Origin of the sequence: Streptomyces physcomitrii (genome assembly GCF_012273655.1) — a bacterium.
Taxonomy (GTDB): Bacteria; Actinomycetota; Actinomycetes; order Streptomycetales; family Streptomycetaceae; genus Streptomyces; species Streptomyces physcomitrii.
Genome location: NZ_JAAWWP010000004.1, coordinates 55,112 through 111,146 on the forward strand (window position 1 = coordinate 55,112; position 56,035 = coordinate 111,146).

Here is a 56,035-nt window from a genome sequence, read left to right on the forward strand (position 1 = left end):
CGGTGCGGCTCTCGCGCCGGATCACCGTGCTCAGCCTGCTGGTGTGCGCGGCGGCGGGCCTCGCGCGGGCCCGGGCGGGTGCCCGGTGAAGGGCGGGGGGCTGCTCGTCGCGGGGACCACCTCGGACGCGGGCAAGAGCGTGGTCACGGCGGGCATCTGCCGGTGGCTGGTGCGGCAGGGCGTGAAGGTGGCGCCCTTCAAGGGCCAGAACATGTCCCTCAACTCCTTCGTCACCCGGGAGGGCGCGGAGATCGGCCGGGCCCAGGCGATGCAGGCCCAGGCCTGCCGCGTCGAGCCGAGCGCCCTGATGAACCCGGTCCTGCTGAAGCCGGGCGGCGACCGCACCAGCCAAGTCGTCCTGAAGGGGCGCCCGGTGGGCGAGCTGAGCGCCCGCGGCTTCTTCGGCACCGGGGACGCGCGCCTCGGCACCGGCCTGCACGGCGGCGGACGCGAGGCCCTGCTCGCCACCGTCGTGGAGTGCCTTCAGGAGCTGCGGAGCAGCCACGACGCGGTGATCTGCGAGGGCGCGGGCAGCCCCGCCGAGATCAATCTGCGCCGTACCGACCTGGTCAACATGGGCATCGCCCGGGCGGCGCGGCTGCCGGTCCTGGTGGTCGGCGACATCGACCGCGGCGGGGTCTTCGCCTCCTTCTTCGGTACGACGGCGCTGCTCGCCCCCGAGGACCAGGCGCTGCTCGCCGGGTACCTGGTGAACAAGTTCCGCGGCGATGTCTCGCTGCTCGAACCGGGCCTGGACATGCTCCGCTCGCTCACCGGCCGCCGCACCTACGGCGTGCTGCCCTTCCGGCACGGCCTCGGCATCGACGAGGAGGACGGCCTGGCCGTCTCGCTGCGCGGGGCGGTGCGCGAGTCGGCGGTCAGCGAGCCCGCCGGTCCTGAGGTGCTGCGGGTCGCGGTCTGCGCCGTACCGCTGATGTCGAACTTCACCGATGTGGACGCGCTGGCCGCCGAGCCGGGCGTGGTGGTGCGCTTCGTGGACCGCGCCGCGGAACTCGCCGACGCGGACCTGGTGATCGTGCCCGGCACCCGCGGCACCGTGCGGGCCCTCGGCTGGCTGCGCGAGCGCGGGCTCGCCGGGGCCCTGGCGCGGCGGGCCGCCGAGGGGCGCCCGGTGCTCGGCATCTGCGGCGGCTTCCAACTGCTCGGGGAGCGCATCGAGGACGAGGTGGAGTCCCGCGCGGGCACCGTCGAGGGGCTCGGGCTGCTGCCGCTGCGGGTGCGCTTCGCCCGCGAGAAGACCCTCGGCAGGCCGCACGGCGAGGCGCTCGGCGAGCGGGTCGAGGGGTACGAGATCCACCACGGCCTCGCCGAGGTCACCGGCGGCGAGGCCTTCCTGGACGGCTGCCGCGCGGGCTCGGTCTGGGGCACGCACTGGCACGGCTCACTGGAGTCGGACGGCTTCCGGCGGGCCTTCCTGCGCGAGGTCGCGGCGGTCGCGGGCCGGCGCTTCGTGCCCGCGCCCGGCACCTCCTTCGCCGCGCTGCGCGAGCAGCAGCTCGACCACCTGGGCGACCTGATCGAGGAGCACGCGGACACCGATGCCCTGTGGCGGCTCATCGAGTCGGGCACGCCCGCGGACCTGCCCTTCGTCCCGCCGGGGGCGCCGTGAACCCCGTACCCGGCAGCGCCCCCGCACACCCCGTACACCCCGCACCCGAAGGCAATCTGGAGGGCGACGCATGAGCACCCCCTATCCGTTCACCGCGCTGGTGGGCCAGGACGACCTGCGCCTGGCGCTGCTGCTGAACGCCGTGTCCCCGGCGGTCGGCGGTGTGCTCGTCCGCGGCGAGAAGGGCACCGCCAAGTCCACGGCGGTACGGGCCCTTTCGGCGCTGCTGCCCGCGGTGTCCACGGTCCCCGGCTGCCGCTTCTCCTGCGATCCGGCGGCGCCCGACCCCGGCTGCCCGGACGGCCCGCACCGCCCCGGTGAGAGCGCGGCGCGGCCGGCCCGGATGGTCGAACTGCCGGTCGGCGCCTCCGAGGACCGCCTGGTCGGCGCGCTCGACATCGAGCGGGCGCTCGCCGAGGGCGTCAAGGCCTTCGAACCGGGCCTGCTCGCCGACGCGCACCGCGGCATCCTCTACGTGGACGAGGTCAACCTGCTCCACGACCACCTGGTCGACCTGCTCCTCGACGCGGCCGCGATGGGCGCCTCCTATGTGGAGCGCGAGGGCGTCTCCGTACGGCATGCCGCGCGCTTCCTCCTGGTCGGCACGATGAACCCCGAGGAGGGCGAGCTGCGGCCGCAGTTGCTCGACCGGTTCGGGCTGACCGTGGAGGTCGCCGCCTCCCGGGAGCCGGACCAGCGGGTCGAGGTGGTCCGGCGGCGCCTGGCCTACGACGAGGACCCGGAGGCCTTCGCCGGGCGCTGGGCCGCCGAGGAGGGCGCGCTGCGGGAACGTGTCGCCGCGGCCCGCGCGCTGCTGCCCGCGGTGCGGCTCGGCGACGGGGTGCTCCGCCAGATCGCGGCGACCTGCGCCGCCTTCGAGGTCGACGGGATGCGCGCGGACCTGGTGATGGCCCGCACCGCGACCGCGCTGGCCGCCTGGGCGGGCCGCGAGGAGGTCCGCGAGGAGGACGTACGGCAGGCCGCCCTGCTCGCGCTGCCGCACCGGCGGCGCCGCAACCCCTTCGACGCCCCGGGCCTGGACGAGGAGAAACTCGACGAGACCCTGGAGGAGTTCGGCCCCGAGGACCCGCCGCCCGGCGGCGACGGCGGCCCCGGAAGCGGCCCTGAAGGCGGCCCCGAGGACGACCCGGACGGCGGCCCCGGAGGCCCCGACGGCCCGGATGGCCCCGACGGCGGCGGGCGGCCCCCGGCGGATCAGGACCCGGCGGACGGCGGCCGGGCCGAGTCGGAGACCTCTGATGCGCCCGGGGAGCCCGGCGCCGAGGTCCCCGGGCAGGGCCGCGGTGAGCCCCAGCCCTCGGGCGCGGGCGGCGAGCAGCGGGCCGTGGGCGCGGGCGAGCCCTTCCGTACGAAGGTGCTGAGCGTGCCGGGCCTCGGCGAGGGGGCGGCCGGGCGGCGCTCCCGGGCGCGTACCGAGCACGGCAGGACCACCGGCGCCCGCAGGCCGCGCGGGACGCTGACCAAGCTGCATCTGGCGGCGACCGTGCAGGCCGCGGCGCCGCACCAGCGGGCGAGGGGCCGCAGCGGGGCGGGACTCGTGGTGCGCCGGGACGATCTGCGGCAGGCCACCCGGGAGGGCCGCGAGGGCAATCTGGTCCTCTTCGTGGTGGACGCCTCCGGTTCGATGGCGGCCCGCAGGAGGATGGGCGCGGTCAAGGGCGCGGTGCTCTCGCTGCTCCTGGACGCCTACCAGCGGCGCGACAAGGTCGGCCTGGTGACCTTCCGCGGTGCCGCCGCCGAGCTCGCACTGCCGCCGACCTCCTCGGTGGACGCCGCCGCCGCGCGCCTGGAGACGCTGCCCACCGGAGGCCGCACCCCGCTCGCCGCCGGTCTGCTCCGTGCCCACGAGGCGCTGCGGGTGGAGCGGCTGCGCGACCCGGCGCGCCGCCCGCTGCTCGTCCTGGTCACCGACGGGCGGGCCACCGGCGGCCCCGACCCGCTGGCCCACGCCGCCCGCGCCGCCCGGCTCTTCGCCGCCGAGGGCACCGCCTCGGTGGTCGTCGACTGCGAGACGGGGCCGGTCCGGCTCGGCCTCGCCGGGCAGCTCGCGCGCGAACTCGGCGGCACCGCCACCACCTTGGACGAGCTGCGCGCCGACTCGCTCGCCGGTCTGGTCAAGGACGTCCAGTCGGCCCCGACCGCCAGGAGGGCAGCCTGATGCCGCAGGGAAAGCCGTCCGTCGTCCCCGACGACGGGCTCACCACCCGCCAGCGCCGCAACCGGCCGCTGGTCTTCGTGCACACCGGCCCCGGCAAGGGCAAGTCGACCGCGGCCTTCGGGCTCGCGCTGCGGGCCTGGAACCAGGGCTGGCCGATCGGGGTGTTCCAGTTCGTGAAGTCGGCGAAGTGGAAGGTCGGCGAGGAGAACGCGCTGCGCACCCTCGGCGCCTCCGGCGAGGGCGGCACCGTCGACTGGCACAAGATGGGCGAGGGCTGGTCCTGGATCCAGCGGGCGCCCGCCGAGGGCGAGTCGACCAATGAGGACAAGGCCCGCGAGGGCTGGGAGCAGGTCAAGCGCGATCTGGCGGCCGAACGCTACCGGCTCTACGTCCTCGACGAGTTCGCCTACCCGCTGCACTGGGGCTGGATCGACACCGCCGAGGTGATCTCCGTACTGCGGCAGCGGCCCGGCACCCAGCATGTGGTGATCACCGGCCGCAACGCCCCGCCCGAACTCCTCGGCTTCGCCGACCTGGTGACCGAGATGACCAAGGTCAAGCACCCCATGGACGAGGGCCAGAAGGGCCAGCGGGGGATCGAGTGGTGAACTCCGTGCCCCGGCTGGTCGTCGCCGCGCCCGCCTCCGGCAGCGGCAAGACCACCGTCGCCACGGGCCTGATGGCCGCCTTCACCGCCCGCGGCCTCGCCGTCTCCCCGCACAAGGTGGGCCCCGACTACATCGACCCCGGCTACCACTCCCTGGCCACCGGCCGCCCGGGCCGCAACCTCGACGCCTACATGTGCGGTACGGAGCTGATCGCGCCGCTCTTCGCGCACGGCGCCCGGGGCTGCGGACTGGCCGTGGTCGAGGGGGTGATGGGCCTCTTCGACGGGGCCGCGGGCGCGGGCGAACTCAGCTCCACGGCCCAGGTAGCCAAGCTCCTGCGGGCCCCGGTCGTCCTCGTCGTCGACGCCTCCTCGCAGTCCCGCTCGGTGGCCGCCCTGGTGCACGGCTTCGCCTCCTGGGACCCGGGCGTGCGGCTGGCCGGGGTCATCCTCAACAAGGTCGCCTCCGACCGGCACGAGGAGCTGCTTCGCGAGGGCCTGGAGGAGTCCGGGGTACCCGTCGTCGGCGTGCTGCGCCGCGCTCCCCAGGTGGACACGCCCTCCCGGCACCTGGGCCTGGTCCCGGTGGCCGAGCGGCACACCGAGGCGCTCACGGCGGTCGAGGCGATGGCCGCCCAGGTCGCCCTGGGCTGCGACCTCGACGCCCTGTACGCCCTGGCCCGGAGCGCGCCGCCGCTGGACGCCCCGGCCTGGGACCCGGCCGCGGCCGTGGGGCCCGCCGTGCCCGGTCGGCCGCGGATCGCGGTCGCGGGCGGCGCCGCCTTCACCTTCTCCTACGCCGAGCACGCGGAACTCCTCACCGCGGCCGGTGCCGAGGTGGTCCCCTTCGACCCGCTGCGCGAGGAGCAACTGCCGGAGCGGACCGCGGGCTTGGTGATCGGCGGCGGCTTCCCGGAGATGTACGGGCCCGAGCTGTCCGCCAACGAACCGCTGCGCACGTCGGTGGCGGACCTCGCCGCCTCGGGCGCCCCGCTGGCCGCCGAGTGCGCCGGGCTGCTCTACCTCAGCCGGTCCCTGGACGGGCGGCCGATGTGCGGGGTCCTGGACGCCGAGGCGCGGATGTCCGGGCGGCTGACGCTCGGCTACCGCGAGGCCGTCGCCCTCGCGGACGGCCCCCTCGACGCGGCGGGCGGCCGGGCCCGGGGGCACGAGTTCCACCGTACGGCCGTCACCCCGGGCGCGGGGGCCTCGCCCGCCTGGGGCTTCACCTCCCCGCAGCGGCGCACCGAGGGCTTCCTGCAGCAGCAGGTGCACGCCAGCTATCTGCACACCCACTGGGCGGGGCGGCCCGGGGCGGCGCGCAGGTTCACCGAGCGGTGTGCCGCGCCATGAGCCCCGTCTCAGCCGCCGGCGGTCCCGATCACCAGCCACATCAGCGCGGTCCCCGCGAGGGTGCACAGCAGGGTGGAGCGGGCCGGATGCCGGTGACTGGCCTCGGGCAGGATCTCGGCCGCGGCGATGTAGAGCAGGGTGCCCGCGAAGAAGCCGAGACAGCAGCCGAGCGCCTGCTCCGGAATGGTGAACAGGAGGGTGGAGGCGGCGCCCGCGATCGGCGCGAGCGCGTCCGCGAGCAGCAGGGCCAGCGCCTTGCCGTGGGCGTTCCCGAGGCCGGCGGCCAGCGTGTAGGTGTTGAAGCCGTCGGCGAAGTCATGGGCGATCACGGCGACCGCGACGGTCGCGCCTATCCGCGCGTCCACCTGGAAGGAGGCGCCGATCGCGACGCCGTCGGCCAGGCTGTGCCCGACCATCGCCCCGGCCGCGCCGAGCCCCAGCTCCCGCGTCCCGCCTCCGTTGTGCGCCCCGTGCTCGGCCTCGCGCAGGGCGAGCAGCCGCTCGGCGAGATGGGCGAGCAGGAAGCCGCCGACGAAGAGCACCAGGGCGGCGGGCACTCCGTACCAGTCCTGGTGCGCGGCCTCGAAGGCCTCCGGCAGCAGGTCGAGCCCGACCACCCCGAGCATCAGCCCGCCCGCGAAGCCGAGCACCAGATGCAGCCGGTCGGTGACCCGCCGCGCGGCCCAGCCGCCGACCAGCGTCATCACCAGCGATCCCAGCGCCACGAGCACGGCCATGCCCCCTTGCTAGCCGATCACCCGACGGCGTGCACGCCGCGCGGGGCGGAGAGTCCGGAGCCGGGGGCTCCGTCGCGGGCGGGCCCGTCGGCGGCGGGGCCGGGGCCGACCGGCCCGTCGGCCACCGAGCCCGAGCCGACCGCTCCCTCGGCGACCGAGCCCGAGCCGGCCAGTCCCTCGGCGGGTGGCTCGCCGTCGGTGGATCCGGGGCCGAGCGGCCCGCTGCCGGTGGACGACCGGCTCGGTTCGCCGCCGTGCGGAGCGGCGGTACGGCGTCCGGCCTCGCTCCTGGTCGGGGTGGGCGCCTCCCGGGACGTCCCGGCCGAGGAGGTGCTGACCCTGGTACGGGCCGCGCTCCGGGACGGCGGCCTGTCCCCGCTGAGCCTCGCCGCCCTGGTCACGGCCGAGACCCGGAACGGCGAACCCGGCCTCCTCCGGGCCGCCACCCGGCTCGGCGTCCCGCTGCGCGCCCGCCCGGCCGCGGAACTGGCGGCCGTCCCGGTCCCGCACCCCTCCGCGCGGGTCCGCACCGCCCTCGGCACCCCCTCGGTCGCCGAGGCGGCGGCGCTGGCCGAGGCGGGGGCCAGGGGCGGGGAACTCCTCGTACCGAAGCGGAAGTCGGCGGGCAGCCCGGCCCGGGCCACCTGCGCGGTGGTACGTCTCGCGGGTGCGGGCGGGGGCCGGGAGGGCGAGCACCGGTCCGGCAGCCTCGTCGAGGCCGGCGTGGGGGACGGGGAGTCGGGTACGGGCGGCGGCGCACCGGCGGTGGCGGCGGCACTACGGCAGGCCACACTCGTCCTGGTGCCGGAGCGGACTCCGGCGGATCCCGGGCACGCGCCCGAGGCATCCGTACGCTCCCTGCTGCGGCCTGGCGTCCGGGTCCTTCGGTACGGCGGTGGCCCCGGGGCGGCGGAAGGGGACGCGATCGCCGTCCGCGCCGCCCGGGAGGGGGAACGGGTGGTGGTGCTGCGCGGGACCGGGACCGGGGCGGATGCCAGGCCCGGAGCCGGGCCCCGGGCAGCGCCGGACACCGGGACAGTGAGCAGAGACAGCGACCGGCACCGGGGCGGCTCCGGCCGCGCCCCCGCCCTTGAACGAGGACTCACGGCGGCCATGAACACTCCCCCGCGCACCGACCCCGGACACGATCTGCGGCACCACGGTGACGCCGAAGTACGCGACAGGGGCGCCGGGTTGACGGACCTCGCGGTCAATGTGCGCACCGGCACTCCCCCGGCCTGGCTGGCCGAGCGCATCGCCGCCACCCTGCCGGGGCTCGCCGCCTACCCCGACGGCCGGGCGGCGCGCGGGGCGGTGGCGGCGCGGCACGGGCTGCCCGAGGAGCGGGTGCTGCTCACCTCGGGCGCGGCGGAGGCCTTCGTGCTGCTCGCACGGGCGCTCGCGGTGCGCCGACCGGTCGTGGTGCACCCGCAGTTCACCGAGCCCGAGGCCGCGCTGCGGGACGCCGGCCACCCGGTGGAACGGGTACTGCTGCGTGCCGAGGACGGCTTCCGGCTGGACCCGGCGGCGGTGCCCGAGAGCGCGGACCTGGTCGTGCTCGGCAACCCGACCAACCCGACCTCGGTACTGCACCCGGCCGCACAGCTCGCCCGGCTCGCCCGCCCCGGCCGCTGCCTGGTGGTGGACGAGGCCTTCATGGACGCGGTCCCGGGCGAACGCGAGAGCCTGGCCGCGCGCACCGACCTACCGGGCCTCGTGGTCCTGCGCAGCCTCACCAAGACCTGGGGCCTCGCCGGACTGCGCATCGGCTACGTACTGGCACCACCCGAGACCGTGGCCGCCCTGGAGCGCGCCCAGCCGCTGTGGCCGGTCTCCTCACCCGCCCTGGCGGCGGCCGAGGCCTGCATGGAACCCCGCGCCCTGGCCGAGGCCGAGGCCGCCGCCCGGACCGTCGCCGCCGACCGCGCCCGCCTGTGCGAGGGCCTCGGCGCCCGGGGCCTCGAGTACGTCCGCGGCGCCGAGGGCCCCTTCGTCCTGCTCCGCGCCCCCGGCGCCGAGGCACTGCGCGACCGGCTGCGCACCCTCGGCTTCGCGGTCCGGCGCGGCGACACCTTCCCCGGCCTGGACCGCGACTGGCTCCGGCTCGCGGTACGCGGGGAGGCCACCACGAGGAGCTTTCTGCGGGCCCTGGACGAGGCCCTCGGCAGGGGCTGAGTGCGGTAACCGGGGCAGCGGGGGATTGCCGCTCCCGGGGAGTGGCAGTCCCCGGGAGCCGGCCGGAGCCCCTGGGTGCGGGAGTCCCTGGGAGCGGTGGTCCCTGGGAGCGGTGGTCCCTGGGAGCGGTGGTCCCTGGGAGCGGTGGTCCCTGGGAGCGGTGGTCCCTGGGAGCGGTGGTCCCTGGGAGCGGTGGTCACAGGAGCGCTCGGCCCCGGATCATCCGTCCCAGGACTGCCGCTCCCGGGTCAGAGCGACCCCGGAGGCAAGCCCTCAACTACCGCTGCGGCTCGCGCGGTTGTTCCGGTTGCGCCGCGCGAGGAGCACCGCGCCACCGCCCAGCCCGAGCAGTACGGCGCCGCCGCCCGCGAGGTACGGGGTGGTGGAACTGCCGCCGGTCTCGGCCAGGTTCTGCTCGGGCTTCGCCTCGGAGGTCTTCGGCTCGACGTCAGCCACCGGCTTCTCGGGCTTCGGCTGCGGCTTGGCGGCCGGGGGTGCGGTGGGCGCCTCGCAGGTGGCGCCCGCGAGGGTGACGGTGCCCTCGACCTCGGCGACGTTCAGCTCCAGGGGGTTGACCGAGACCTTGAGTTCGAGCGCGGAGGCCGCCGCGGTACGCGAGGTGGTACGGGTCGAGGACAGCGCGAGGCCGACCTCGCCGACCCCCGGGACCTTGACCTCGGTGGTGCCGCCGGTGGTCAGCGAGACCTTCTTGCCGAGCACGGTGACCGCGCCGAGCAGATCGGCCTCGGCGACGGGCTTCCTACCGGCCTCGCAGGTGGCACGGGAGGACACCGCGCCCACCTCGATCAGCGAGAGCAGCGGCAGCCCGGGCACATGCACCTTGGCGTGCGCGAGTTCGGTACGTCCCTCGGCCTTGTGCTTGGTCACCTCTGCCTCGGCGGAGGCCGCATCGGCCCGCAGTACGGTGAAGGGCTTGCCGTGGTCGACGCCGTCCAGGGTGGCCGTCAGCGCCGTCTTCTCCGAACTCCGGGGCGCCTGGACCTCGTTGAGGCTGAGGTCCAGCGGCACCTGCACGGTCTTGTCGAGCAGGGAGACATCGAGCCCGGTACGCAGCACGACGGCGCTCGCCCGGCCCTGCTCCGTGGTGGCGTGCGCGGTGCCGGTGGTGGCGAGCGCCGCGGGCGCGGTGAGCAGCGCGAGGCTCGCCGAGGTGGCGGCGAGACGGCGTACGGGCATGCGGAAAGTGTTGCTGTTCAAGGTGGTGGGACCTCACAGGAGACATTGGTGAGGGACCCCGCCTCCGCCGCGCACTGGGGGACCGGCAACGGCGGTGCGGTGTCCGTGCCCGGAATCCTTACGCACATGGAGTGAACAGGCGGCAACCTGGAGTGAGTTCACCCCAAAGGGGGGTTTCCGCTCCCGCATTCGATTCCCTGACCACAGGACTTCCCCGACGCCCCAGCCGCCGCCCCGCACGGAACCACGGGAACCGCACCGCTCACCACGGCACCTCAACCAGACCGGGCCCATCACACCGACCGCGTACGCAAGTTGACGCCCGCACAGGAACGGGGGAAGAGAACGAGCCCCGTCCACCCCACGTCACGCCTCGGTCAACCCTGCGCCATCACGCGCGCTTTCCTCCGCACCCGCCCCACAACTCAGGCATCAGGCCTCGCAGCTCACGCCTCATCAGGCTTCAGGCCTCACAACTCACGCCTCGGCCTCAGGCCTGGGAACTGAGACCTCGTGTTTTGCGCTGGGACCCGGGCCCGCCCCCCACCCCCGTGCTCCGGGCTCCGGGCTCCGAGATCACGCGACCCGCGCCCTCGGACCTCAGGCGGTCACACGGCCGTTCACCACGATCCGCCGCGGGGCGGCCAGGACCCGTACGTCCGCGCGCGGGTCGCTGTCGTAGACCACGAGGTCGGCGGGGGCGCCCTCCTCCAGGCCGGGGCGGCCGAGCCAGGAGCGGGCGCCCCAGGTGGTGGCCGAGAGCGCCTCCAGGGGCGGGATGCCCGCCGTGACCAGCTCGGCGACCTCCTCGGCGACCAGCCCGTGCGGCAGCGAGCCGCCCGCGTCGGTGCCGACGAAGACCGGCACCCCGGCGTCGTAGGCCGCCCGCACGGTGTCGTACCGGCGCTCGTACAGCCTGCGCATATGGGCCGACCAGCGCGGGAACTTCTCCTCGCCGCCCGCGGCGAGCTTCGGGAAGGTGGCGATGTTGACGAGGGTGGGCACGATGGCGACCCCGCGCTCGGCGAAGAGCGGGATGGTCTCCTCGGTCAGCCCGGTGGCGTGCTCAATGCAGTCGATGCCCGCCTCGACGAGGTCGCGCAGCGAGTCCTCGGCGAAGCAGTGCGCGGTGACCCGGGCCCCGAGCCGGTGCGCCTCGGCGATCGCCGCCTCGACGGCCTCGCGCGGCCAGCACGGGGTGAGGTCCCCGGCCTCCCGCTCGATCCAGTCGCCGACGAGCTTGACCCAGCCGTCGCCGCGGCGGGCCTCCTGGGCGACATAGGCGACCAGGTCCTCCGGCTCGATCTCGTGCGCGAAGTTGCGGATGTAGCGGCGGGTGCGGGCGATGTGGCGGCCCGCCCGGATGATCTTCGGCAGGTCCTCCCGTTCGTCGATCCAGCGGGTGTCCGAGGGCGAACCGGCGTCCCGGATCAGCAGGGTGCCCGCCTCCCGGTCGGTGAGCGCCTGCTTCTCCGCGACCTCGTCGGGCACCGGTCCGTGCGCGTCGAGCCCCACATGGCAGTGGGCGTCGACGAGCCCCGGCAGCGCCCAGCCCTCCACGGTGCGCACCTCGCGCGCTCCGGCCGGCCGCTGGTAGGTGACGCGGCCGGAGACCACCCAGAGCTCGTCCCGTACCTCCTCGGGCCCGAGGAGAACCCGCCCCTTCACGTGCAGCACCGTGTGATCGCTCATGCCCGCACCCTAAACCCGTCCGGGCGCCCCGCAGGAGGCCCCTTCGGGCCGCCCGACCGCCCGCCGGATCGGGCCTCTCGGCGGGGCACCGAACCCGTCCGCCACCGGCCGCGCGGCCGAGGCCTCAGCGCGGTTCGGCGGTGCCCGCGATGCGGTCGAGCCACTCCCGCAGCAGGGCGCGTTCGAGGTCGGTCAGGGCGGTGGCCCCCGGCAGGGCGGCACGCAGCGCCACGGCGGCACCGACCGGCCCGGGGTCGGCCAGGACGGGGGCCTCGGTGGTGATCGCGGCGATGACGGCCTCCCGGGCGTCGAGCGAGAGATCGAGGTCGCGGCGCTCCTCGGGCATGGCGATCAGGGTGAGGGCGGCCCCGGTCCCGGCGGCCTGGACGAGATGGGTGGCCCGCTCCTCGCCGATCCGCAGCCGCCCCGCCTCGGCGATCCGGCGGATATGGGCGGCGAGGATATCGGCACCGGCGGCCGCCGCGGGCGGTACCGCTCCGGGGCGCGGCTCGCACATGAGCTGGTAGAGCGCGGGATTGGCCAGGCCGAAGCCGATGTGCAGATCCCAGCCCGCGCGGAGGTCGTCCACCGGGTCGGTGAGGGGCTCCCGGGCCGTCTTGCTGTCGAGATAGGCCCGGAAGCCCTCGGCGGCCACGGCGTCGAACAGCCCCTGCTTGTCGCCGAACAGCCGGTAGATCGTCGGGGCCTGCACTCCCGCGGCGGCACCGACCGCCCGGGTCGAGACGGCCTCCCGCCCGCCCTCGGCGAGAAGTGCGGTGGTGGCGTCGAGGATGCGCTCGCGGGGACCGCGCTCGACCGCGGGGCCGGTCGGGACGGGCGAGGTCGTCGTGTCGTGCACATCGGCAGGCAGCTCTCCAGGCATGTTTCCAACGATAACAGGAGCACGTTAGCACTCCTCTCGTAACGATGCTACGGTGAAGTCGTTAGCGATGGAAGCAGCGGTTTCGGAATCCCTCCGGAGCACGCTTCCGTGCCCGCCGGGACCGCTGTGCCACCGCACACGCCCAGGCGTCACCGCACCCATACGTACACGGACAGAGGGGGAACCTCATGATCATCGTCACCGGAGCCGGCGGTCAGCTCGGCCGGGCCGTCGTGGAGCGGCTGCTCACCCGGGTGCCCGCCGGACAGCTCGGCGTGAGCGTCCGCGATCCGGGCAAGGCGGCGGAGCTGGAGGAGTCCGGCGTACGCGTCCGCCGGGGCGACTTCCTCGACCCGGGCAGCCTCGCCCACTCCTTCGAGGGGGCCTCCCGGATCCTGCTGGTGTCCGTCGGCCGGACCGGCGAGAGCGCCCTGCGCGCGCACCGCGCGGCCGTCGAGGCCGCCGCGAGCGCCGGGGCGGACCACCTCTTCTACACCAGCCATCAGGCAGCCGGCGCCGCCTCGGCCTTCTCCCCCATGCACACCCACGCCGCCACCGAGCGGCTGCTGCGGGAGTCCGGACTGCCCTGGACCTCGCTGCGCAACGGCTTCTACGCCTCCTTTGCGGCGGCGCTGCTGCCCGCCGCCCTGGAGAGCGGCGAACTGGTCCTGCCGGAGGACGGGCCGGTCTCCTGGACCGCCCACGCGGATCTGGCCGAGGCGGCGGCCGTCGCGCTGACCGAGGACGGCCCCCAGGGACCGACCCCGGGCCTGACCGGTGCCGAGGCGCTCGACATGGCGGAAGTCGCCGTGCTCGCCTCGGAGTTGGCGGGGCGGCCGATACGCCGGGTGGTCGTCCCGGACTCCGTGTACCGGGAGTCGCTGCGCGCCCAGGGCCTGCCCGAGGAGGCGGCGGAGCTGTACCTGGGCATGTTCGCCGCGAGCCGTGCGGGCGAGTTCGCCGAGGTGGGACCGGAGCTGCCGAAGCGCGTCGGCCGACCGGCCACGACGATGCGGGAGGTGCTGGCGGCGGCGCTCCCGGCGGCCCACTGAAGGGCCGCCGGGTGTCCGGACCAAGGCGCCCGGGAGGGTCCGATGCGCCGGGGACGGGCCCTGCGGCGAGGGCCCGGCGGGGCTACGGCCGCTTGTCGACGGGCGGCATGCCCTCTTCGACCTGGGCCGCGGCCGGGTCGAGGACCCGGGCCAGGAAGTGGCGGGTGCGCTCGTGCCGCGGATTGCCGATGACCTCGGCCGGCGGCCCCTCCTCGACGATCACCCCGTCGTCCATGAAGACGACCCGGTCCGCGACCTCGCGGGCGAAGCTCATCTCGTGGGTGACGACCATCATCGTCATGCCCTCGTCGGCGAGCATGCGCATCACCGCGAGGACGTCACCGACGAGTTCGGGGTCGAGTGCGGAGGTGGGCTCGTCGAAGAGCATCACCTCGGGCCCCATCGCCAGCGCGCGGGCGATGGCCACCCGCTGCTGCTGACCGCCGGAGAGGGAAGCGGGAAAGGCCTTCGCCTTGTCGGCGAGGCCGACCCGCTCCAGGTTCTCGGCCGCGACACGTCCCGCCGCGGCCTTGTCCCGGCCGAGCACCCTGCGCTGCGGCAGCGCGAGGTTCTCGGTGACCGACAGATGAGGAAAGAGGTTGAACTGCTGGAAGACCATGCCGATACGGCGCCGTACGGCATCGATGTCCACATCGGGGTGGGTGAGTTCGCTGCCGCCGACGAACACCCGCCCCCCGCTGGGCTGTTCGAGCAGGTTCACGCACCGCAGCAGGGTGGACTTGCCCGAGCCCGAGGGGCCGATCACGCAGACGACCTCGCCCTGGCGGATCTCCAGGTCGATGCCGCGCAGTACGTGGTTGTCGCCGAAGGACTTGTGCAGCTGCTCGACCAGGATCTCGGGCCCGGGCGCGGGGTCCGCGGTCGTCTCCTTGCGCAGTCCGCTGCCGCCGTGCTCGCTCATCGGGTGGCCTCCGCCGCTCGTGCCTCCAGTTTGCGCACCACGAAACCGAGCGGGACGGTGACCAGCAGGTAGCACAGGCCCGCGACGAGGATCGGGGTGGAGTTCGCGGTCTCGCTGGCCAGGTCGCGCCCGAACTTGGTCAGCTCCCGCTCCTCCAGGGTCACGCCGAGGAAGAGCACCAGCGAGGAGTCCTTGAAGAGCAGGACGAGTTCGTTGGTGAGCGGCGGGATCACGACCCGGAAGGCCTGCGGGATGATGATCGAGACCATGGCCCGGGTGTGCGAGAAGCCCAGCGAACGCGCCGCCTCCATCTGCCCCTTGGGGATCGCCTGGATCCCCGCCCGGATGGTCTCGGCCATGTACGCGGCGGAGACCAGACCGAGCGCGAGGGCGACCTTGCCGTAGGTGCCGCCGGGGATCTCGGTGCCGGGGAAGGCCAGGGGTACGGCCACGCCGACGAAGATGAAGATCAGCAGGGCGGGCAGGCCGCGGAAGACCTCGATGTAGATCCCCGCGACCCACCGGTACGGCCCGACCGAGGACAGCCGCATCAGCGCGATGAGCAGCCCGAGCACCAGGCCGAGCAGGAAGCCGGACAGGGTGTAGAGCACCGTGTTGCGCAGCGCGATGGTGATGATGTCCGGGAAGAGCCGCTGGGCCAGGTCGGTCTGGGCGAACTGGTTCCGCAGCCGGCCCCAGTCGGCCGAGAGCCCGATGAAGACGAGGACGCCGACGAAGACCAGGTACTGCGCCCCGCGCGAGAGGGCCCGCTTGCGGCGCCGGGTCATACCGGTCTTGACGGGGGTCCGGCCTGCCTCGACACCGCTCATGAGGCGGAGGCCGAGGGCTCGGCGGCGGCCTCGTAGGGGCCGATCCACTTCTCGTACAGCTTCTTGTAGGTGCCGTCGGCCTTGGCGTCCCGGATGGCCTTGTTGAGGGCCGCGAGGAGCTTGGTGTTGCCCTTCTTCACGGTGAAGCCGTACTGCTCACCGGTGTCGAGGTTGTCGGCGATCTTGAAGGCCTCGGCGTTGTCCTTGTTCTTCAGCCAGCCCTGGACCACCGGGTAGTCGATGATGACGGCCTGGACCTGGCCGGTGCGCAGCCCGTTGAGCAGGGCGTCGGAGCTCTCGAAGGAGGTCGCGCCGAGCTTCCTCTTCGCCGCGTACTCCTCGCCGGTGGTCTGCACCTGGGCGCCGAGCTTCTTGCCCTTGGACTTGAGGTCGTCCAGCGAGGTGATGCCGCTCTTCCTGTCGACCAGGACAGCCTGGGTGGCGGAGAAGTACGGGTCCGAGAAGTCGACGTTCTTCTTGCGCTCCTCGGTGATCGTCATGCCCGCGGCGGCGAGGTCGCACTGGCCGGAGTTGAGGAAGGCGCCGGTCTTGAAGTTCTCGAAGGGGGTGTCGACGATGTCCTGCTCGACCTTGAGGTTCTTGGCGGCGATGTCGACGAGGGACACGTCGAAGCCCTGCACCTTGCCGTCGATCTCCGACTGGAACGGCGGGTACGGCAGGTGGGTGCAGGTGGTCAGCTTGCCCGCCTTGACCACCTCGACGCCGCCCGCGGCGGTGCCCTTCTTGTCCCCGGAGGAGCAGCCTGCGGCGAGCACCAGACCGGCGGCGGCGGTGACGGCGGCGAGGGTGCGGGCTCTGCGGCCGAAGACCGTCGGATTCACGGGAACCTCCAAGGAGAAATGCGGCGGCCCGCCGGGAGCGGCGGGCGGGGTACCGGGGGAAGGGCGGCCGGGTCGCGGCCAGGGCGGGCGCGGTCGGTCAGGGGCCCCGGGTGCGGGAGCGTGCCGACTGTACGGCCAAACGGGAGCCCGGGGGCCGAAGCCGCGGAACCCGTCCACCGCTGTGTCGGTGCCCCGGTCCGGCGGGAGGGGCCCGGCGGGAGGGATCCGCCACGGGCGCGCGGCGCGCACCACGGCTCCTCCCTCTGCTCCGGCATCCTGTGATTATAAGGAAAGCTTTGGCCGGCCCCAACCAAAGGGAAGGCACCGGGAGCCGGACGCCCGGGAACCTCGCGGTCCCCGGCAGCGAGCCCCCTCCCGGGCGCGCTCCCGGGCCGGGCGGCGGGTTTTCCACAGGCCCGGCGCGGACCGGAGGCGAGGCTCTAGGGTCGGGGCAGCCGGACACGTACTGGGAGACCGCACACCATGAGCCACCCCTTCCTCGACCTGCCGCCGATGAGCGCGGCGCAGTTCGCCGCGATCGAGCAGCGGGTGGCCCGGCTGCTCGGCACCCGGCAGGACGTCCTGATCATGCAGGGCGAGGCCCTGCTGCCGCTCGAGGGCTGTATCCGCGCGGCCGCGGGCCCGGACACCACCGCACTGAACGTCATCACCGGTCCCTACGGCCAGACCTTCGGCGGCTGGCTGCGCGACTGCGGCGCCGAGGTCGTCGACCTGGCGGTGCCCTTCGACAGCGCGGTACGGCCCGAACAGATCGCCGAGGCCCTCGCCGCGCGTCCGGAGATCGACTTCGTCTCCCTGGTGCACGCGGAGGCGGCGACCGGCAACACCAACCCGGTGGCCGAGATCGGCGAGGCGGTCCGGGCACATGGCGCGCTGTTCATGGTGGACGCCGTCGCCTCGGTCGCCGCGGAGCCGCTGCTGCCCGAGGAGTGGGGCGTGGACCTCTGCGTCATCGGCGGGCAGAAGGCGATGGGCGGTCCGGCGGGCGTCTCGGCGGTCTCGGTCAGCGAGCGCGCCTGGGAGCGCATCGCCGCCAATGAGCGCGCGCCACGCCGCTCCTACCTCTCCCTCCTCGACTGGAAGGAGCGGTGGATCGACGCCGGCCGCGCGGCCCTGCCGCACGCCCCGGCCCAGCTGGAGATGCTCGCCCTGGACGCCTGCCTGGAGCGCATCGAGACGGACGGCCTGGCCACGGTGACCGCGCGGCACGCGCGGGCCGCGGCGGCCTGCCGGGCCGGAGCCCTCGCCATGGGCGGCGGCCTGGAACCGTTTGTGCACGACAGCGCGGCGGCGGCCCCGGTGGCGACCACGCTGCGCACCACCGGCGGCATCGACGCCGCCGCCCTGGTGGCCCGGGCGCTGGCTCCGGCGGGCGGGCTGCCGCTGGCGGCCGGGGGCGGCGCGCTCGCGGGCGAGATGGTCCGGGTCAACCACTACGGTCCGCTGGCCACCCCGGAGGTGGTCGACGCGAGCCTGAGCGCGCTCGGCGGCGCGCTCATCGCGCTGGGCGGCGCCCCCGAGGTGACCGCGGCACGCAGGGCGGCCGCGGCGGTGTGGGGCTGAGATGCGGGCGGTGGTCCGGCGACGCTCCGTGGCGGGGCGGGAACAGGAGGAGGAAATGATCACTGCGTCGACCCGTACGGCTCAACGGAAACAGGAATTTCTTATTTCCTCGCGTGTCACATCCACGCATAATCCAGTACGCATATCTCAGCGTAGCTTCCCATTCGCTTCTGCCCGGTTTTCCGGGACCTAAACACAGAGGTTTCCTGTAGTCCGGACCACATAATTCCACCGGGTCTCCAGAGAGTTACGCTCTTGTGACACAATCCACAAGCTCTCCGTTATGCGTAGAATCTCCCGGGCAAATCGCCATCTTTCGCCGGAAGCACGTGCGTGTGGGCGCGCACGCGCGATAACACAGAAGCGCGTTCCCCGTAACCCCGCCTGCCGATGCAATTTTCGGAATAGCTCGGTAAATTTAATTTCCATGACCGCTGCACAGGCAGACCTTGTACGTGCCCCACAGAGCTTTGTGGAAATGCCGGAGGGACTGCGGCTCGACACCCCTCAGGTGGACGACGGAGCCGCCATCTGGCGCATCGCCCGGGACTCCAGGACCCTCGACCTCAACTCCTCGTACAGCTACCTGCTGTGGTGCCGTGACTTCGCCGGCACCTCGGTGGTGGCCCGCGAGGAGGAGTCGGCCGAGCCGGTCGGCTTCATCACCGGCTACATCCGGCCGGAGCGCCCCCGGACCCTCATGGTCTGGCAGGTCGCCGTGGACGAGTCGCAGCGGGGCAAGGGTCTCGCCTCCGCCCTGCTCGACGGTCTGACCGCGAAGGTCGGGGCCGAGCGCGGAATCGATTCGCTGGAGACCACGATCAGCCCCGACAACACCGCCTCCCAGCGGCTGTTCACCTCGTTCGCCGAACGCTGCGGCGCCGATGTCGCCCGTTCGGCCCTCTTCGACGCGGGTCTCTTTCCCGAAGAGGGACACGAGCCCGAGGTGCTGTACCGGATCAGCCCCTTGGCCCAAGCTTCGTGATCACACAGACGCACCCCCGCCTGCCGTCCGAGCAGTCCCGGACTTCCTCGCACACCCCCCGCAAGCCCTCATCTCCCAGGAGATCGCTGTGACCATCACCCAGCCCGACCTGAGCGTCTTCGAGACTCTGGAGTCGGAAGTGCGCAGCTACTGCCGCGGCTGGCCCGCCGTCTTCGACCGAGCTCAGGGCAGCCACATGTACGACGAGGACGGCCACGCCTACCTCGACTTCTTCGCCGGCGCCGGCTCGCTGAACTACGGCCACAACAACGCCGTCCTCAAACGCGCTCTCATCGACTACCTGGAGCGCGACGGCGTCACCCACGGCCTGGACATGTCGACCACGGCCAAGCGCGCCTTCCTGGAGTCCTTCCAGAACATCATCCTGCGCCCCCGGGACCTGCCCTACAAGGTCATGTTCCCCGGCCCCACGGGCACCAACGCCGTCGAGTCGGCGCTGAAGCTGGCCCGCAAGGTCAAGGGCCGCGAGGCGATCGTCTCCTTCACCAACGCCTTCCACGGCATGTCGCTCGGCTCCCTCGCGGTGACCGGCAACGCCTTCAAGCGGGCGGGAGCCGGTATCCCGCTGGTGCACGGCACCCCGATGCCGTTCGACAACTACCTGGACGGCAAGACCCCCGACTTCCTGTGGTTCGAGCGGCTCCTCGGCGACCAGGGCTCCGGCCTGAACACCCCCGCCGCGGTGATCGTGGAGACGGTGCAGGGCGAGGGCGGCATCAACGTGGCCCGTGTCGAGTGGCTGCGCCGGCTCGCCGAGCTGTGCAAGCGCCGCGACATGCTGCTGATCGTCGACGACATCCAGATGGGCTGCGGCCGTACGGGTGCCTTCTTCTCCTTCGAGGAGGCGGGCATCGTCCCCGACATCGTGACGGTCTCGAAGTCGATCAGCGGCTACGGACTGCCCATGTCGCTGTGCCTGTTCAAGCCGGAGCTGGACATCTGGGAGCCGGGTGAGCACAACGGCACCTTCCGCGGCAACAACCCCGCCTTCGTGACGGCGGCCGCGGCCCTGGAGACCTACTGGACCGACGGCGCCGCGATGGAGAAGCAGACCCTCAGCCGCGGCCAGCAGATCGAGGAGACCCTGGCCGCGCTGCGCGAGGAGCACAGCGACGAGATCAAGCAGTACCGGGGCCGCGGCATGGTCTGGGGCGCCGAGTTCCGCGACAAGTCGAAGGCCTCGGCCGTCGCCAAGCGGGCCTTCGAGCTGGGTCTGCTGATCGAGACCTCGGGCCCCGAGAGCGAGGTCGTGAAGCTGCTTCCCGCGCTCACCATCACCCCCGAAGAGCTGGACGAGGGTCTGCGGATCCTCGCCCGCGCGGTGCGCGAGACCATCTGACGGCTCGCAGGGCACCCCCGTACAAGCAAGAAAGGCGTCAACAGACTGTGATCGTCCGATCGTTCCAGGAGATCGAAGGCACCGACCGCCATGTGAAGAGCAAGTCGGGCACATGGGAGAGCAAGCGCATCGTCCTCGCCAAGGAGAAAGTCGGTTTCTCCCTGCATGAGACGATCCTGTACGCGGGTACGGAGACATCGATGTGGTATGCGAACCACATCGAGGCCGTACTGTGCGTGGAGGGTGAGGCGGAGCTCACCAACGAGGAGACCGGCGAGAAGCACTGGATCAAGCCCGGGACCATGTACCTCCTCGACGGTCATGAGCGCCACACCATGCGTCCCAAGACGGATTTCCGGTGTGTGTGCGTCTTCAACCCTCCCGTGACAGGACGGGAGGACCATGATGAGAACGGTGTCTACCCGCTGCTGACTGAGGAGGGCTGAACAATGACCGTCACACCGGAGATCAACGACCTCTACCCGAGCCGTGGCGCCACCGAGGTGGCTCTGCCGCGCATGGACCCGGTCGTCTGGAGTGCGCCTGGCGCCCCGGGCCCGATCCCCGCCTCCGAGCTTCAGGCTTATGAGCGTGACGGTTTCCTCCCGATCGAGCAGCTGATCACGGCTGACGAGGTCGCGGAGTACCACGCCGAGCTGGAGCGCCTGGTCACGGACCCGCAGATCAAAGCCGACGAGCGCTCCATCGTGGAGCCGAAGTCGGCGGAGATCCGCACGGTCTTCGAGGTGCACCGCATCAGCGAGGTCTTCGCGAAACTCGTCGCCGACGAGCGCGTCGTCGGCCGGGCGCGGCAGATCCTGGGCTCGGACGTGTACGTCCACCAGTCCCGGATCAACGTCAAGCCCGGCTTCGGTGCCACCGGCTTCTACTGGCACTCGGACTTCGAGACCTGGCACGCCGAGGACGGCCTGCCGAACATGCGCACGGTCTCGGTGTCCATCGCGCTCACCGAGAACTACGACACCAACGGCGGTCTCATGATCATGCCGGGGTCGCACAAGACCTTCCTCGGCTGTGAGGGCGCCACCCCGAAGGACAACTACAAGAAGTCCCTGCAGATGCAGGACGCGGGCACGCCCTCGGACGAGGCCCTGACGAAGTTCGCCGACCAGCACGGCATCCGGCTGTTCACCGGCAAGGCCGGCTCGGCGACCTGGTTCGACTGCAACGCCATGCACGGCTCGGGGGACAACATCACCCCGTACCCGCGCAGCAACTTCTTCCTCGTCTTCAACAGCGTGGAGAACAAGGCGGTGGAACCCTTCGCGGCGCCGGTGCGGCGTCCGGAGTTCATCGGGGCACGGGACTTCACGCCCGTGCGCTGAGCACGGCCGCGGAAGGGCCCGGCTCCCCTCGGGGGACCGGGCCCTTCGGCGTGCGCGATGCTCAGGCGGCGGCCAGCAGGTCGAGGAGCCGGTCCACATCGGCCGCGGAGTTGTACAGGTGGAAGGCGGCCCGCAGATTGCCGGCCCGGTCCGAGACGGAGACCCCGGCTTCCTGGAACGCGGGCTGGAGGCCGCCGAGCCCCGGCACCGAGACGATCGCCGAGCCGGGCGCGGGCACCGGCTCCCGGCCGATCCGGTCGAGCCCGGCGCGGAAGCGGTCGGCGAGGGCGAGATCGTGCGCCCGGATGGCCGGGAGCCCGATCTCCTCGACGAGGTCGAGGGCGTGCCGGGCCGCGGTGAAGGAGAGCAGGCTCGGGCTCTCGTCGAACCGCCGTGCCGAGCGGGCGAATTCGGTGACCGGCCCGTAGCAGCTGTCGAAGGGGCTCTCCCCCGCCACCCAGCCCGCGAAGACGGGGCTCAGCCCGCCGAGGTCCTCCGGCACGGTCAGGAAGCCGACGCCGCGCGGCGAGAGCAGCCACTTGTAGGCCACGTCCACCGTGAAGTCGTACTGCCCGGCGTCGAAGTCGAGCCAGCCGAGCGCCTGCGAGACATCGATGCAGGTACGGGCGCCGTGCGCGGCGGCGGCCGAGCGGATCGCCGCCAGGTCGGCGACGCGCCCGTCGGCCGACTGCACGGCGCTGACCGCCACCAGCGCGGTGCCGGGCCGCACGGACTCGGCGATCCGCTCCAGCGGGACGGTACGGACTTTCAGATCGGCGCGTACGTGGAAGGGGTTCACCGCGGAGGCGAAGTCTCCCTCGGCGGTGAGGACTTCGGCGCCGGACGGAAGCGAGGTGGCGATGAGTCCGACATAGGTGGCGACCGAGGAACCGGCCGCCACGCGCTCCACCGGCACTTGGGCCAGCCGCGCGTAGCCCGCCCGCGCGGCCTCCACGTCGGCGAACATGTCGAGGGGGGCGCCCTCGGCGACGGACTGCGCCGCCTCGTGCAGCGCGGCGACACTCCGGGCCGGGAGGAGTCCCGCACTCGCGGTGTTGAGGTAGGTGGACCGGGGGGCGAACTGCTCGCCTGCGAGGCTGCCTGCCAGATTCTCCATGGGGCCACTCTGCGCCCCGGCCGACCTGAAGTCCATTGCCCGGAATTGCGGGGTATCTCCAAGCAGTCCTTATGAGTGGGCGCTGAGCTGGGGTTACGCGGCCCTGATCGCGGGCGGGTCCGCCTCGCGTCCCGCGTTCGTCCCGTCCGCCCCCGTGTGCGTCAGACCCGCGCGGGCCGACCGGCCCTGCCGCTCTCCTCCGCCTGTCCGGTGGCCGCCGCCATCCTGCTGAACTGCGCGCGGTAGGCGCTCGGGGTCAGGCCGGTGCGGCGGACCAGATGGGTGCGGAGCGAGTCCGCGGTGCCGAGTCCGCAGGCCCCGGCGATGCGGTCCATGCCGAGCGTGGTGGTCTCCAGGAGTTCCTTGGCCCGTTCGACGCGCTGGTGCAGCAGCCACTGGAGGGGGCTGACCCCGCTCTCCGCGTGGAAGCGGCGGGTGAGGGTGCGCACCGAGACGCCCGCGTGCCGCGCCAGGTCGGCCAGGGTGAGCGGCTCGTCGAGGCGCCGCATCGCCCAGCCGCGGGTGTCGGCACAGGCGGTGCCCCGCTCGGGCGGCAGCGGGGTCTGGGTGAACTGGGTCTGGCCGCCGGGACGTACGGGGGCCACCAGGGCGAGCCGGGCGACCTCGTTGGCGACGGCGGCGCCGTAGTCGGAGCGGATCATGTGCAGGCACAGGTCGATGCCCGCCGCGTACCCGGAGGCGGTCAGGATCCGGCCGTCCTCGACATAAAGGACGTCGCCCTTGAGATCGAGCGCGGGATGGCGGCCGCGCAGCTCGGCCGCGAGCTGCCAGTAGGTGGTGGCGCTGCGCCCGTCGAGCAGCCCGGCCTCGGCCAGGAGGAAGGCGCCGCTGCACAGCGAGGCGACCCGCAGCCCCGCCGCGGCGGCCGCGCGGACGGCCCGTACGGCACGCGGATCGGGCTCGTAGCGGTCGCCGGTGCCCGCGACCAGCACGGTGTCGGCCCGCGCCAGCTCGTCGAGGCCGCGGTCCACGTGCAGGGCGAGCCCGCCGGTGGTCGGCACCGGGCCCGGCTCGGGCGTGCAGATCGTGACCTCGTAGCCCGGCCGGCCCGCCAAGTCGACCTTGGAGAAGAGGAGTTCGGGGATCGCCAGATTGAACATGGACAGCGGGGCCGGGGCGACGACCGCGACCCGGTGCGGTTGCCGCCCGCCCTCCCGCGGCCCGGCGGACGGCGGCCCGCCCGGCACGGGCGACCCCGGCTCGGCGGCCGTAGGGACGGGGGCGTCGGTCGGATGCGTCATGATGGCCAGAACCTCCGGAGCCATGGCATTCAGGCCACTACTGTACGGGGCCGCGCCCGGCGAACCTGAGGGCATGTCCGCGAAGACCACCGCACGGCCCGTCCCCGGCGCCCCGCCGCGCCCCCGCCCCCTCTCCCCCGGCGGCACCCTGCTCGCCGCCCTCCTCGGCTTCGGCCTGATCACCCTCGACGCCACCGTCGTCACCGTCGCGCTGCCCGCCATCGGCGACCGGCTCGGCGGCGGAATGGCCGGACTCCAGTGGGTGGTCGACGGCTATACGCTCCCCTTCGCCGCCCTGATGCTCTCCACCGGCGCCTTCGCCGACCGGGCGGGCGCCACCCGGGCCTTCGCCCTCGGGGTCGCCCTGTTCACCCTCGCCTCCGCCGCCTGCGGCGCGGCCCCGGCCCTGCCGGTGCTGCTCGCCGCCCGCGTGGTGCAGGGCGTCGGCGCGGCCGTGGTGCTGCCCGCCTCGCTCGCCCTGGTCCGGGGCGCCTATCCGGACCCCGCCCGGCGGGCCCGCGCGGTGGCGCTCTGGGCGGCGGGCGGCTCGGTCGCGGTGGCACTCGGTCCGGTCGCGGGCGGCGCGCTCACCACCTTCTGGGACTGGCGCGCCCTGTTCCTGCTCAACCTGCCCGTGGGCGCCCTCGTCCTGCTGCTCCTGCGCCGGGCCCCGGCGGCGAGGCGGCGGCCCGCCCCGGTGGACCTGCCCGGGCAGCTGCTCGCCGTCCTCGCCCTGACCGCGCTGACCTTCGCCGTCATCGAGCGGGGCGGCACCGGACTGCTCGCGCTCGCCCTCGCGGCCGCGGCCTTCGCCGCCTTCCTCCTGGTGGAGTCGCGCCACCCGCACCCCGCCGTCCCGCTCACCCTCTTCCGCGACCGCACGGCCGCCATCGCGGTCGCCGCCGGAGCCGCGTGCAGCGTGGCCTTCTACGGGGCGGTCTTCGTCTTCGCCCTCTTCTTCCAGCGGGTGCAAGGGCACTCGGCGCTCTACGCGGGCCTGATGTTCCTGCCGATGACGGGCCTGATCTCGGCGGTGAACCTGCTCTCCGGGCGGCTCGCCGGACGCCTCGGCCCGCGCCCGCCGATGCTGGCGGGCCAGCTCCTCGCGGTGGCCGGGCTGCTCCTGCTCCTGCTGGTCGGCGCGGACACCCCCGGCGGACTGCTCGCGCTCGCCCTGGTCCCGCTGGCCCTCGGCTGCGCGCTCACCATCCCGCCGCTGACCGCCGCCATGATGGACGCGGTGCCCGCCGAGCGCGCGGGGCTCGCCGCCGGGGTGCTGAACTCCGCCCGGCAGGTGGCGGGCGGCCTCGGCATCGCCGGGATCGGCTCGCTCGTCGAGGGCGGCGGCGCCGGGGGCACCACCACCGGCGCGGACTTCACCTCGGGCCTGCACACCGGACTGCTGGCCGCAGCCGCGCTGCTCGCCCTGACGGCGGCGGCCACCTGGCGGCTGCCGCGGGGCCGGGCCGCCCACCGGGAGGCGGGCGTTGTCAGTGCCAGCGCCTAGGCTTCCGCAGCAAGCCGGGCTCGCAGGACGCGGCGCCCGGTAGCCGCTCCACATCCGTATCCGTACGCCCGTCTTCGGGCTCACACCCGCCCCACGGAGGCTCGATGGACGTCGCCCTGCGCCCGGTGCACGACAGTGACCTGCCGGTCTTCTTCCGGCAGCGGACCGACCCCGAGTCGGTGCGGATGGCCGCCTTCGGCCCCGAGGAGTACGCGGACCGCGACCGCTTCGACGCGCACTGGGCGCGGATACGGGCGGTCCCGTCGAGCGACGTGCTGCGCACGGTGCTGCTCGACGGGGACGTGGTCGGCAGCGTCGCGGTCTACGGCCCGCCTCAGGAGCGCGAGGTGACGTACTGGATCGACCGGTACTACTGGGGACGCGGGGTGGCGACGGCCGCGCTGCGCGCCCTGCTCGGCGAGGTGTCCGAACGGCCGCTGCGGGCCCGCGCGGCGGCGGACAACGCGGGCTCGCGGCGGGTCCTGGAGAAGTGCGGATTCCGTCTCGTCGGCCGGGACCGGGGCTTCGCGCACGGCCGGGGCGAGGAGACCGAGGAGGTCGTGCTGCGGCTGGACGCCTAGGCGGTGGGCCCAAGGACGCCCGGGCGGTGGAACCGGGGTCGACAGCGCCCCGACGACCACCGCGCCGGGCCCACCGGGCGGAACCGACCCGCGGTCAGCCCCGCCCGGCTCCCGTACGCCCGAGTCGGCCGCGCCCGGGTTCAGTCGACGCCGAGGACCTGCTTGACCGGGTCGATGGCGAAGTAGACGACGAAGAGCGCGGCGGTCGCCCAGAGCAGCCAGTGCACCGAACGGGCCTTGCCGAGCACGGTCTTGAGCACCACGAAGGAGACGAAACCGGCGCCGATGCCATTGGTGATCGAGTAGGTGAAGGGCATCACGGCGATGGTCAGGAAGGCGGGCACGGCGATCTCCGGCTGCTGCCAGTCGATCCGGCCGACCTGCGCCATCATCAGGAAGCCCACGGCGATCAGCGCGGGCGCGGCGGCCTGCATCGGCACGATGGTCAGCAGCGGCGTCAGGAAGAGCGCGAGGCCGAACATGCCGCCGGTGACCAGGTTGGCGAAGCCGGTGCGCGCCCCCTCGCCGACGCCCGCCGCCGACTCGATGTACGAGGTGCTGGAGGAGGCCGAGGCCGCGCCGCCCGCCACCGCCGCGGCGCCGTCGATGAGCAGCACCCGGCCGAGGTTCGGCACCCGGCCGTCCTGGTCCACCAGGCCCGCCTCGGTGCTGATGGCGACGACGGTGCCCATGGTGTCGAAGAAGTCCGAGAGGACCAGGGTGAAGAGCAGCAGCACCACGGTGAGCGCGCCCGCCTCGCCGAAGGCCCCGAAGAGGCTGAAGTCGCCGAGCAGTCCGAAGTCGGGGGCGGCGACCACGTCCGAGGGGACGGTGGGCCGGGTGAGGCCCCAGTTGTCCACCGTGGCGACCTCGTTGACGAGCACGGCGAGGGCGGTCATCACCACGATGCTCAGCAGGATGGCCCCCTTGACCCGGCGCACCAGCAGGCTGACCGTGAGCAGCACCCCGAGGCAGAAGACCAGGGCGGGCCAGCCGCTGAGTTCGCCGCTGCCGCCGAGCTGTACCGGCACGGTGGTCTCGGCGGCGTCCGGGATACGGGTGACGAAGCCCGCGTCGACGAAGCCGATGAAGGCGATGAACAGGCCGATGCCCACGCTGATCGCCACCTTCAGCGGCTGCGGTATCGCGTGCATCACCGCCTCGCGCAGCCCGGTGACCACGAGCAGGCAGATCAGCAGCCCCTCCAGGACCACCAGGCCCATCGCGTCGGACCAGCTCATCATCGGCGCGATCTGGTAGGCGACCACGACGTTCAGGCCGAGCCCGGCGGCGAGCGCCAGCGGCAGATTGCCGCCGACCCCCATGATCACCGTCATCACGGCGGCCACCAGGGCGGTGGCGGTGGCCAGTTCGGCGGCGTCGAGCTGGTGGCCGTACTTGTCCTTCGCGCCGCTGAGGATGATCGGGTTGAGGACGAGGATGTACGCCATCGTGAAGAAGGTGGCGAGGCCGCCGCGGGCCTCCCGGCCGAGGGAGGAGCCGCGGGCGCTGATGTGGAAGAAGCGGTCGAGGCCGCCCGCGCCCCCGGGCCGGGTACCGCTGTCTCTCACCGGGCTGCTGCTCCTGGCCATGCGCGCTCCTCGCTCCGGGGCCCGCGGGCCCGCTCGGGGACGGACGGATTCCGTCTGCGGCCGGATTGTGCCGCGCGCGAGGCCCCGGCAGGTGTGCGGCGTGTTACGGAATCGGGCGCCCAGCGTGGCCCCGGCCACCGGGAACGTCCAGGGGTCACGCGCCAATCCGCCCGCGTGACCCCCGGGAAGCGGTCGCGGTGGTCAGCTTCGCGGGCTCCACTCCGGCTCGCGGCCGCTCAGCCCGATCGTCCGGTCGAGCAGCGGCGCCCCGGCGGGCACCTCGACCACCGGCCCGAAGATCGGCGGGCGTTCGCTCTCCTCGGCGGCCTGGGCGAGGAAGCCGTGCGCGGCCCGCAGCGCGGCCGGGTCCGGCGCGTACTCCTGACCGGTGGCGCGGGCCAGATCCCAGCCGTGCACGAGGAGTTCGTCGGCGACCACCAGGGCGGCCACCTCGCCGGGCAGGTCGACACCGCCGGCCCTGGTCATCCCCTGGTACGCGGCGGGCTCCCGCCAGGCCTCGGCCAGTTCGGCGAAGAGGCGCGGCAGAGCGGTGCGCCAGTCCTCGCGCAGCTCGGGCGTCCGCGAGTCCGGGGAGACGTCGAGTCCGGGACCGAGGTTCTTGCGGCCCGCGTCGGCGAAGGCACCGGTCAACTCCACGAGGTGCCCGAGCAACTGCCGCACCGTGTAGTCCGGGCAGGGCGTCGGCTGAGCGAACTGCTCCTCCCGCACCCCCTCCGCGAGGCGCAGCACCTCCTTGGTCTGCGGACCCAGATCGAGGATGTCGGCCATGGTGCTTCTCCCTGGTGGTGAGTTGTGGGTTCTGAGTTGTGGGTCGTGGGTCGTGGGTTGTGAGTTGCGGGTCGTGGGTCGTGGGTTGTGAGTTGCGGGTCGTGGGTTGTGAGTCGCTGATTGTGAGTTGTGGGTCGCGACTTGTCGGTTGTGGGCTGTGGTTTGTGACCTGTGGGTTCTCTCTTGATTTCTCTTGTCGGGGATGGGCCTCGGGTGCGGTTGCGGGTGAGTGAGCGGTCTCGGATGCGCCCGCGCTCGACAGCCCGGGAGCGCCCGGCGCCCGTACAGAGGTAGACCGCGCCCGCCGCCGGAACTCATCGCCGCGCCGCCGGGCCGGTCTCCCGTCGCCGCCTCTGAGGTGGCCGGGGCGTCCGGGGATACGGCAGGTGCCCGATGCCCGGGCGGTGTCCCGCCGCGCAGGATCACTTCCGTGGACACCACGAACGCCCTCAGGGGCACTCTCCGGCCGGTGCTCGCCGACCGCAACGCCAGGCTCTGCCTCGCCACCGTCCTGGTCTCGGGCTTCGGCTCCACCGCCCTCTGGCTGACGGCCGGGATCTGGGTGAAGGACCGCACCGGCTCGGACAGCCTGGCCGCGCTGTGCGCCTTCGCCCTGTGGGCACCGCAGCTCGCGGGCCCGCTGCTCGGCACCCTCGCCGACCGCCACCGGCGCCGGCCCCTGCTCCTCGCGGGCAATCTGGCCCTCGCGCCCCTCGTCGCCTCCCTCTGCCTCGCGGGCTCCCGCCTCTGGTACGTACTGGGCGTGCTCTTCCTGTACGGCGCCCTCGGCGCGGTGCTGGACGCGGCCGAGACGGCGCTGGTGGCCACCGCCCTGGACGGCGCGCTCCTCGGTGCGATGAACGGACTGCGGACGGCCGCGGGCGAGGGCACCAAACTGCTCGCCCCGCTCGCCGGGGCCGCCCTCTACACCGCCTCCGGCATCCGCGCGGTCGCCCTCCTGGACGCCGCGAGCTTCCTGCTCACCGCCTGGCTGGTCCTGCTGCTCCGGGTACGGGAGAGCCCGCCGCCGCGCACCGGGGACCGCCTCGCCGGGACCCTCGCGGGCGCCCGCCACCTCTGGCACACGGCGGCCCTGCGCCCGCTCGTCCTCGCCGCGGGCGCCACCCTCGGACTCGCCGGACTGAACGGCGCGCTGCTCTTCGCCGTCGTGGACCGCGGACTCGGCCGCCCCGCCGCCTTCGCCGGAATCCTCTACGCGGCCCAGGGCGCCGGTTCGGTCCTGTGCGGGCTCGCCTCGGGCGCCCTGCTGCGCCGCTGCGGGGAGCGCGGGCTGGCCGTCCTCGGCATCGGCGTCTTCGCGGTCGCGGTGGCCCTGCGCGCGCTGCCGTACGCCCCGCTCGCCGTGGGGTGCAGCCTGCTGATCGGGGCGGGCCTGCCCTGCGTACTGATCGCCGCGTTCACCGCCGTCCAGCGGGGGACGCCGCCCGCGCTCCTCGGCCGGGTCGCCGCCACCGCGAGCACCGTGGTCTTCGTCCCGAACGCGCTCGCCCTCGGCCTCGGTTCGGGCCTGGTCGCCGTGGCCGACCACCGGCTGCTGCTCGGCCTGGCGGGGGCCGCGGGCCTGCTCTGCGCGGGGGCGCTCGCCCGTAGCAAAGCGGGTTCGCGGACCGGCGGGAGCGGGGAGCGGCGGGGTCCGGGACGGCCGGAAAACATCTCCCCCGGGTAAGGGAACGGTAAAGCGGGGTCGCTCGTTACTCCTGGCATGACAGCTATGACCCCCGGTTCGAACATCCCCCTGCCCGTCCCGACGGTGGCGGTCGAGGTCGCCGCCCCGGTGCGGCTGGACGTCTCGGGCCTGCTGCTCACCGGCGACGGCAAGGTGCGCTCCGACGACGACTTCATCTTCTACAACCAGCCCTCCGGCCCCGGTGTCACCTACCGCAGCGGGAACGGCGCGGGCCCCGACTCGGTCACCGTGGACACCGCCGCGGTGCCGCCGGGCATCGAGAAGATCGTCGTGACGGCCAGCCCCGACGCGGCGGGCCAGAGCTTCCAGGGCATCGAGCCGACGGCCACCGTCCGCGACCCCGCCACCGGCGCGGCGCTGGCGAGCTTCACCCCGCCGGGCCTCGGCACCGAGACCGCGCTCGTCGTGATGGAGATCTACCGGCGCAACGGCGCCTGGAAGGTCCGCGCCGTGGGCCAGGGCTATGCGAACGGCCTCGCCGGAATCGCCACCGACTTCGGTGTGAGCGTCGCCGACGAACCGGCCCCCGCCCCGCAGTCCGCGCCCCCGGCCGCCCCGATGGCCGCACCCGCGCCGCCCTCGGCACCGCCGTCCGCTCCTCCGGCCGGGCCCCCGTCCGCGCCTCCGGCGGGACCGCCGTCCGCTCCCCCGGTGGGGGCCGCTGCGCCCGCCGCCCCGGCCGCGCCTCCCGCGGGGGCGCCGGGCGCCGGGAAGATCAGCCTGGACAAGGGCCGGGTCAGCCTGCAGAAGAACCAGTCGGTCTCGCTGGTCAAGGGCGGCCGTCCGCTGCTCTCCCAGGTCAAGATGGGCCTCGGCTGGGAGCCCGCCTTCCGCGGCAAGGACATCGACCTGGACGCCTCGGTCATCGCCTACGGCCCGCAGCGCAACCACCTGGACAGCTGCTACTTCGGCAAGCTGTCCATCCTCAACGGCTCCATCAAGCACTCCGGCGACAATCTGACCGGTGAGGGCGCGGGTGACGACGAGGTGATCGTGGTCGACCTCGGCCGCCTGCCGCAGGAGGCCACCGGCCTGGTCTTCACGGTCAACTCCTTCTCCGGGCAGAAGTTCACCGATGTCGCCAAGGCCTACTGCCGCCTGCTCGACGCGGCGACCGGCGAGGAGCTGGTCCGCTTCGACCTGACCGGCGCCGAGCCGCAGACCGGCGTGATGATGTGCAAGCTCATCCGCCAGTTCTCCGGCGAGTGGGAGATGACCGCGATGGGCAACTTCGTCAAGTCCCGTACGGTACGCGGCATGGTGAAGCCCGCGGCCCAGGCACTCTGAGCCGCGGGCACTCCGAGCAGCAAACCCCGCAGGCGGCACGCGGCGCCGGACACCCGTCCGGCGCCGCGCTGTTCACCGGGCCAAGGCCCCGGCTCCGCACCTGTCAGTCGCACCACGGCCAGTCGGCGTCCCGCCCGGCCTCCAGGAGCGGCACCATCCGGAAGGCCGCGTCGCTCAGCCCGCCGAAGGTGTGGCGTCCCGGCCGCCCGGCGGGCCCGTGCCCGGTGCGGTAACCGGCCAGGTTCCAGGTGTAGACCGGGACCTGGGCCGGCACCTGGGCGGCCGGATCCCCGGCGCCGTGGTGGGCGGCCTGCTCGTCGGTGACGATCAGGACCCGGTCGTGCCCTCGGTAGTGGCGGCGCACCGCTCCGGTCGTGTCGGTGCCGCCCAGGTCGCCGAAGCGCCCGAGCACCTTCAGCACCGACTCCCCCTTGCGAAAGCGCACCGGCGCGCTGCTCGTGCCGAACTCGACGAGGTCCGCCCCGGCCGCCCGCAGCGCGAGCGCCGAGCCGAAGACCGCCGCCGCGTCCGCCCGGTTCAGCTCGGAGCGCTCCGAGAGGCGGGAGTAGAACATCGAACCCGACCGGTCGACCAGCACCAGCGTCCGCCCGGGCAGCGCGGGCACGTTCGCCAACGAGTGCCCGAGGGCCTGCTCCAGCGGGTACGACCAGCGCAGCGAGGGCGCGTGCCGGTAGGCGGCGAGATAGCGGAACGGGAACTGCCGCGAGCGCGCGACCTGCTCGGGGTCCGCGATCGTCGCCGCGACCCGCGCGGCCACCTCGTCCGAGACCCCCGCCTCGTCGAAGTTGCGCAGATTGCGCACCAGCGCCATCGCCCCCATGGAGGGGATCACGGCCTCCCAGGCGGCCCGGTCCATCGGCCCCTGGAGCCAGCCGGCCAGCGCCTCCCAGGTGATCCCCGCCTCCGCGAGCCGCTCGGCCGCGTCCGGGGCGGTCACCACGGCCCGCCGCCGCTCCACCGGCAGCGCCATCAGCGCCCGGTGCGCGGTGAGCATCCGGTCCGCGGCGGGCGGCAGGGCGGTCTCGGGGTGGTGGCGCCGGTCCAGGGCGTACTGGAAGAGCGCGCCCTGCCCGGGCTTGTCCGGATCCGGCGCCGCGTGCACCAGGTTGAGGATGTCGCCGAAGCGGTAGCCCTTGGCGGCGGTGTCGTACTTCAGCAGCGCCCGGGAGGTGTACATGCGCCGTATGGCATCGGCGACGCCCCGCTTCACGGGCTTGGGCAGCGCGCGGCCGTACCGCGAGGTCCAGTAGCCGAGCAGCTCGCCGGGCTCGTCGGGGCGCCGGAGCACCGAGGCGACGACCTGCCGCCCGGTGGGACCCTCGGTCAGCCCCGCGTCCAGGCGGGCGCGGACGTACTCGGCGGCGCCCACCAGCGAGGCGGTGCGCAGCCCGCCGGGTCCGCGCAGCCAGCCGAGCAGGCCCGCGGTCCACTCCGGGTCCTCGACCGCCAACTGCCGTACCAGGGCGGCGAACCGGTCGTCCCGGTCGGCGCCGTCCTCGTAGAAGGTGCGCTGGGAGACGAAGTTGGCGACCGCGAGCAGGAAGAGCTCGCCGCGCGCGTCCCGCCGCTGCCCCTTGCCGCCCTCATGGGTACGGGCAGGGCCGGCCGAACGGACCGGCGAGAGGCCGCGGGCGGCCTTCCGGAAACGGGTGTTGAAGCGCGCCATGAGAATTCCCCCGAATTCTGAGCGATGGACAAGCCGAGGAAGGATGCCGGAGAACACGACATCGGGAAAACGAACGAAGAAGAGGGAGAAGAAGAGGAAGCAGGAGAAGGAGAAGCACGGGGGAAAGCACACACGGAAGTGTCCGAGTTCGTGGTCGGCCGCGGAACATAATCGCGTGCTCTGCCGAATTGAGCTACACCGCCCGAAGCGATGACGGGACTCGAACCCGCAACCTCGTGATCCCGAAGTATCCGCTGCCTGCGCACCGGACACCCCCGTGTGTACCTCCCGAGTTCAACCCGGCCGCGGTCGGTTTCCTGGAGAGAGAAGTAACCGCGGCCCACGCACCGGGAGGCGCATGCATTCAGTTGTCCAGAGATCAAGGCCGGCTGGACCGACGATGGTGCTCTGCCCCTGAGCTACACCGGCATGGAGTGCCGGTGGCAGGATTCGAACCTGCGACCTCCCCATGAGGAGTGGAAGTAGGTCCCGCCTTCGCACCTGGACGAGTAGAACTCTAGAAGGCGAACTGCGCACGGGCGAAGGGTTTTACGACCGGCCATTGACGACGGGAGTCCCGGACCGTACGGCAGGACGCGGCCGCCGCCCGCCGGAGGATCCGGGGGCGGCGGGGTGCCATGCCGGAGCGGCTCAGCCGCGGGGCAGGCGCTTCCAGGGGCCGGTGATGGCGAGCATGATGCCGGGGGTCTGGATGTTGGCGAAGAGGGTGCGCCCGTCCGGCGAGAAGGTCACCCCGGTGAACTCGCTGTACTCGGGTTCGTCCTCGGTGCCGTTGTTGAGCTGGTTGCGGGCGAGCGGATAGGTGCGCCCGCTCTCGGTGGCGCCGAACAGGTGCTGGACGCCCTCGCCGTCCTCGGCGACGACCAGTCCGCCGTACGGGGACACGGTGATGTTGTCCGGCCCGTCGAAGCGCTCCTCGCCGCCCGGGGCCCCGTGCTCCGCTCCCCGGACCGGGTCCGCGCCGAGCAGCACCTTCAGGGTGAGGGTGCGGCGGCCCGGGTGGTAGAACCAGACCTGCCCGTCGTGGCGGCGGGGGCTCTCCTCACGGGCGTAGGAGGAGACCAGGTGGACACCGCCGTCGCCCCACCACATGCCTTCGAGCTTGCGGGCGCGGGTCACCTCGCCCGCCCCGAACTGCTTGCGCACCGAGACCTCGCGGGCGTCGCGGTCGGGGACGTCGATCCAGTCCACTCCGTAGACGGTGCCGATCCGGGTGGCCCGGGACAGATCGTCGACGAAGCGACCGCCCGAGTCGAAGCACTTGAAGGCCTGGAGCACGCCCGCCTCGTCCGCGAGCCGGGCCAGCATGCCGCGGCCGTGCCGGAAGCCGCCCGGCGGACTCCAGCGGTAGAGCAGCCCGTTGGGGTTGTCGGCGTCCTCGGTGAGATAGAAGTGCCCGCGGCGGCCGTCGACGACCACGGCCTCGTGGGCGTAGCGGCCGAGCGCCTTGAGCGGCTCGGGGCCGCGGTTGGCCCGGCCGTCCTCGGGGTCGACCTCGAAGACGTAGCCGTGGTCCTTGGTCATGCCGTTCTGGCCGGCCCGGTCCTCGGTCTCCTCGCAGGTGAGCCAGGTGCCCCAAGGGGTGCTGCCGCCCGCGCAGTTGGTGGAGGTGCCCGCGATGCCGACCCACTCGGCCGTCTCCCCGTGCGGCCGCACCTCCAGTACGGTGCAGCCGCCCGCGGCGGCGGGATCGTAGACCAGGCCCTCGGTGAGCGGGACGGGGTGCGGCCAGTCGGCGCGCGGGCCCTTCAGCTCGTGGTTGGTGACCAGCAGGGTGGCGCCCCGGCGGCCCGCGAAGGCGGCGGTGCCGTCCTGGTTCGAGGGCGTGAACTCGCCGCTCTCCAGGCGGGTCTGCCCCGCCCTGGCCAGCACCTGGTACGAGAACCCGGCCGGGAGCGCGAGCAGCCCCTCGGGGTCGTCGAGCAGCGGGCCGTAGCCGACGCCGTGGTGGCCGGGTCCGCCGTGGCCGTACCCGCCGTGCTCCTCGCCGGTTCCGGAGACCTCGGTGTCCTGCGCGGCGAGGGCGCCCGGCGCGGTGGCGAGGACGCCGACGGCACCGGTGAGCGCGACTCCGGCACCGGCCCGCGCCGAACGCCGGCCGAAGTCCCTGCGGGTGAGCGGCATGCATACTCCCTGTGACCTGGGGCCTGTGACCTGCGGCTGACGGCCGCAACGGCAACCGGCGATCAGCAACCGACGACCGGTGCCTCGCGGGCGGCCGGGCTTCGGCCGGCTTCGGCCCCAGGCTGGCGCCCGCACATGGACGGGAGCTGAACGGCGGCGGAAGGGAGTGGATCGGCCGGCCGGACTCCGGGCACACGCCGAAGGACCGAGGGCCGCGGCGCTCCCCACCCGTACCCGCGAGACGAGCCGTCCGGCCCGCCGCAGATCCCCTGCCGGCAGGGCACCACGAAGGCCGCCGCAGCCCCTTCCGGGCGCGCCGCGACGACCGGCCTCAGATCCCCTTCTGCGAGCGCGCCTTGAAGGCGGCCTTGCGGGCCTCCTTGGCGACCCTCTTGTCGGGGTGCAGACGCCCCATGGCCTCCAGGACCTTCGCCGTGTCCGGGTGGTCGACCCGCCAGACGGTGTCGAAGAAGCCGCTGTGCTGCTGGGCCAGGCCCTCCACCAGGGAGCGCAGTTCGGGGGAGTTCCCCTCGGCGTCGAGCTGCGCGGCCAGGGTGTCCACGGTCAGCCAGAAGATCATCGACTCGGAGGGCGGCGGCACGTCCGCGGCTCCGTGCTCGGCGAGCCAGACACGGGCCAGGCCGCCCAGCTCGGGGTCGCCCAGCACCTCGCGCAGCGCTGGTTCGGCCGAGTCGTCGACCAGCGAGAGCGCCTGCTGGCAGCGCAGCCGTCGCAGCGGTGCGCCCTCGTCGCCCCCGCGCGCCGCCGCGAGCAGCTCACGCGCCGCACCGAGGGTCTCGCGCCGCCCGAGCCACTGCTCGATCTCGCTCTGCGCGGCGGCCTGCGGATACCCGGAGGTGCCCGTGAGGAGGGCGTCCGCGCCCTTGTCCGCGAGGTCACCGACGAGCGGCGCGGCGATCCCGGCCTCGGCGAGGCGGGTCCGCATCCCGTACAGCCCGAGCGGGGTCAGCCGGACCATGCCGTACCGGGAGATGTCGGACTCGTCGACCTGGGCGGGGAGTTCCTCGCCGTCGTCCTCCGCCAGGAGCGCCTCGTCGACCGGCTGGAACTCCACCAGGCCGATGGGCTCGATCAGCTGGAACTGCTCGTCCAGGCGGACCATCGCCTCGGAGACCTCTTCGAGGATCTCGTCGCTGGGCTGCTCCATGCCCTCGGGCACCAGCATCGAGGCGGCGAGCACGGGCAGCGGTACGGCGCTCTCCTCGGCGGGCCCCTCCTCGCCGACGGTCATCAGATAGAGGTTGCCGAGCACCCCGTCCAGGAAGTCGGCCTCCGACTCCGGGTCCCAGTCCAGGCTGCCCAGGTCGAGGGTGCCGTCCTCGCCGACCGAGCCCGCGAGGTCCTCCAGGGCGGGCACCGAGGCGTCGGCGAGGGTGGCCTCCAGGGCGGTCAGCCAGAGGTGCAGTACGTCGTCGGGGGAGCCGGAGGCGAGGCTCGCGAGGGCGTCCCCGGCGGTGACGGTGCCCTCCTCCTCGTCGGCGATCTCCACCAGTCCGCAGTCCAGCGCGATGCGCCAGGCCTCGGCGGCGTGCACGGGGCCGTCGCCGTCCGGGTCCGCAGCCGCGCTGAAGCCCAACTCCTCGGCCGCCGCGGGAAGTTGCTCGTCGATGAGCTCGCCGCCCGCTCCCACCCGGGTGGTCCCGTCCGCCCACCGCGCCAGCCGCGCCGCGCGGGAGAGCAGCGGGGTCGCGAGCGCGTCCCGGGCGAGTTCCGCTGCGGGGCGCAGCCGCACCGGCGGCAGGGGGGAGCTATCTGGCATCGGACGGTTCTCCTCCGGATGACGTGTCGACAGATCAGCCTAGACGCCCGCGACGGCCTTTTCTCCCAGGCCGCCCGCTTCACGGGAGCTTCGATCGCCGTACATCCGGGAAACCTTGACAACTGGTGTACATGCGCACGAGATTGACGCGCGTAGAAATCGAACGCCGGTCACGGTCACGCCTGTGGCCACGGACGCGGCCACGGCCGCGGGCCCCGGACAGAGCCCGCTCCCCGGCCGTCCCGCGTCCCGTCCATCCGCCCTCCCGTCCCGTATTCGTCTCCGTCCGTATTAGTCGTTCATCTCCGTCCCGATCTCCGTCCCCGGAGGGATTCCCGTGCCCAGCAAGACCTCGTGGCGCCTCGCCGCACTCACCGTCGCCGCCGTCAGCACCGCCGCGGGCGCCGTGGCGCTCTCCTCGCCCGCCTCGGCCGACGAGGTGCGCGTCCACGACATCCAGGGCGCCACCCGGCTCTCCCCGCTCGCGGGCAAGCAGGTCACCGAGGTGCCGGGCATCGTCACCGGCGTCCGCGCCTACGGCTCCTCGAAGGGCTTCTGGTTCCAGGATCCGCGGGCCGACCGCGACCCGGCCACCAGCGAGGGCATCTTCGTCTTCACCGGCTCCGCGCCGAAGGTCGCCACCGGCGACGCGGTACGGGTCAGCGGCACCGTCACCGAGTACGTGCCCGGCGGCGCCGAGAGCGGCAACCAGTCGCTCACCCAGATCAGCAAGCCCACCGTGACTGTGGACTCCTCCGGCAACCCGCTGCCGAAGGCCGCCGTGCTCGACGCGCGCAGCCTGCCCGACCGCTACGCGCCCCGGGGCGAGGACTCCGCCGAGGGCTCGGTCAACGACCTGCCGCTGCGCCCGGACCGCTACGCCCTGGACCGCTACGAGTCCCTGGAGGGCATGAACGTCCGCATCGGCACCTCCCGGGTGGTCACCGCCACCGACGCCTACGCCGAGCTGTGGGTCACCGTGAAGCCGCACGAGCGCCCCACGGCCCGCGGCGGCGCCCTCTACAACGGCTACGCGGCGCAGAACACCGGCCGCCTCCAGATCCAGTCCCTGGTCCCGGCCGCCGAGCAGCCCTTCCCCACCGCGAACGTCGGCGACAGCCTGCGGGGACGCACCGAAGGCCCCCTGGACTACAGCCAGTTCGGCGGCTACACGCTCACCGCCCGCACCCTCGGCACCGTCCAGGACAAGGGCCTGGAGCGCGAGCGCACCCGCCCGCAGAAGGACCGCGAGCTGGCGGTGGCCACGTACAACGTCGAGAACCTCGACCCGGCCGACCCCCAGGAGAAGTTCGACCGGCTCGCGGAGGGCGTGGTCGAGCACCTGGCCTCGCCGGACATCGTGACCCTGGAGGAGATCCAGGACAACAGCGGCGCGAAGGACGACGGCACGGTCTCCGCCGAGGAGACCGTACGGAAGTTCACCGCGGCCATCGAGGCCAAGGGCGGCCCGCGCTACGAGTGGCGCGGCATCGACCCCGCCGACAAGGCGGACGGCGGCGAGCCCGGCGGCAACATCCGCCAGGTCTTCCTCTTCAACCCCGGGCGGGTCTCCTTCACCGACCGCCCCGGCGGCACCGCGACCTCCGCGACCGAGGTGGTCCGCGAGCACGGGAAGGCCGCGCTCAGCGCCTCCCCCGGCCGTGTCAGCCCCTCCGCGGAGGCCTGGAAGGACAGCCGCAAGCCGCTGGCCGGGGAGTTCGTCTTCCGCGGCCGTACCGTCTTCGTGCTCGCCAACCACTTCTCCTCCAAGGGCGGCGACCAGGCGCTGCACTCGCAGTTCCAGCCGCCGGCCCGCGTCTCGGAGAAGCAGCGCCACCAGCAGGCGGACGAGGTCAACTCCTTCGTGAAGGAACTCCTCGCCGTCCAGAAGGACGCCCGGGTGATCGCCCTCGGCGACATCAACGACTTCGAGTTCTCCGGTACGACCGCGCACCTGGAGGACGGCCGCGCCCTCTACTCCGCGATCAAGTCCCTGCCCCGGAACGAGCGTTACAGCTACGACTACCAGGGCAACAGCCAGGTCCTCGACCAGATCCTGGTCAGCCCGAAGATCCGCAAGGACGGCTTCGGCTACGACAGCGTGCACATCAACGCCGAGTTCGCGGACCAGAACAGCGACCACGACCCGCAGGTGCTGCGGTTCCGGCCGTGAGTTCGGGGCCCGCTCCCCTTGGGGGCGGGCCCGCTTCCGCACTTCCCCGGCAAGGCGGCGGTCCCCGGCCGGGGAGCGCGGCGGGGCGGCGGTACGCGGCCAGGAGCGCGGCGGCACCGCCCTCAGCCGAAGAGCTGGGAGAACCAGTTCCGCCAGGCGAGTTCGGTGCCCTTGGCGTCCGCGCCCGGCGCGAAGTCGTGCACGGTGAGCCCGGCCGGGCCGCCCGGGTGGTCACTGCCGCAGAAGCGGTACAGGGCCTCGTCGGTGCGCAGCCCGAGGAAGTACGGATCGCGGAAGTCGACCAGGGCGTCCAGCTCCTGCCCCTCCGGCCCGGTCGCCCGCACCCGCGCGCCCTGGGCCGCGTCCTCCGGAAGCCCGAGCGCCCGCACCATCCGGGCCAGGGTGCCCGGGGCGGGGGCGGCCGGGTCGACGGGGGTTCGCGCGGCACGCCGGGGCGCCGGCAGGGCCGTGAAGGTGGCGGGTCGCCCGGGGAAGTGGACCAGGTACTCGCGCAGGGTGTGCAGGGCGAAGTCGGTACGCCTGGCCAGGGATTCCAGCTGTTCGTCAGGAGTGCCGGCGGTGATGCCGGGGGTGCCGATGAGCACGTTCCGCCGGGGCGGCGCCACGGCGAGCCGGCCGGTGTGGACGTACCACACGCAGGAGCGGCGGCCTCCGTCCCGCGCCTCTATGCAGTGGTCCAGCCTGCCGGGGGGCGGCACCGGCGGGGTGCGGGGATCCGGGGGCCGGGGGTCCCGGGAGCCGGAGTCCTCGGACCGGGAATCCCGGGAGCCCGAATCCCCGGACCGGGAATCCCAGGATCCCGGATCCCCGGATCCCGACGCCCAGGATCCCGAGTCCCAGGGTCCCAATCCCCCGGTGGTGCAGGTGAGTTGCCGGGGTGGATCCCAGGTCACCACCGTTCCGCCGCAGGGCGCGGCACCGCCCGCCCGGGGCTCGTACGCAAAGGGCCGCAGCCAGCCCGCGCCGCCCTCGGTGAGCGCGGCCCAGACCTGTTCCGGGGTGGCGTCCACGGCGAAGGAGCGGCGTATCTCGAATCTCCGGTGCTCGGGCTCGGACATGGCATCTGCTCCTCCGCATTCGGCGCCCCGACCACGGTGACGCCGCCCCCTGGGTCCATCCGTCCCCTCTACCCTCTTCTCGCCCGGGTGAGCAGGACCGCCGGAGGGAAGAGGAGCCCGTCTACTACCCTTTAGCACTGCTCCGGAGGCTTGGGTAGAAGAATTAAGTGGAGCTTCACGCAGGGGCGGCCGAGACTCCCCGTATGACCTCCCCGATCGCCTCCGGCCCGACTTCCCCCAGGGCCTCTCTCGCACCCGCCACGGCCCCGGCCGTCCGCACCACCGCCCCCTTCGGCCGCGCCCTCTGCGCGATGGTCACGCCCTTCACACCGGACGGCGCCCTCGACCTCCCCGGAGCACAGCGGCTCGCGCGCCACCTCCTCGACGAGGGCTGCGAGGGACTCGTCCTCTCCGGCACCACCGGCGAGTCGCCGACCACCACGGACGAGGAGAAGACCCGGCTGGTACGTGCGGTGAGCGAGGCGGTCGAAGGCAGGGCGCCGGTCCTCGCGGGCGTCGGGAGCGCGGACACCCGGCACACCGTGCGCCTCGCCCAGGAGGCCGAACAGGCGGGCGCGGACGGCCTGTTGGTGGTGTCCCCGTACTACAGCCGCCCGCCGCAGGAGGCCGTCGAGGCGCACTTCCGCCAGGTCGCGGACGCCACCGGTCTCCCCCTGATGCTGTACGACATCCCCGGCCGCACCGGCACCCGCATCGCGCCGGAGACCCTGCTCCGCCTCGCCGGACACCCCCGGATCAGGGCGGTGAAGGACTGCGCCTACGACCTCCTCGGCTCCCAACTCGTGATGGCCGAGACCGAGCTGGCCTACTACACCGGCTGCGAGGAGTTCGTACTCCCGCTGTACGCGGTGGGCGGCGCGGGCTACGTCTCCACGGTCGCCAACGCCGCCCCGCGCCGACTCCGCGCCGTCCTCGACGCCTTCGACCACGGCGACACCACGACCGCGGCCGCGGCCCAGCGCGCCGTCCTCCCCCTGATCAGCCTGATGATGGCGGGCGGCCTGCCGGGCACCGTCACGGCTAAGGCCCTCCTCGACGCGCTGGGGCTGCCCGGGGGCCCACCCCGCGCACCCCTGCTCCCCGCGGACCCCGCGGTCACGGCCGAACTGCTCCGCGCCTACGAGAAGTTGACACCCGCCGACACACCCACACACGAGCCCGCCCCGAACCCCACCCCGGAGCCCACAGCCTGACGCTCCTCCGCTCCCGAGACGGCCCACTCCCCTACCCGAAGGGCAGGCCCCCGGCCTGAGAGGGCAGGCTCCCAGCCTGGGGGCTCTCTCCGCGCCGCCCTCCACCCTCCTCACACTCCGGGCTCGCCCGCCCCTTCCCCGACCACCGACCCGGTAACCGGGGCTGCCTCCTCCCCCACTCCCAGAGCCACCCGCACCGCAGCGACAAACCGCTCCGTCCCCGCGAACCGCTCGCGCAAGGCCCGGGAACGAGCAGCGGGGTCGGACTCCGAGGCACTGAGCCCCGAGGCACTGGGCTCCGAGAAACTGAGCGCTGACACGCCCCGGTCACCCTCGCCCTCCGCACCGGCCCCGACGCCACCGCCTCCCCCGACGGCCTCCCCGACGATCCGTCCATGCGTACGGAACTCCGCGGCGATCCCCTGGACCACCGCCCGCCCCGCCCGTACCACCGCCTCCGGCGCGGTCAACTGCACCCGCACATACGCCTCGTCCAGCGCCCGCCGCGCCGCGAACCCGTCCTGCCACGGCAACGGCTCCCGGAACGGCCGCGCCGCCCAACCCTCGTCCAGCACCCGGTAGGCGGCATCCGCCTGCGCGAGAAACCGCTCACAGGCCGCCGCACACACCTCCCGGCGCCCCGACTCCCGCTGCTCGGCCCGCTCTTCCCGGGCAAGCGCGGCCTGGTACCGCAACTGCCGGGCCGTGCTCCGCGCGGCGACCAGCGCGGCGAGCCCCGCCGCGGCAAGCGTGGACAAGGAGGTGATCAGGGCAACGGCGACGGTGTCGTTCACGGGGTCATTGTCGCGGGGCTTGCCTCCCTCACCCTCCCCAGACTTCCGCAGGGCAGAGTGGGGGCATGCCCCCGTACCAGACGATGCCGTTCCACCTGAGGACCGAGCGGCTGCTCCTGCGCCCATGGGGCGAATCGGACGCCGCCGAACTCCGCGCCCTGCACTCCGAACGCGGCAAGGGAACACCCACGGTCGAGCACACCCGATCCCTCATCGCGAAGCAGCTCACCGCGACGGCCACCACGGGCATCGCCCTCCTGCCCCTCCAGCGCCGCGAGGAAGGCGACTTCATCGGCTACTGCGGACTGACCATCGGCCGCTCCACCCTGGAGGAACCCGAGATCGCGTACGAGCTGTTCCGGCGCGCACACGGCCGCGGCTACGCCACCGAGGCGGCCGAAGCGGTCCTCGACGCCGCGAGAGCGACCGGCCGCAGACGCCTGTGGGCAACCGTCGGCACCTGGAACACCCCCTCGTTCCGCGTCCTCGAAAAACTCGGCTTCGGGCGGGATCACCTCTCCACGGAGGACAGCGGCGAAGTGGCCTGGCTGACACGCTCGTTGCCGTGAAGGCACGGAAGCGCCCTCCCAAGGCCACCATCGGGGCCATGGAAGGGCACTCGCCGATTACGGGCACGCACAACTGCCCGCAGCCCGGCATCAATTCAGGGCGAGGATCGCTCGGCCGGCCGCAAGTCCCAGCCGCTCCCGCTCAGTTGTGAGGAGACACCCTCTGCGGCTGGGGCGGTCGGCGCTTACGCCTGGAGGCTCAGACAGGTCACTCTTCCTCTTCCTCTGCATCCAAAGACTGAAGGACATTCATCGGAACATCAATCATGTCCACAAGATCTTCTTTGTCTTGCTGAACTAGCCAGATAAGGAAGCTTCGATCGACAATGTTCAGTCGCTTGAGCGATTGGTCGTAGTCAAGTACTAGAGGTTTTACCCCCTGCTGCACCTGGAGACTCGCCACTCCCTTCAGCGCCTGGGTCACGTTCCCGGCATTGAGCGACGAACCCCGCGGGTGGACTCGCGAAAGCGCCCGACGAATATGGCGGTACTGCAGCCCGTCTTCCAGTGCCTCAGTAGAGGCCCCAATAAGCGGAACAAGCAGCCAGCGATACATCTCTAGATCAGTCTGCCCGAAGCCAGCGGCAAAGTTGGTCAGGAAGTCACTGAACCTCGCTGACTGCTTATCAACGACTTCTTTGATGATTCCGTTTGCGGACTCACCTACAGCCACCGATCGCGTCGGCCTTTGCGTTTCGTGAACGCCATTCTTAATGCAGGCCTGCAAGCAGGATTCCTGAACGACGTAAATGCTGTCGTAACAGCTATTCAGCAAGACATTACGAAAAGCGGCGTCAAACGTAATGCCAAGCTTCTCCTCGCCGAGATCTATGGCCGCTTCCAACTCCGGGCGAAGCCACTTATCGGCATTGATCGTGGTGATTCGGCCGCTCAGGTCGCCGTTAAATTGCACCAGGCGATTCTCCTGCAACCAAACACCAACAATGATGAAGGTAAAATTGGAGCTCTCGTGGAACGCCTTTAGGGCAACCGCAAAGTCCTTCTGAGTCTCCTCAGGCAGATAATGAAAGTCTTCAAGGACGATCCACTTCTCGAATCCGATTTCCTTCAACGCCCAGATCACATCATTGACATCGAAGGGGTCTAGCTCAAGTGGAGCCGTAGTCACCTCGGTCGTGTTCTCACGACCGCCCTCCCCGCCGAGCTGACCTTCAACACCTTTGCCGAACAGCTTTGCTGAAAGCTTGGCGCTGGCCTGGATTTTGTAATGCCCACTAGCCGCTCGAGTCTCCGTTTGAACGACCGTGTAACCGGCCTGCTTGAGGATGGTCGAATTTAGCTGCCCAAGGTTCCACCTGTTCGAACAAGTGGCGACAATGTATTCGTCATCCTTCAAGTGGTACTTACGAACGGAAGTCTTGCCTTGTTTAGAACTCCCATAGATGACCAGATGCTGGTCCCGAGTCAACGCGGCAACCAACTCATCATCTACAGCAGGCCTCGTGACATAGTTCAACGGAAGATCGCGCGTGATCCCGAATACGTCATTGGCCCGAAAGACTTCCTTGCTCACTTTCCCCCCTGAGACGCAGAACGTTAAGGCGGTCCAACCACTTTAACCGCCGCACGCATCATACGCAGGAGCGCCACAACAGCAGTGGCGTATCCATCACACTCCTTCAGCTCCCGATCAGAGCTAGTCGAGGTCGCCCACCGGCAGGCCGCCGCCGGGACAAGGGAACGAGCGCCCTCCCGGGCCGTCCTGGGGCCGTGGAAGGGCGCTCGTTGGTGACCGACGCTGACAACTGGCGACAGCTAAGCCGCAGTTCAGAGTGTTGATCGAAGAGACGGCCGCAAGTCCCAGCCGCCCCCGCTCAGTTATGGCTGTGCAGCACCTCATTCAGCCCGCCCCACACCGCGTTGTTCGGGCGGCCCTCGACCGTGCCGGTTTCGGAGTTGCGGCGGAAGAGGATGTTCGAGGCGCCGGAGAGTTCGCGGGCCTTGACGATCTGGCCGTCGGGGAGGGTGATGCGGGTGCCCGCGGTGACGTACAGGCCCGCCTCGACCACGCACTCGTCGCCGAGGGCGATGCCGACCCCGGCCTCGGCGCCGATCAGGCACCGCTCGCCGATGCTGATCCGGACGTTGCCGCCGCCGGAGAGGGTGCCCATGGTGGAGGCGCCGCCGCCGATGTCCGAGCCGTCGCCGACGACGACACCGGCGGAGATGCGGCCCTCGACCATGGAGGTGCCGAGGGTTCCGGCGTTGAAGTTGACGAAGCCCTCGTGCATCACGGTGGTGCCCTCGGCGAGGTGGGCGCCGAGCCGTACCCGGTCCGCGTCGGCGATGCGGACACCCTTGGGGGCCACGTAGTCCGTCATACGCGGGAACTTGTCGACCGAGGTGACCTGGAGGTGCAGGCCCTCGGCGCGGGCGTTCAGGCGGACCTTCTCCAGGTCGTCCACGGCGACCGGGCCGAGCGAGGTCCAGGCGACGTTGGCGAGCAGGCCGAAGATCCCGTCGAGGCTCTGGACGTGCGGGCGCACCAGGCGGTGGCTCAGCAGGTGCAGGCGGAGATAGACGTCGTGGGTGTCGAGCGGCTTCTCGTCGAGGGAGGCGATGACCGTGCGTACGGCGACGGTCTCGACACCGCGGCGGGCGTCGGTCCCGATCGCCTTCGCGGCCCCCTCGCCGAGCAGTTCCACGGCACGTTCGGCGCTCAGTTTCTCGGTACCCGCCGGGCCGGGCGCCTCGCTCAGCTCGGGCGCGGGGAACCAGGTGTCGAGGACGGTGCCGTCGGCGGTGAGGGTGGCGAGGCCGGCGGCGACGGCACCGGTGGTACGAGGGGCAGTGGTGTCGGTCATGGGGACAGTTTAGGTGCCGCGCCCGGTGCCCCGGAGGGCCGGGCGGCCCGGAGCGGCGCGGCGGCGCAGCGGCAGAGGCGCAGCTCAGCGGTGTCGGTGCCCGGTGCTGGTGTCGGCGCCCGGCGCTACGGCATCCCCCGGGTCGCGCCCCTCAGCCATGCGCCCCGCCCGTCAGGTTGACCACCACGACCCCCGCGATGATCAGCGCGATGCCCAGCGCCTTGGCCGCCGTCATCGACTCGCCCAGGAACAGCGCGCCGATGGCCGCGATGGCCGCGGTCCCGGTGCCCGCCCAGATCGCGTAGGCGGTGCCCACGCTCAGTGACTTGAGGGTCTGGGCGAGGAGGGCGAAGGCGATCAGATAGCCGAGTGCGGTGACCAGCGAGGGCCAGAGCCTGCTGAAGCCCTCGCTGTACTTCATCGCCGTGGTCGCTCCGACCTCGGCGGCTATCGCTCCCGCGAGCAGCACGTATCCCATGAGGCGAGGGTACGACCGGGGCGAGGGTACGACCCGGGGGCCCGGCCGGCCCGCCCGTCGACGGCGGTGTTCAGACCGGCTCCCCGGTGCGGCTGCCGTCCGCCTCGCCGAGATAGGTGCCCAGCGGCTGGAGGGCGGCCCAGAGCTGCTCGAAGTAGGCGGCGAAGTAGGTCATGAACATGGGGTCCTCGACGCTGAAGCCGTTCAGCCGCTGCCGCGGTCCCCCGGAGAAGGCCAGGAAGACCACGCTGTCGTCGATCAGGGCCATGTTCAGACCGTCCGCCGCCGGGGTCCAACGCAGCACATTGGCCTCGTAGTTGAGGATGTCCTTGCTGTCCTCGTGGTGCTGGCGGGCCCAGGAGAACATGTCCCGATCGGGGAGCCCGTCGCGTTCGGGGATCCCGATGATGCGCCGGACGCTGCGTTCGTCGTCGCTCTCCTCGCCGGCCCAGTCCAGAATGGTCCGGAAGTAGTCGGCGGACGCCCGGGTGGTGTACTGCGTCGGCGGGTAGCGGCGCGTGTAGGTGACCCGGATCTCCGAGCGGGCCTGGCGGACACGCGCGGAGGCCGCCTCGTAGAACTCGCGGTTGTCCCGGTACCAGTGAGCGGACAGCAGGGCGTCCCCCGGGGTCTCGGGCCCGCCGAGGAGCGGGAGTTGGGGGATCGGCGCGCGCGGGCCCTTGGTGGCCTCCTCGATCTGCCTGCCCGCCCGCAGCCAGCGGTCCTGCCATCTCGACGGTTCCCCGTCGCAGGCCTCCACCAGGGAGGCCGTGTGCTCCCAGTTCGGGAAGCGGCGGCCGTTGAGAATCGCCGAGACGGTGCTGCGGCCGCACCCCATCTTCCGGGCCAGCGCCTCCTCGGTCGGCTTCTTGAGGGTCCGCCGCCGGAGCTCGCGCAACTCGGCTGCGAAGGCGAGCTGAGGCTCCGGCGCCTGGGAGGAGCTCCGCTGGTCAGACATGGGTCCACCCCCGTGAACGACACAGAAAGATGCTGACGGTCCGTCATTGTCCGTCAGTGCTGCAGAACTTCGCCAGCGGTCGGGAGTGTCCGGCTTCGCCCGGGGAGTTCCCCGCGCGTCTTCCAGCCATTGTCGCAGTTGAGGACCGGCTCCAGACTCGAAGCAGCGGCCGTCGGGGGCCGCCCCGGCGAGAGAAGGGAGCAACCTGCCATGTGAGCTGCCGAACCACCGCGCCACCGGCCCGCGTTGCCGGGCCCTGCGGCAAGAGCCGGGGCCGCCCCCTGGTGCTTCTGGGCGGAAGCAGGGAGCGGCCCTCTGACCACACACAAGGAGAACCTCGTGCTCGTCGACTTCAGAATAGACCTGCCGTGTATGAGCGTGGCCTTCGTGGCCACGCTGGTACTGGGCATCGTGCTGGTGATGTCCCCCTCGGTCCAGGCGGCCGTGCTGCAGGAGGGCGGCTGGCTGCTCCCGGCGGCCGCCTGCCTGCTGACCGCCGCCCGGCCCCGCGAGACGGTCCGGCGATGACCTCCCGCGATCCGGTGGCGTTCTGCCCGCAGGACGCGGGACGCCACCGCCGGCCCGTCTCCCGCGGGCGGGTGCGGACATGACTGAGCCCCCGGCTGACCGGGGGCTCAGTGCCGTACGAGGCGGTCGCGCGCGGCAGGGTGCGTGAACTGCCGTGCGGGACTTGCGGGTTGAGGGATCAGACGTTGAACCCCAGCGCCCGCAGCTGCTCGCGGCCGTCGTCGGTGATCTTGTCCGGGCCCCACGGCGGCATCCAGACCCAGTTGATGCGCAGCTCGTTGACGATGCCGTCGGTGGCGGCCTTGGCCTGGTCCTCGATGACGTCGGTGAGCGGGCAGGCCGCGGAGGTGAGCGTCATGTCGATGGTGGCCACGTTGGAGTCGTCGACGTGGATGCCGTAGATCAGACCGAGGTTGACCACGTCAATGCCCAGCTCCGGGTCGACGACGTCGTAGAGCGCCTCGCGGACCTCCTCCTCGGAGGCGGGCTTGGTCAGCGTGTCCTGTGTCGTCTCTTCGCTCATGCGGTCTTCGCCTCCTGGTCGAGAGCCTGGGCCGTCGCGTCTTTCCATGCCATCCAGCTGAGCAGCGCGCACTTCACCCGGGCCGGGTACTTGGAGACCCCGGCGAAGGCGACGGCGTCCTCCAGGATCTCCTCCATCGCGTCGTCCGGCTCGATCTGCCCCTTGGACTGCATCAGTTCGAGGAAGACGCCCTGGATCTTCTGTGCCTCGCCGAGGTCCTTGCCGACCAGCAGGTCGTTCAGCACCGAGGCGCTGGCCTGGCTGATCGAGCAGCCCTGGCCCTCGTAGCTGATGTCCTCGATCCGCGAGCCCTCGTACCGTACGCGGAGCGTGATCTCGTCGCCGCACGTCGGGTTGACGTGGTGCACCTCGGCGTCGCCGTCCCGGAGTCCCCGGCCGTGCGGGTGTTTGTAGTGGTCCAGGATGACGTCCTGGTACATCGAATCCAGCTTCACCGGTCAGTCACGTCCTATCCGAAGAAGTTCCGTACGTGCTCCAGCCCCTCGACCAGAGCGTCGACCTCGGCCGGGGAGGAGTACAGATAGAACGACGCCCGCGTGGTCGCGGGAATTCCGTACCGCAGGCAGACGGGGCGCGCGCAGTGGTGGCCGACGCGTACCGCGATGCCCTGCTCGTCGAGTACCTGGCCCACGTCGTGCGGGTGGATGTCGCCGAGCGTGAAGGAGATCGCCGCGCCGCGGTCCTCGGCCGTGGTGGGGCCGATGATCCGCAGGCCGGGTACGGACTGGAGCTGCCGCACCGCGTACTCGGTCAGCGCGTGCTCGTGCTGGGCGATGCGGTCCATGCCCACCGAGCTGAGGTAGTCCACCGCCGCGCCGAGGCCGACGGCCTGCGCGATCGGCGGGGTGCCCGCCTCGAACTTGTGGGGCGCGGGGGCGTAGGTCGAGGAGTGCATCGAGACGGTCTCGATCATCTCGCCGCCGCCGAGGAAGGGCGGCAGGTCCTCCAGGAGTTCCTGGCGGCCCCAGAGCACGCCGATCCCGGTCGGGCCGCACATCTTGTGGCCGGTGAAGGCCACGAAGTCGGCCTGGAGGGCCTGCACGTCGAGCACCATGTGCGGGGCGGCCTGCGAGGCGTCGACGAGGACGAGCGCGCCGACCTCCTGGGCGCGGCGCACGATCGCCTCGACCGGGTTGACGGTGCCGAGGATGTTGGAGACCAGCACGAAGGAGACGATCTTCGTCTTCTCGGTGATGATCTCGTCGAGGTTCGACAGGTCGAGGCGGCCGTCGTCGGTCAGGCCGAACCACTTCAGCTTCGCGCCGGTGCGCTGCGAGAGCAGCTGCCAGGGCACGATGTTGGAGTGGTGCTCCATCTCCGTGATGACCACTTCGGTCTCGTGGTCGACGCGGTAGGGCTCGTCCGCCCAGCCGAGCATGTTGGCGACGAGGTTGAGCGCCTCGGAGGCGTTCTTGGTGAAGATGACCTCGTTGCGGCTGGGCGCGTTGATGAACTCGGCGACCTTGTCCCGGGCGCCCTCGTAGAGCGCCGTGGCCTCCTCGGCGAGTACGTGCACACCGCGGTGGACGTTGGCGTTGTGCTGCTCGTAGTACTCGGAGAGGGTGTCGATCACCTGGCGCGGCGTCTGGGAGGTCGCCGCGTTGTCCAGGTAGACCAGCTTCTTACCGTCGTGGAGCTCGCGCTCCAGGATCGGGAAGTCCTTGCGGATCGCCTCGGTGTCGAGGAGCCCGGTAAGCCCCTGGCGGGCAGTGGTCACGCGGACGCGCCTCCCTTCACGTATGCCTCGTAGCCCTCGTTCTCCAGCTTGTCGGCCAGCTCGGCGCCGCCGGACTCGGCGATGCGTCCGCCCGCGAAGACGTGGACGTGGTCGGGCTTGATGTAGCGCAGGATGCGCGTGTAGTGGGTGATCAGCAGGGTGCCGACCTCGCCGCTCTCGCGGACCCGGTTGACGCCCTCGGAGACGACGCGCAGGGCGTCGACGTCGAGGCCGGAGTCGGTCTCGTCGAGGACCGCGATCTTCGGCTTGAGCAGTTCCAGCTGGAGGATCTCGTGGCGCTTCTTCTCGCCGCCGGAGAAGCCCTCGTTGACGTTGCGCTCGGCGAAGGAGGGGTCCATGTTGAGGCGCTCCATGGCCTCCTTGACCTCCTTGACCCAGGTACGCAGCTTGGGGGCCTCGCCGCGGACGGCGGTGGCGGAGGTGCGCAGGAAGTTGGAGACGGAGACGCCGGGCACCTCGACCGGGTACTGCATGGCCAGGAAGAGGCCGGCCCGGGCGCGCTCGTCGACGGTCATCTCCAGGACGTCCTCGCCGTCGAGGGTGACGGTGCCGCTGGTGACCGTGTACTTGGGGTGACCCGCGAGCGAGTAGGCGAGGGTCGACTTGCCGGAGCCGTTGGGGCCCATGATGGCGTGCGTCTCGCCCTGCTTCACGGTGAGGTCGACGCCCTTGAGGATCTCCTTCGTGGCGTTGTCGGCCTCGACGGTGACGTGCAGGTCTCGGATTTCAAGCGTTGCCATGGGTGCCTCAGGACTCCTGGGAGAGGGAGACGAGCACGTCGTCCCCTTCGATCTTTACGGGGTATACGGGGACGGGGCGCGTCGCGGGCAGGCCGGAGGGCTTGCCGGTGCGCAGGTCGAAGGCGGAGCCGTGCAGCCAGCACTCGATCTGGCAGTCCTCCACCTCGCCCTCGGACAGCGAGACGTTCGCGTGCGAGCAGATGTCGTTGATCGCGAACACCTCGCCCTGGGTGCGCACGACGGAGATCGGGACGCCGTCGAGTTCGACCCGTTTCGGGGTGTCCTCGTCCAGCTCCTCGATCCCGCAGGCGCGCAGGAAACTCATGCGACCGCCCCCTCCAGCTCTTCCTCGATCTTGGCGAGGAGGCGTTCCTCGACGTCCGGGACCTGGATCTGCTGGACGAGTTCGGCGAAGAAGCCGCGCACCACCAGGCGGCGGGCCTCCTTCTCCGGGATGCCGCGTGCCATCAGGTAGAAGAGCTGCTCGTCGTCGAAGCGGCCGGTGGCCGAGGCGTGGCCGGCGCCGACGATCTCGCCGGTCTCGATCTCCAGGTTCGGCACCGAGTCGACCCGGGCGCCGTCGGTGAGGACGAGGTTGCGGTTCATCTCGTAGGTGTCGGTGCCCTCGGCGGCGGCCTCGATGAGCACGTCGCCGATCCACACCGCGTGGGCGTCCTCGCCCTGGAGCGCGCCCTTGTAGACCACGTTGGACTTGCAGTGCGGGGTGTTGTGGTCGACCAGGAGGCGGTGCTCCTGGTGCTGGCCGCGGTCGGTGAAGTACAGGCCGAACAGCTCGGCCTCGCCGCCGGTGCCCGCGTAGGCGACCCGCGGGTGCAGCCGGACCACGTCGCCGCCGAAGGTGACCACGACCGACTTGAGCGAGGCGTCCCGGCCGATCAGCGCGTTGTGCTGGGCGACGTGCACGGCCTTGTCGTCCCAGTCCTGCACGGAGACCACGGTGAGCTTGGCGCCGTCGCCGACCAGGAACTCCACGTTGGCGGCGAGCACCGCGTCACCGGTGTGGTCGAGGACCACGACGGCCTCGGCGAAGGCGCCGAGCTCCACGATCTGGTGGCCGTAGGCGGTCCCGCCCTCGCCGTGCACGGCGATCCGGATGGGCTCGGTGAGCACCGACTCCTTGGGCACCGAGACGACCGAGGCCTTCTCGAAGGCCGAGTAGGCCTGGGCGGCGATCCGGTCCACCGGGACACCGGCCCTGCCGACGCGCGCGTCCTCGCGGCCGACGGTCTCGACGGTGACGCCCTCGGGGGCGCTGACCTCGACCCGCAGGCCCGAGCCGGTCGCGACGGCGCTGCCGTCGTGCAGCCCGCGCAGGCGCTCCAGCGGGGTGAAGCGCCACTCCTCCTCGCGGCCGTGCGGCACGGGGAAGTCGGCCACGTCGTACGAGGGCGGGGCGCTCATGCGCGTGGCGACGGTCGACTCGGCGGCAACCGCGATCGAGCCGGCGGTGGTGGAGCCCACCGGGGTAATAGGGGCCTCAGCCATGGCGGTCGTTGTGCTCTCTTCCTGCGGTCGGTGTTCTGCGGCTCGGCGCGGTACGGGCGGGCCGGCGGCCGGTGGTGGATGCCACCGGCCACGGTAGGTCCGGGCGGTGCGGGCGCCCGGCAGGCGCCCGCGTGCGGGCGGCGACTAGCCGACCGAACCCTCCATCTGCAGCTCGATCAGCCGGTTGAGCTCCAGGGCGTACTCCATGGGCAGCTCCTTGGCGATCGGCTCGACGAAGCCGCGCACGATCATCGCCATCGCCTCGAACTCGGAGAGGCCGCGGCTCATCAGGTAGAAGAGCTGGTCCTCGGAGACCTTGGAGACGGTCGCCTCGTGGCCCATGGACACGTCGTCCTCGCGGACGTCCACGTACGGGTAGGTGTCGGAGCGCGAGATGGTGTCGACGAGCAGCGCGTCGCACAGCACGTTCGACTTGGCTCCGGGCGCGCCCTCGCCGATCTCGATGAGACCGCGGTAGGAGGTGCGGCCGCCGCCCCGGGCCACCGACTTGGAGACGATGTTCGAGGAGGTGTTCGGGGCCATGTGGACCATCTTGGCGCCGGCGTCCTGGTGCTGGCCCTCGCCCGCGAAGGCGATGGACAGGGTCTCGCCCTTGGCGTGCTCGCCCATCAGGTAGACGGCCGGGTACTTCATGGTGACCTTGGAGCCGATGTTGCCGTCGACCCACTCCATGGTCGCGCCCTCGTAGGCCACGGCGCGCTTGGTGACCAGGTTGTAGACGTTGTTCGACCAGTTCTGGATGGTCGTGTACCGGCAGCGGGCGCCCTTCTTCACGATGATCTCGACCACCGCGGAGTGCAGGGAGTCCGACTTGTAGATCGGGGCGGTGCAGCCCTCGACGTAGTGGACGTAGGCGTCCTCGTCGACGATGATCAGCGTCCGCTCGAACTGGCCCATGTTCTCGGTGTTGATACGGAAGTAGGCCTGCAGCGGGATCTCCACGTGCACGCCCTTCGGCACGTAGATGAAGGAACCGCCGGACCACACGGCCGTGTTCAGCGCGGCGAACTTGTTGTCGCCGGCCGGGATGACCGTGCCGAAGTACTCCTTGAACAGCTCGGGGTGCTCGCGCAGCGCGGTGTCGGTGTCCAGGAAGAGGACGCCCTGCTCCTCCAGGTCCTCGCGGATCTGGTGGTACACGACCTCCGACTCGTACTGCGCGGCGACGCCGGCCACCAGGCGCTGCTTCTCCGCCTCGGGGATGCCGAGCTTGTCGTAGGTGTTCTTGATGTCCTCGGGCAGGTCCTCCCAGGACTCCGCCTGCTTCTCCGTGGAGCGCACGAAGTACTTGATGTTGTCGAAGTCGATGCCCGAGAGGTCCGAGCCCCAGTGCGGCATGGGCTTCTTCTCGAAGAGCTTCAGGCCCTTGAGCCGCAGCTTGGTCATCCACTCGGGCTCGGACTTCTTGTCCGAGATGTCGCGGACCACGGCCTCGCTCAGTCCGCGCTTGGCGGAGGCACCGGCGGCGTCGGAGTCGGCCCAGCCGTACTCGTACTTGCCCAGACCCTCGAGCTCGGGGTGAGCAGTCTCCGTGGGCAGAGTCATGCGGGGTTCCTCCCGGCGGTGCTTGCTGATGGGTGTGCGTGGTTCTGGGGTGGTTCGCCTGGCGGAGCCGGCTCGCCGTGCGGGGCCGCTTCGCCCCGTGGGGCCGGCTCGCCCCGCGGGATGTACGTCGTGCAGACGCCGTCCCCGTGGGCGATGGTCGCCAGCCGCTGGACGTGGGTCCCCAGGAGCTCGGAGAAGAACTGGGTCTCCGCCTCGCACAGCTGGGGGTACTTCTCGGCGACATGGGCGACCGGGCAGTGGTGCTGGCACAGCTGCTCGCCCTGCTGCTGACCGGGTGCGCTACGCGCCGTAGCAGCGTACCCGTCCGCACTGAGCGCCGCGGCCAGTGCCTGGGTGCGCTCCCGCGGATCCGCGGCCTCCACCGCGGCGCGGTAGGCGCCCGCCTGGGCCTCGATCCGCTCGCGGGCGAAACGGGCGACCGCCTCGTCGCCCACGGTACGGGCGATCCAGTCGAGCGCGTCGACGGCGAGCTGGTCGTAGGACTGGTCGAAGGCGTCCCGGCCGCAGTCGGTGAGCGCGAAGACCTTCGCGGGGCGGCCGCGGGTGCGGGCCCCGTAGACCCGCTGCTCACGGGCCTGTACGACGTCCTCGGCGAGCAGTGCGTCCAGGTGCCTGCGCACCGCGGCCTGGGTCAGGCCCAGCCGCTTCGCGAGGTCGGCCACCGTGGAGGGGCCGTGGTCCAGGATGGAGCGCGCGACGCGGTCGCGCGTCGAACGGTCCGCGCGCGAGCCGGTCGCGAGTTCCTCCTGCGGAACCTCGCCAGCCTTTTTCACAACGCCATTGTTGCGTAATTCCTCGGGGCCGGACAAGCCGCCCGGGTCCATGCAGGTGGTGGCCTCGATCACTAAGGGTCACCTAAGTAGACGGACCGGACGCCTGCCCTCCGCCTCCCCGGGGCGCTCCGGGGCCCGGAACCCCGGGGCGGGAGCGCCCCCGCGCGCTGCCTAGACTCTGCGCCATGCACAGTGAGCCCGCGGCCGTCGGCGCCGCGCCCGTGGTCCGGCTGCGCGGCGTGGTGAAGCGGTACGGGGCCAAGACCGCCGTCGACCGCCTCGACCTCACGGCGGGGCCCGGCATCACCGCGGTCCTCGGCCCGAACGGCGCGGGAAAGTCCACCACCGTCGAGATCTGCGAGGGCTACCGCAGGCCGGAGGCGGGCACCGCCGAGGTCCTCGGCCTCGACCCGGTCCGCGAGGCGGCCGCGCTCCGCCCCCGGATAGGCGTCATGCTCCAGTCCGGCGGCGTCTACTCCGGCGCCCGCGCCGAGGAGATGCTGCGCCACCTCGCCAAGCTGCACGCCCACCCGCTCGACGTCTCCGCGCTGATCGAACGCCTCGGCCTCGGCTCCTGCGGCCGCACCCCCTACCGCCGCCTCTCCGGCGGGCAGCAGCAGCGCCTGGCGCTCGCCCTGGCCGTGGTCGGCCGCCCCGAACTGGTCTTCCTGGACGAGCCCACCGCGGGCCTCGACCCGCAGGCCCGCCGCGCCACCTGGGAGCTCCTGCGCGAACTGCGCGCCGACGGGGTCAGCGCCCTGCTCACCACCCACTTCATGGACGAGGCCGAGGAGCTCGCCGACGACGTCGCGATCATCGACGCCGGCCGGGTCATCGCCCAGGGCACGCCCGAGGAGCTGTGCCGCGGCGGCGCCGAGAACACCCTGCGCTTCACCGGGCGCCCCGGGCTCGACCTGCACTCGCTGCTCAAGGCCCTGCCCGCCGACTCGGCCGCCGCCGAGCTGAGCCCCGGCTCCTACCGGGTGAGCGGCAAGGTCGACCCGCAGCTGCTGGCGACCGTGACCTCCTGGTGCGCCCAGCACGGGGTGATGCCGGACCGCCTCTCGGTCGAACGGCACTCCCTGGAGGACGTCTTCCTCGAACTGACCGGCAAGGAGCTGCGCGGATGAGCACCCCGACCGCCCACGGCGAGCGGCGCGAGAGCTACGCCCCGCGCCCCGGCGCCGCCCCGCTCCCCCGCATGATCACGGCGCAGGCCCTCCTGGAGACCAGGATGCTGCTGCGCAACGGCGAGCAGCTGCTGCTCACCGTCGTCATCCCGACCCTGGTGCTCGTCCTCTTCTCCGCCGTGGACATCGTGGACACCGGCGAGGGCGAGGCCGTCGACTTCCTGGCCCCCGGGGTGCTCGCCCTCGCGGTGATGTCCACCGCCTTCACCGGCCAGGCCATCGCCACCGGATTCGAGCGGCGCTACGGGGTACTGAAGCGGCTCGGCACCTCGCCGCTGCCGCGCTGGGCCCTGATGACCGCCAAGACCCTCTCCGTACTGGTGACAGAGCTGCTCCAGGTGGCGCTCCTGACCGTGATCGCCCTGGCCCTCGGCTGGTCCCCGCACGGCAACCCGGCGGCCGTCCTGCTGCTGCTCGTCCTCGGCACCGCCGCCTTCTCCGGGCTCGGTCTGCTGATGGCCGGGACCCTCAAGGCGGAGGCCACGCTCGCGGCGGCCAATCTGGTCTTCC

General features: G+C 72.4%; 49 protein-coding genes and 2 pseudogenes (2 of these 51 cut by a window edge). 23 read left to right on the forward strand and 28 right to left on the reverse strand.

Going from position 1 to position 56,035, the window contains the following annotated elements:
• The 5 genes from HFV08_RS08095 to HFV08_RS08115 all read left to right on the forward strand — a co-directional run.
• Positions 1-89 carry the end of a cobalamin biosynthesis protein gene (locus HFV08_RS08095; RefSeq protein WP_168537330.1) on the forward strand. It extends 856 nt beyond the left edge of the window, so 89 of the gene's 945 nt are visible here — the last part of the coding sequence; its start codon lies off the left edge, out of view; the stop codon is at positions 87-89.
• Entirely contained in the window at positions 86-1,630 is a 1,545-nt protein-coding gene (locus HFV08_RS08100) for a cobyric acid synthase (RefSeq protein ID WP_168537332.1), read from the forward strand. The genes HFV08_RS08095 and HFV08_RS08100 overlap by 4 nt, the downstream gene beginning before the upstream one ends.
• Positions 1,631-1,700: 70 nt before the next feature.
• Positions 1,701-3,809, forward strand: a complete 2,109-nt coding sequence (locus HFV08_RS08105; RefSeq protein WP_168537334.1) for a putative cobaltochelatase — start codon at positions 1,701-1,703, stop codon at positions 3,807-3,809.
• Positions 3,809-4,417, forward strand: a complete 609-nt coding sequence (gene cobO / locus HFV08_RS08110) for a cob(I)yrinic acid a,c-diamide adenosyltransferase (RefSeq protein ID WP_168537336.1) — start codon at positions 3,809-3,811, stop codon at positions 4,415-4,417. The genes HFV08_RS08105 and cobO overlap by 1 nt, the downstream gene beginning before the upstream one ends.
• On the forward strand, positions 4,414-5,769 hold the full coding sequence (locus HFV08_RS08115; RefSeq protein ID WP_168537338.1) for a cobyrinic acid a,c-diamide synthase CobB: 1,356 nt from the start codon (positions 4,414-4,416) through the stop codon (positions 5,767-5,769). The genes cobO and HFV08_RS08115 overlap by 4 nt, the downstream gene beginning before the upstream one ends.
• An 8-nt stretch (positions 5,770-5,777) precedes the next feature.
• On the opposite strand, the gene HFV08_RS08120 is transcribed toward HFV08_RS08115, so the two are convergent.
• Positions 5,778-6,506 (reverse strand): ZIP family metal transporter, encoded by a 729-nt coding sequence (locus HFV08_RS08120; protein ID WP_168537340.1) that lies wholly within the window; start codon positions 6,504-6,506, stop codon positions 5,778-5,780.
• Between HFV08_RS08120 and HFV08_RS31110 the strand changes: the two are divergent.
• Both HFV08_RS31110 and cobC read left to right on the forward strand, forming a co-directional pair.
• Positions 6,423-7,148 (forward strand): annotated as a pseudogene (locus tag HFV08_RS31110) (cobalamin biosynthesis protein); the annotation flags it as partial. The gene HFV08_RS08120 and the pseudogene HFV08_RS31110 overlap by 84 nt on opposite strands.
• Positions 7,149-7,628: 480 nt before the next feature.
• Positions 7,629-8,681 (forward strand): annotated as a pseudogene (gene cobC, locus HFV08_RS31115) (Rv2231c family histidinol phosphate aminotransferase CobC); the annotation flags it as partial.
• Between the two features lie 273 nt (positions 8,682-8,954).
• Here cobC and HFV08_RS08130 read toward each other — a convergent pair.
• The 3 genes from HFV08_RS08130 to HFV08_RS08140 all read right to left on the reverse strand — a co-directional run bounded on the left by HFV08_RS08130 (position 8,955) and on the right by HFV08_RS08140 (position 12,453).
• Positions 8,955-9,899, reverse strand: coding sequence for an SCO1860 family LAETG-anchored protein (locus HFV08_RS08130; protein WP_168537342.1), 945 nt, complete (start codon positions 9,897-9,899; stop codon positions 8,955-8,957).
• Between the two features lie 579 nt (positions 9,900-10,478).
• A complete protein-coding gene (locus HFV08_RS08135; protein ID WP_168537347.1) occupies positions 10,479-11,570 on the reverse strand; it encodes an amidohydrolase family protein in 1,092 nt (363 codons plus the stop codon).
• A gap of 124 nt (positions 11,571-11,694) precedes the next feature.
• The gene (locus HFV08_RS08140; protein WP_168537349.1) at positions 11,695-12,453 is read right to left on the reverse strand and encodes a TetR/AcrR family transcriptional regulator; all 759 of its coding nucleotides are present in this window, start codon (positions 12,451-12,453) and stop codon (positions 11,695-11,697) included.
• Positions 12,454-12,641: 188 nt separating this feature from the next.
• On the opposite strand from HFV08_RS08140, the gene HFV08_RS08145 reads away from it, so the two are divergent.
• Positions 12,642-13,505 carry an NAD(P)H-binding protein gene (locus tag HFV08_RS08145; protein WP_168537351.1) on the forward strand — a complete coding sequence of 288 codons (864 nt, stop codon included), beginning with the start codon at positions 12,642-12,644 and terminating at the stop codon, positions 13,503-13,505.
• An 82-nt stretch (positions 13,506-13,587) separates the two neighbouring features.
• On the opposite strand, the gene HFV08_RS08150 is transcribed toward HFV08_RS08145, so the two are convergent.
• Genes HFV08_RS08150 through HFV08_RS08160 form a run of 3 tightly spaced genes read right to left on the reverse strand, consistent with a single transcriptional unit; the run spans position 13,588 to position 16,099 of the window.
• On the reverse strand, positions 13,588-14,427 hold the full coding sequence (locus tag HFV08_RS08150; RefSeq protein WP_168537353.1) for an amino acid ABC transporter ATP-binding protein: 840 nt from the start codon (positions 14,425-14,427) through the stop codon (positions 13,588-13,590).
• Positions 14,424-15,257, reverse strand: a complete 834-nt coding sequence (locus HFV08_RS08155) for an amino acid ABC transporter permease (RefSeq protein ID WP_168537355.1) — start codon at positions 15,255-15,257, stop codon at positions 14,424-14,426. The genes HFV08_RS08150 and HFV08_RS08155 overlap by 4 nt, the downstream gene beginning before the upstream one ends.
• Complete coding sequence (locus tag HFV08_RS08160; protein WP_168537357.1) at positions 15,254-16,099, reverse strand: transporter substrate-binding domain-containing protein; 846 nt, start codon at positions 16,097-16,099, stop codon at positions 15,254-15,256. The genes HFV08_RS08155 and HFV08_RS08160 overlap by 4 nt, the downstream gene beginning before the upstream one ends.
• A 483-nt stretch (positions 16,100-16,582) precedes the next feature.
• Between HFV08_RS08160 and HFV08_RS08165 the strand changes: the two genes are divergently transcribed.
• The 5 genes from HFV08_RS08165 (at position 16,583) to thpD (ending at position 21,374) form a co-directional block, all read left to right on the forward strand.
• Positions 16,583-17,683 (forward strand): pyridoxal-phosphate-dependent aminotransferase family protein, encoded by a 1,101-nt coding sequence (locus tag HFV08_RS08165; RefSeq protein WP_168537359.1) that lies wholly within the window; start codon positions 16,583-16,585, stop codon positions 17,681-17,683.
• A 478-nt stretch (positions 17,684-18,161) separates the two neighbouring features.
• On the forward strand, positions 18,162-18,668 hold the full coding sequence (gene ectA / locus HFV08_RS08170; RefSeq protein ID WP_168537361.1) for a diaminobutyrate acetyltransferase: 507 nt from the start codon (positions 18,162-18,164) through the stop codon (positions 18,666-18,668).
• 88 nt (positions 18,669-18,756) lie between these two features.
• Positions 18,757-20,028, forward strand: a complete 1,272-nt coding sequence (ectB, locus tag HFV08_RS08175) for a diaminobutyrate--2-oxoglutarate transaminase (protein ID WP_168537363.1) — start codon at positions 18,757-18,759, stop codon at positions 20,026-20,028.
• A 47-nt stretch (positions 20,029-20,075) separates the two neighbouring features.
• The gene (locus HFV08_RS08180) at positions 20,076-20,474 is read left to right on the forward strand and encodes an ectoine synthase (RefSeq protein ID WP_168537365.1); all 399 of its coding nucleotides are present in this window, start codon (positions 20,076-20,078) and stop codon (positions 20,472-20,474) included.
• A gap of 3 nt (positions 20,475-20,477) precedes the next feature.
• Entirely contained in the window at positions 20,478-21,374 is an 897-nt protein-coding gene (thpD, locus tag HFV08_RS08185; RefSeq protein ID WP_040254674.1) for an ectoine hydroxylase, read from the forward strand.
• Between the two features lie 61 nt (positions 21,375-21,435).
• On the opposite strand, the gene HFV08_RS08190 is transcribed toward thpD, so the two are convergent.
• A complete protein-coding gene (locus HFV08_RS08190; protein ID WP_168537367.1) occupies positions 21,436-22,527 on the reverse strand; it encodes an aminotransferase class V-fold PLP-dependent enzyme in 1,092 nt (363 codons plus the stop codon).
• A 125-nt stretch (positions 22,528-22,652) separates the two neighbouring features.
• Entirely contained in the window at positions 22,653-23,612 is a 960-nt protein-coding gene (locus tag HFV08_RS08195) for a GlxA family transcriptional regulator (RefSeq protein WP_168537369.1), read from the reverse strand.
• A 214-nt stretch (positions 23,613-23,826) separates the two neighbouring features.
• On the opposite strand from HFV08_RS08195, the gene HFV08_RS08200 reads away from it, so the two are divergent.
• The gene (locus tag HFV08_RS08200; RefSeq protein ID WP_246341604.1) at positions 23,827-25,260 is read left to right on the forward strand and encodes an MFS transporter; all 1,434 of its coding nucleotides are present in this window, start codon (positions 23,827-23,829) and stop codon (positions 25,258-25,260) included.
• A gap of 104 nt (positions 25,261-25,364) precedes the next feature.
• Positions 25,365-25,841: a GNAT family N-acetyltransferase gene (locus HFV08_RS08205; RefSeq protein WP_168537371.1), complete on the forward strand. Its 477-nt coding sequence runs from the start codon at positions 25,365-25,367 to the stop codon at positions 25,839-25,841.
• A 140-nt stretch (positions 25,842-25,981) separates the two neighbouring features.
• On the opposite strand, the gene HFV08_RS08210 is transcribed toward HFV08_RS08205, so the two are convergent.
• Both HFV08_RS08210 and HFV08_RS08215 read right to left on the reverse strand, forming a co-directional pair.
• Complete coding sequence (locus HFV08_RS08210; protein WP_168537373.1) at positions 25,982-27,433, reverse strand: NCS2 family permease; 1,452 nt, start codon at positions 27,431-27,433, stop codon at positions 25,982-25,984.
• 201 nt (positions 27,434-27,634) lie between these two features.
• Complete coding sequence (locus HFV08_RS08215) at positions 27,635-28,222, reverse strand: TIGR03086 family metal-binding protein (RefSeq protein WP_168537375.1); 588 nt, start codon at positions 28,220-28,222, stop codon at positions 27,635-27,637.
• 430 nt (positions 28,223-28,652) lie between these two features.
• On the opposite strand from HFV08_RS08215, the gene HFV08_RS08220 reads away from it, so the two are divergent.
• Complete coding sequence (locus HFV08_RS08220) at positions 28,653-29,909, forward strand: MFS transporter (RefSeq protein WP_168537377.1); 1,257 nt, start codon at positions 28,653-28,655, stop codon at positions 29,907-29,909.
• Positions 29,910-29,954: 45 nt separating this feature from the next.
• The gene (locus tag HFV08_RS08225; RefSeq protein WP_168537895.1) at positions 29,955-31,217 is read left to right on the forward strand and encodes a TerD family protein; all 1,263 of its coding nucleotides are present in this window, start codon (positions 29,955-29,957) and stop codon (positions 31,215-31,217) included.
• 103 nt (positions 31,218-31,320) lie between these two features.
• On the opposite strand, the gene HFV08_RS08230 is transcribed toward HFV08_RS08225, so the two are convergent.
• The 3 genes from HFV08_RS08230 to HFV08_RS08240 all read right to left on the reverse strand — a co-directional run bounded on the left by HFV08_RS08230 (position 31,321) and on the right by HFV08_RS08240 (position 36,829).
• Positions 31,321-32,904 (reverse strand): TROVE domain-containing protein, encoded by a 1,584-nt coding sequence (locus tag HFV08_RS08230; protein ID WP_168537379.1) that lies wholly within the window; start codon positions 32,902-32,904, stop codon positions 31,321-31,323.
• A 651-nt stretch (positions 32,905-33,555) separates the two neighbouring features.
• A complete protein-coding gene (locus HFV08_RS08235; protein WP_168537381.1) occupies positions 33,556-35,049 on the reverse strand; it encodes an alkaline phosphatase PhoX in 1,494 nt (497 codons plus the stop codon).
• A gap of 331 nt (positions 35,050-35,380) precedes the next feature.
• Complete coding sequence (locus HFV08_RS08240) at positions 35,381-36,829, reverse strand: hypothetical protein (RefSeq protein ID WP_168537383.1); 1,449 nt, start codon at positions 36,827-36,829, stop codon at positions 35,381-35,383.
• A gap of 337 nt (positions 36,830-37,166) precedes the next feature.
• On the opposite strand from HFV08_RS08240, the gene HFV08_RS08245 reads away from it, so the two are divergent.
• Positions 37,167-39,002 (forward strand): DUF8508 domain-containing protein, encoded by a 1,836-nt coding sequence (locus tag HFV08_RS08245; RefSeq protein ID WP_168537385.1) that lies wholly within the window; start codon positions 37,167-37,169, stop codon positions 39,000-39,002.
• Positions 39,003-39,124: 122 nt separating this feature from the next.
• Here HFV08_RS08245 and HFV08_RS08250 read toward each other — a convergent pair whose 3' ends face one another.
• Positions 39,125-40,081, reverse strand: coding sequence for an SRPBCC family protein (locus HFV08_RS08250; RefSeq protein ID WP_168537387.1), 957 nt, complete (start codon positions 40,079-40,081; stop codon positions 39,125-39,127).
• A gap of 203 nt (positions 40,082-40,284) precedes the next feature.
• On the opposite strand from HFV08_RS08250, the gene dapA reads away from it, so the two are divergent.
• Positions 40,285-41,295 (forward strand): 4-hydroxy-tetrahydrodipicolinate synthase, encoded by a 1,011-nt coding sequence (gene dapA, locus HFV08_RS08255; protein ID WP_210430026.1) that lies wholly within the window; start codon positions 40,285-40,287, stop codon positions 41,293-41,295.
• Between the two features lie 110 nt (positions 41,296-41,405).
• Here the strand turns inward: dapA and HFV08_RS08260 are convergent, their stop codons facing one another.
• On the reverse strand, positions 41,406-42,089 hold the full coding sequence (locus HFV08_RS08260; protein ID WP_168537391.1) for a hypothetical protein: 684 nt from the start codon (positions 42,087-42,089) through the stop codon (positions 41,406-41,408).
• A gap of 65 nt (positions 42,090-42,154) precedes the next feature.
• Here HFV08_RS08260 and HFV08_RS08265 point away from each other — a divergent pair, with 65 nt between their 5' ends.
• On the forward strand, positions 42,155-42,658 hold the full coding sequence (locus HFV08_RS08265) for a GNAT family N-acetyltransferase (RefSeq protein WP_168537393.1): 504 nt from the start codon (positions 42,155-42,157) through the stop codon (positions 42,656-42,658).
• 208 nt (positions 42,659-42,866) lie between these two features.
• On the opposite strand, the gene HFV08_RS08270 is transcribed toward HFV08_RS08265, so the two are convergent.
• The 4 genes from HFV08_RS08270 to HFV08_RS08285 all read right to left on the reverse strand — a co-directional run bounded on the left by HFV08_RS08270 (position 42,867) and on the right by HFV08_RS08285 (position 46,919).
• Positions 42,867-44,192 carry a hypothetical protein gene (locus HFV08_RS08270; RefSeq protein ID WP_168537395.1) on the reverse strand — a complete coding sequence of 442 codons (1,326 nt, stop codon included), beginning with the start codon at positions 44,190-44,192 and terminating at the stop codon, positions 42,867-42,869.
• 301 nt (positions 44,193-44,493) lie between these two features.
• Positions 44,494-45,483: a 2,3,4,5-tetrahydropyridine-2,6-dicarboxylate N-succinyltransferase gene (gene dapD, locus HFV08_RS08275; RefSeq protein WP_168537397.1), complete on the reverse strand. Its 990-nt coding sequence runs from the start codon at positions 45,481-45,483 to the stop codon at positions 44,494-44,496.
• 151 nt (positions 45,484-45,634) lie between these two features.
• A complete protein-coding gene (locus HFV08_RS08280) occupies positions 45,635-45,961 on the reverse strand; it encodes a DMT family transporter (RefSeq protein WP_168537399.1) in 327 nt (108 codons plus the stop codon).
• Between the two features lie 70 nt (positions 45,962-46,031).
• Entirely contained in the window at positions 46,032-46,919 is an 888-nt protein-coding gene (locus HFV08_RS08285; protein ID WP_168537401.1) for a helix-turn-helix domain-containing protein, read from the reverse strand.
• Positions 46,920-47,291: 372 nt separating this feature from the next.
• On the opposite strand from HFV08_RS08285, the gene HFV08_RS08290 reads away from it, so the two are divergent.
• Positions 47,292-47,447 carry a hypothetical protein gene (locus HFV08_RS08290; protein WP_168537402.1) on the forward strand — a complete coding sequence of 52 codons (156 nt, stop codon included), beginning with the start codon at positions 47,292-47,294 and terminating at the stop codon, positions 47,445-47,447.
• 178 nt (positions 47,448-47,625) lie between these two features.
• On the opposite strand, the gene HFV08_RS08295 is transcribed toward HFV08_RS08290, so the two are convergent.
• The 8 genes from HFV08_RS08295 to HFV08_RS08330 form a co-directional block, all read right to left on the reverse strand.
• Entirely contained in the window at positions 47,626-47,970 is a 345-nt protein-coding gene (locus HFV08_RS08295) for a metal-sulfur cluster assembly factor (RefSeq protein ID WP_040254638.1), read from the reverse strand.
• Entirely contained in the window at positions 47,967-48,425 is a 459-nt protein-coding gene (gene sufU / locus HFV08_RS08300) for a Fe-S cluster assembly sulfur transfer protein SufU (protein ID WP_040254636.1), read from the reverse strand. The genes HFV08_RS08295 and sufU overlap by 4 nt, the downstream gene beginning before the upstream one ends.
• 14 nt (positions 48,426-48,439) lie before the next feature.
• Positions 48,440-49,708 (reverse strand): cysteine desulfurase, encoded by a 1,269-nt coding sequence (locus tag HFV08_RS08305; RefSeq protein ID WP_040254634.1) that lies wholly within the window; start codon positions 49,706-49,708, stop codon positions 48,440-48,442.
• Positions 49,705-50,469 (reverse strand): Fe-S cluster assembly ATPase SufC, encoded by a 765-nt coding sequence (gene sufC / locus HFV08_RS08310; RefSeq protein WP_168537403.1) that lies wholly within the window; start codon positions 50,467-50,469, stop codon positions 49,705-49,707. The genes HFV08_RS08305 and sufC overlap by 4 nt, the downstream gene beginning before the upstream one ends.
• Positions 50,470-50,476: 7 nt before the next feature.
• Complete coding sequence (locus HFV08_RS08315) at positions 50,477-50,794, reverse strand: bifunctional 3-phenylpropionate/cinnamic acid dioxygenase ferredoxin subunit (protein WP_168537404.1); 318 nt, start codon at positions 50,792-50,794, stop codon at positions 50,477-50,479.
• Positions 50,791-51,975, reverse strand: coding sequence for a Fe-S cluster assembly protein SufD (sufD, locus tag HFV08_RS08320; RefSeq protein ID WP_168537405.1), 1,185 nt, complete (start codon positions 51,973-51,975; stop codon positions 50,791-50,793). The genes HFV08_RS08315 and sufD overlap by 4 nt, the downstream gene beginning before the upstream one ends.
• Positions 51,976-52,119: 144 nt before the next feature.
• Positions 52,120-53,541, reverse strand: a complete 1,422-nt coding sequence (gene sufB / locus HFV08_RS08325; RefSeq protein WP_168537407.1) for a Fe-S cluster assembly protein SufB — start codon at positions 53,539-53,541, stop codon at positions 52,120-52,122.
• Positions 53,538-54,335 carry a helix-turn-helix transcriptional regulator gene (locus HFV08_RS08330; protein ID WP_168537408.1) on the reverse strand — a complete coding sequence of 266 codons (798 nt, stop codon included), beginning with the start codon at positions 54,333-54,335 and terminating at the stop codon, positions 53,538-53,540. Before HFV08_RS08330 ends, sufB begins: the two co-directional genes overlap by 4 nt.
• A 185-nt stretch (positions 54,336-54,520) precedes the next feature.
• On the opposite strand from HFV08_RS08330, the gene HFV08_RS08335 reads away from it, so the two are divergent.
• Entirely contained in the window at positions 54,521-55,465 is a 945-nt protein-coding gene (locus tag HFV08_RS08335) for an ABC transporter ATP-binding protein (RefSeq protein WP_168537409.1), read from the forward strand.
• Positions 55,462-56,035, forward strand: the 5' portion of a protein-coding gene (locus HFV08_RS08340) for an ABC transporter permease (protein WP_168537411.1). It continues 218 nt past the right edge of the window; 574 of the gene's 792 nt are visible here — the first part of the coding sequence; it begins with the start codon at positions 55,462-55,464; its stop codon lies beyond the right edge, outside the window. Before HFV08_RS08335 ends, HFV08_RS08340 begins: the two co-directional genes overlap by 4 nt.

Excerpts from the sequence above, each read along its gene's own strand:
- HFV08_RS08140 (WP_168537349.1), bottom strand. The coding sequence starts at position 12,453 with ATGCCTGGAGAGCTGCCTGCCGATGTGCACGACACGACGACCTCGCCC.
- HFV08_RS08210 (WP_168537373.1), bottom strand. The coding sequence starts at position 27,433 with ATGGCCAGGAGCAGCAGCCCGGTGAGAGACAGCGGTACCCGGCCCGGG.
- HFV08_RS08135 (WP_168537347.1), bottom strand. The coding sequence starts at position 11,570 with ATGAGCGATCACACGGTGCTGCACGTGAAGGGGCGGGTTCTCCTCGGG.
- HFV08_RS08120 (WP_168537340.1), bottom strand. The coding sequence starts at position 6,506 with ATGGCCGTGCTCGTGGCGCTGGGATCGCTGGTGATGACGCTGGTCGGC.
- HFV08_RS08215 (WP_168537375.1), bottom strand. The coding sequence starts at position 28,222 with ATGGCCGACATCCTCGATCTGGGTCCGCAGACCAAGGAGGTGCTGCGC.
- HFV08_RS08285 (WP_168537401.1), bottom strand. The coding sequence starts at position 46,919 with ATGTCTGACCAGCGGAGCTCCTCCCAGGCGCCGGAGCCTCAGCTCGCC.
- HFV08_RS08150 (WP_168537353.1), bottom strand. The coding sequence starts at position 14,427 with ATGAGCGAGCACGGCGGCAGCGGACTGCGCAAGGAGACGACCGCGGAC.
- HFV08_RS08335 (WP_168537409.1), top strand. The coding sequence starts at position 54,521 with ATGCACAGTGAGCCCGCGGCCGTCGGCGCCGCGCCCGTGGTCCGGCTG.
- HFV08_RS08145 (WP_168537351.1), top strand. The coding sequence starts at position 12,642 with ATGATCATCGTCACCGGAGCCGGCGGTCAGCTCGGCCGGGCCGTCGTG.
- cobO (WP_168537336.1), top strand. The coding sequence starts at position 3,809 with ATGCCGCAGGGAAAGCCGTCCGTCGTCCCCGACGACGGGCTCACCACC.
- HFV08_RS08295 (WP_040254638.1), bottom strand. The coding sequence starts at position 47,970 with ATGAGCGAAGAGACGACACAGGACACGCTGACCAAGCCCGCCTCCGAG.
- HFV08_RS08315 (WP_168537404.1), bottom strand. The coding sequence starts at position 50,794 with ATGAGTTTCCTGCGCGCCTGCGGGATCGAGGAGCTGGACGAGGACACC.
- sufB (WP_168537407.1), bottom strand. The coding sequence starts at position 53,541 with ATGACTCTGCCCACGGAGACTGCTCACCCCGAGCTCGAGGGTCTGGGC.
- HFV08_RS08225 (WP_168537895.1), top strand. The coding sequence starts at position 29,955 with ATGACCCCCGGTTCGAACATCCCCCTGCCCGTCCCGACGGTGGCGGTC.
- HFV08_RS08235 (WP_168537381.1), bottom strand. The coding sequence starts at position 35,049 with ATGCCGCTCACCCGCAGGGACTTCGGCCGGCGTTCGGCGCGGGCCGGT.
- HFV08_RS08230 (WP_168537379.1), bottom strand. The coding sequence starts at position 32,904 with ATGGCGCGCTTCAACACCCGTTTCCGGAAGGCCGCCCGCGGCCTCTCG.
- HFV08_RS08290 (WP_168537402.1), top strand. The coding sequence starts at position 47,292 with ATGAGCGTGGCCTTCGTGGCCACGCTGGTACTGGGCATCGTGCTGGTG.
- sufC (WP_168537403.1), bottom strand. The coding sequence starts at position 50,469 with ATGGCAACGCTTGAAATCCGAGACCTGCACGTCACCGTCGAGGCCGAC.
- HFV08_RS08195 (WP_168537369.1), bottom strand. The coding sequence starts at position 23,612 with ATGTTCAATCTGGCGATCCCCGAACTCCTCTTCTCCAAGGTCGACTTG.
- dapD (WP_168537397.1), bottom strand. The coding sequence starts at position 45,483 with ATGACCGACACCACTGCCCCTCGTACCACCGGTGCCGTCGCCGCCGGC.
- HFV08_RS08200 (WP_246341604.1), top strand. The coding sequence starts at position 23,827 with ATGTCCGCGAAGACCACCGCACGGCCCGTCCCCGGCGCCCCGCCGCGC.
- HFV08_RS08250 (WP_168537387.1), bottom strand. The coding sequence starts at position 40,081 with ATGTCCGAGCCCGAGCACCGGAGATTCGAGATACGCCGCTCCTTCGCC.
- HFV08_RS08155 (WP_168537355.1), bottom strand. The coding sequence starts at position 15,257 with ATGAGCGGTGTCGAGGCAGGCCGGACCCCCGTCAAGACCGGTATGACC.
- HFV08_RS08205 (WP_168537371.1), top strand. The coding sequence starts at position 25,365 with ATGGACGTCGCCCTGCGCCCGGTGCACGACAGTGACCTGCCGGTCTTC.
- HFV08_RS08265 (WP_168537393.1), top strand. The coding sequence starts at position 42,155 with ATGCCCCCGTACCAGACGATGCCGTTCCACCTGAGGACCGAGCGGCTG.
- thpD (WP_040254674.1), top strand. The coding sequence starts at position 20,478 with ATGACCGTCACACCGGAGATCAACGACCTCTACCCGAGCCGTGGCGCC.
- HFV08_RS08280 (WP_168537399.1), bottom strand. The coding sequence starts at position 45,961 with ATGGGATACGTGCTGCTCGCGGGAGCGATAGCCGCCGAGGTCGGAGCG.
- ectA (WP_168537361.1), top strand. The coding sequence starts at position 18,162 with ATGCCGGAGGGACTGCGGCTCGACACCCCTCAGGTGGACGACGGAGCC.
- dapA (WP_210430026.1), top strand. The coding sequence starts at position 40,285 with ATGACCTCCCCGATCGCCTCCGGCCCGACTTCCCCCAGGGCCTCTCTC.
- HFV08_RS08165 (WP_168537359.1), top strand. The coding sequence starts at position 16,583 with ATGAGCCACCCCTTCCTCGACCTGCCGCCGATGAGCGCGGCGCAGTTC.
- sufD (WP_168537405.1), bottom strand. The coding sequence starts at position 51,975 with ATGGCTGAGGCCCCTATTACCCCGGTGGGCTCCACCACCGCCGGCTCG.
- HFV08_RS08240 (WP_168537383.1), bottom strand. The coding sequence starts at position 36,829 with ATGCCAGATAGCTCCCCCCTGCCGCCGGTGCGGCTGCGCCCCGCAGCG.
- HFV08_RS08190 (WP_168537367.1), bottom strand. The coding sequence starts at position 22,527 with ATGGACTTCAGGTCGGCCGGGGCGCAGAGTGGCCCCATGGAGAATCTG.
- HFV08_RS08105 (WP_168537334.1), top strand. The coding sequence starts at position 1,701 with ATGAGCACCCCCTATCCGTTCACCGCGCTGGTGGGCCAGGACGACCTG.